The sequence below is a fragment of the Cupriavidus sp. SHE genome, from assembly GCF_000812445.1.
Lineage (GTDB): Bacteria > Pseudomonadota > Gammaproteobacteria > Burkholderiales > Burkholderiaceae > Cupriavidus > Cupriavidus metallidurans.
Window position 1 is genome coordinate 1 of record NZ_JWMB01000029.1, and the last position, 41,055, is coordinate 41,055.

The 41,055-nt window shown below is 62.0% G+C and carries 34 protein-coding genes and 1 pseudogene; 21 read left to right on the forward strand and 14 right to left on the reverse strand.

Annotation, left to right across the window (positions count from 1 at the left end):
• Window positions 1-90 precede the first annotated feature (90 nt).
• A pseudogene (locus tag RN01_RS15935) lies at window positions 91-501 on the reverse strand (DNA-binding protein); the annotation flags it as partial.
• 175 nt (window positions 502-676) lie between these two features.
• Here RN01_RS15935 and RN01_RS15940 point away from each other — a divergent pair.
• The 3 genes from RN01_RS15940 (at window position 677) to RN01_RS15950 (ending at window position 5,797) form a co-directional block, all read left to right on the forward strand.
• Window positions 677-1,852 (forward strand): tyrosine-type recombinase/integrase, encoded by a 1,176-nt coding sequence (locus RN01_RS15940; RefSeq protein WP_008646544.1) that lies wholly within the window; start codon window positions 677-679, stop codon window positions 1,850-1,852.
• Window positions 1,853-1,891: 39 nt separating this feature from the next.
• Complete coding sequence (locus RN01_RS15945) at window positions 1,892-5,218, forward strand: DEAD/DEAH box helicase (protein ID WP_008646539.1); 3,327 nt, start codon at window positions 1,892-1,894, stop codon at window positions 5,216-5,218.
• A gap of 135 nt (window positions 5,219-5,353) precedes the next feature.
• The gene (locus tag RN01_RS15950) at window positions 5,354-5,797 is read left to right on the forward strand and encodes a calcium-binding protein (RefSeq protein ID WP_223277442.1); all 444 of its coding nucleotides are present in this window, start codon (window positions 5,354-5,356) and stop codon (window positions 5,795-5,797) included.
• On the opposite strand, the gene RN01_RS15955 is transcribed toward RN01_RS15950, so the two are convergent.
• The 3 genes from RN01_RS15955 to RN01_RS15965 form a co-directional block, all read right to left on the reverse strand.
• Window positions 5,788-6,558, reverse strand: a complete 771-nt coding sequence (locus RN01_RS15955) for a site-specific integrase (protein WP_020206395.1) — start codon at window positions 6,556-6,558, stop codon at window positions 5,788-5,790. The two genes, RN01_RS15950 and RN01_RS15955, sit on opposite strands and share 10 nt — an antisense overlap.
• Window positions 6,555-7,493 carry a DNA-binding protein gene (locus RN01_RS15960; RefSeq protein ID WP_039016688.1) on the reverse strand — a complete coding sequence of 313 codons (939 nt, stop codon included), beginning with the start codon at window positions 7,491-7,493 and terminating at the stop codon, window positions 6,555-6,557. Before RN01_RS15960 ends, RN01_RS15955 begins: the two co-directional genes overlap by 4 nt.
• A 319-nt stretch (window positions 7,494-7,812) precedes the next feature.
• Complete coding sequence (locus RN01_RS15965) at window positions 7,813-9,486, reverse strand: site-specific integrase (protein WP_029306638.1); 1,674 nt, start codon at window positions 9,484-9,486, stop codon at window positions 7,813-7,815.
• A 232-nt stretch (window positions 9,487-9,718) separates the two neighbouring features.
• Between RN01_RS15965 and RN01_RS15970 the strand changes: the two genes are divergently transcribed.
• Window positions 9,719-10,003, forward strand: a complete 285-nt coding sequence (locus RN01_RS15970; protein ID WP_017515957.1) for an H-NS family nucleoid-associated regulatory protein — start codon at window positions 9,719-9,721, stop codon at window positions 10,001-10,003.
• A 254-nt stretch (window positions 10,004-10,257) separates the two neighbouring features.
• Here the strand turns inward: RN01_RS15970 and RN01_RS15975 are convergent, their stop codons facing one another.
• Genes RN01_RS15975 through RN01_RS16000 form a run of 6 tightly spaced genes read right to left on the reverse strand, consistent with a single transcriptional unit; the run spans window position 10,258 to window position 14,547 of the window.
• Window positions 10,258-10,884: a hypothetical protein gene (locus RN01_RS15975; RefSeq protein ID WP_017515956.1), complete on the reverse strand. Its 627-nt coding sequence runs from the start codon at window positions 10,882-10,884 to the stop codon at window positions 10,258-10,260.
• Between the two features lie 17 nt (window positions 10,885-10,901).
• Window positions 10,902-11,363, reverse strand: a complete 462-nt coding sequence (locus RN01_RS15980; protein WP_024570398.1) for a chromate resistance protein ChrB domain-containing protein — start codon at window positions 11,361-11,363, stop codon at window positions 10,902-10,904.
• Complete coding sequence (gene chrE, locus RN01_RS15985) at window positions 11,360-11,698, reverse strand: rhodanese family chromate resistance protein ChrE (RefSeq protein ID WP_017515810.1); 339 nt, start codon at window positions 11,696-11,698, stop codon at window positions 11,360-11,362. Before chrE ends, RN01_RS15980 begins: the two co-directional genes overlap by 4 nt.
• Window positions 11,699-11,715: 17 nt before the next feature.
• Window positions 11,716-12,309 (reverse strand): superoxide dismutase, encoded by a 594-nt coding sequence (locus RN01_RS15990; RefSeq protein WP_017515809.1) that lies wholly within the window; start codon window positions 12,307-12,309, stop codon window positions 11,716-11,718.
• A gap of 18 nt (window positions 12,310-12,327) precedes the next feature.
• Entirely contained in the window at window positions 12,328-13,533 is a 1,206-nt protein-coding gene (locus RN01_RS15995) for a chromate transporter (RefSeq protein WP_024570397.1), read from the reverse strand.
• A gap of 39 nt (window positions 13,534-13,572) precedes the next feature.
• Complete coding sequence (locus RN01_RS16000) at window positions 13,573-14,547, reverse strand: chromate resistance protein ChrB domain-containing protein (protein WP_017514989.1); 975 nt, start codon at window positions 14,545-14,547, stop codon at window positions 13,573-13,575.
• A 133-nt stretch (window positions 14,548-14,680) separates the two neighbouring features.
• Here RN01_RS16000 and RN01_RS16005 point away from each other — a divergent pair, with 133 nt between their 5' ends.
• The 7 genes from RN01_RS16005 to RN01_RS16035 all read left to right on the forward strand — a co-directional run bounded on the left by RN01_RS16005 (window position 14,681) and on the right by RN01_RS16035 (window position 22,818).
• Complete coding sequence (locus tag RN01_RS16005) at window positions 14,681-14,968, forward strand: CnrY/NccY family anti-sigma factor (RefSeq protein ID WP_017514988.1); 288 nt, start codon at window positions 14,681-14,683, stop codon at window positions 14,966-14,968.
• Window positions 14,965-15,411: a periplasmic heavy metal sensor gene (locus tag RN01_RS16010; RefSeq protein WP_024570396.1), complete on the forward strand. Its 447-nt coding sequence runs from the start codon at window positions 14,965-14,967 to the stop codon at window positions 15,409-15,411. Before RN01_RS16005 ends, RN01_RS16010 begins: the two co-directional genes overlap by 4 nt.
• On the forward strand, window positions 15,408-15,983 hold the full coding sequence (locus RN01_RS16015) for an RNA polymerase sigma factor (protein WP_017514986.1): 576 nt from the start codon (window positions 15,408-15,410) through the stop codon (window positions 15,981-15,983). The genes RN01_RS16010 and RN01_RS16015 overlap by 4 nt, the downstream gene beginning before the upstream one ends.
• Window positions 15,984-16,056: 73 nt before the next feature.
• On the forward strand, window positions 16,057-17,313 hold the full coding sequence (locus tag RN01_RS16020; protein ID WP_024570395.1) for a TolC family protein: 1,257 nt from the start codon (window positions 16,057-16,059) through the stop codon (window positions 17,311-17,313).
• Window positions 17,310-18,497 carry a CzcB/NccB family metal efflux transporter periplasmic adaptor subunit gene (gene czcB, locus RN01_RS16025; RefSeq protein WP_024570394.1) on the forward strand — a complete coding sequence of 396 codons (1,188 nt, stop codon included), beginning with the start codon at window positions 17,310-17,312 and terminating at the stop codon, window positions 18,495-18,497. Before RN01_RS16020 ends, czcB (RN01_RS16025) begins: the two co-directional genes overlap by 4 nt.
• Window positions 18,494-21,724 carry a CusA/CzcA family heavy metal efflux RND transporter gene (locus RN01_RS16030; protein ID WP_024570393.1) on the forward strand — a complete coding sequence of 1,077 codons (3,231 nt, stop codon included), beginning with the start codon at window positions 18,494-18,496 and terminating at the stop codon, window positions 21,722-21,724. The genes czcB (RN01_RS16025) and RN01_RS16030 overlap by 4 nt, the downstream gene beginning before the upstream one ends.
• 38 nt (window positions 21,725-21,762) lie before the next feature.
• The gene (locus tag RN01_RS16035) at window positions 21,763-22,818 is read left to right on the forward strand and encodes a DMT family transporter (RefSeq protein WP_024570392.1); all 1,056 of its coding nucleotides are present in this window, start codon (window positions 21,763-21,765) and stop codon (window positions 22,816-22,818) included.
• Window positions 22,819-22,955: 137 nt separating this feature from the next.
• Here the strand turns inward: RN01_RS16035 and RN01_RS16040 are convergent, their stop codons facing one another.
• A complete protein-coding gene (locus RN01_RS16040; RefSeq protein ID WP_039016689.1) occupies window positions 22,956-25,889 on the reverse strand; it encodes a Tn3 family transposase in 2,934 nt (977 codons plus the stop codon).
• A gap of 624 nt (window positions 25,890-26,513) precedes the next feature.
• Between RN01_RS16040 and RN01_RS34315 the strand changes: the two genes are divergently transcribed.
• Window positions 26,514-26,690, forward strand: coding sequence for a hypothetical protein (locus tag RN01_RS34315; protein WP_004635326.1), 177 nt, complete (start codon window positions 26,514-26,516; stop codon window positions 26,688-26,690).
• Window positions 26,691-27,293: 603 nt separating this feature from the next.
• Here RN01_RS34315 and RN01_RS16045 read toward each other — a convergent pair.
• Window positions 27,294-27,752 (reverse strand): MgtC/SapB family protein, encoded by a 459-nt coding sequence (locus RN01_RS16045; RefSeq protein WP_004635330.1) that lies wholly within the window; start codon window positions 27,750-27,752, stop codon window positions 27,294-27,296.
• Window positions 27,753-28,001: 249 nt separating this feature from the next.
• Here RN01_RS16045 and czcN point away from each other — a divergent pair, with 249 nt between their 5' ends.
• The 9 genes from czcN (at window position 28,002) to czcE (ending at window position 39,059) form a co-directional block, all read left to right on the forward strand.
• A complete protein-coding gene (gene czcN, locus RN01_RS16050; protein ID WP_020206397.1) occupies window positions 28,002-28,652 on the forward strand; it encodes a heavy metal efflux RND transporter CzcN in 651 nt (216 codons plus the stop codon).
• Between the two features lie 314 nt (window positions 28,653-28,966).
• Window positions 28,967-29,314, forward strand: coding sequence for a CDF family cobalt-zinc-cadmium transporter CzcI (gene czcI, locus RN01_RS33935; protein ID WP_011229345.1), 348 nt, complete (start codon window positions 28,967-28,969; stop codon window positions 29,312-29,314).
• A gap of 75 nt (window positions 29,315-29,389) precedes the next feature.
• Entirely contained in the window at window positions 29,390-30,646 is a 1,257-nt protein-coding gene (czcC, locus tag RN01_RS16065) for a heavy metal efflux RND transporter CzcC (protein WP_024570390.1), read from the forward strand.
• A gap of 17 nt (window positions 30,647-30,663) precedes the next feature.
• Entirely contained in the window at window positions 30,664-32,226 is a 1,563-nt protein-coding gene (gene czcB, locus RN01_RS16070) for a heavy metal efflux RND transporter CzcB (protein ID WP_004635340.1), read from the forward strand.
• A gap of 16 nt (window positions 32,227-32,242) precedes the next feature.
• Complete coding sequence (gene czcA, locus RN01_RS16075) at window positions 32,243-35,434, forward strand: heavy metal efflux RND transporter CzcA (protein WP_004635342.1); 3,192 nt, start codon at window positions 32,243-32,245, stop codon at window positions 35,432-35,434.
• Window positions 35,435-35,484: 50 nt separating this feature from the next.
• Window positions 35,485-36,435 (forward strand): cation diffusion facilitator family transporter, encoded by a 951-nt coding sequence (locus RN01_RS16080; RefSeq protein WP_004635344.1) that lies wholly within the window; start codon window positions 35,485-35,487, stop codon window positions 36,433-36,435.
• A gap of 1 nt (window position 36,436) precedes the next feature.
• Window positions 36,437-37,114 (forward strand): heavy metal homeostasis two-component system response regulator CzcR, encoded by a 678-nt coding sequence (czcR, locus tag RN01_RS16085; RefSeq protein ID WP_008646724.1) that lies wholly within the window; start codon window positions 36,437-36,439, stop codon window positions 37,112-37,114.
• 4 nt (window positions 37,115-37,118) lie between these two features.
• Window positions 37,119-38,549 (forward strand): sensor histidine kinase CzcS, encoded by a 1,431-nt coding sequence (gene czcS / locus RN01_RS16090; RefSeq protein ID WP_011229349.1) that lies wholly within the window; start codon window positions 37,119-37,121, stop codon window positions 38,547-38,549.
• 108 nt (window positions 38,550-38,657) lie between these two features.
• The gene (czcE, locus tag RN01_RS16095) at window positions 38,658-39,059 is read left to right on the forward strand and encodes a copper-binding periplasmic protein CzcE (RefSeq protein WP_011514820.1); all 402 of its coding nucleotides are present in this window, start codon (window positions 38,658-38,660) and stop codon (window positions 39,057-39,059) included.
• Between the two features lie 298 nt (window positions 39,060-39,357).
• Here czcE and RN01_RS16100 read toward each other — a convergent pair whose 3' ends face one another.
• Together RN01_RS16100 and RN01_RS16105 are read right to left on the reverse strand one after the other, a co-directional pair.
• Window positions 39,358-39,636: a hypothetical protein gene (locus RN01_RS16100; RefSeq protein ID WP_008646716.1), complete on the reverse strand. Its 279-nt coding sequence runs from the start codon at window positions 39,634-39,636 to the stop codon at window positions 39,358-39,360.
• A 182-nt stretch (window positions 39,637-39,818) separates the two neighbouring features.
• The gene (locus RN01_RS16105) at window positions 39,819-40,886 is read right to left on the reverse strand and encodes a porin (RefSeq protein WP_011229350.1); all 1,068 of its coding nucleotides are present in this window, start codon (window positions 40,884-40,886) and stop codon (window positions 39,819-39,821) included.
• Between the last annotated feature and the right edge of the window lie 169 nt (window positions 40,887-41,055).

Below are 41,055 nucleotides of genomic sequence, written 5' to 3' on the forward strand. Positions count from 1 at the left end.
GCGCAGCAGCGCCAAGATCGGCGCGGGCAAGTTCAGGCCGCTACGACCGCTGCAACCGGCTTAGCGTGCTTTATTTTCCGTTTTCTGAGGCGACCCCAACCGGGCCTGCTGGTCCTCGAGCTGGCTACGCAGCGTCTTCACTTCGGCTTCAAGCCCCAGGTTGACGGTTGCCAGGGACTCAGCGCGCGCGGTGGCGGCCGCCGCTTCGGACTCCAGCTCTTCGCCCCGCTGTGCGAAGACCTGCTCACCGTGCTCGATGGCGAGCGCCCAGAGGGACAGCATCGCATTGGCAACGGCGGGCGGGAGTGCGGCGCTCAAGGCGTCGACGCGCGCCTGCTCATCCTTCCAGAGCTTGAGTTCGTCGTTGATCGTCGTCCGGCTGCCCTGGCGGATTTCCGCGTAGATCAGGTCGACGGTGAGTTCATGTGGGCGTCGGCCGGCAGCAACGAGCCGCGCGGCGGCTTCACGGGTGCGAAAGCGGGTATTGCTGATGCGGCTCATTGGAACTAAACCTGAAAAGTGCTCCGGGAGCTGGGTTTTGAACTAAAATCTTCATGTATATGATGGTATCACATTATATATATAACGATGTCTTCTAGAAATTTACGATAAGACCGATAATCGTAAGCATCCCAGGTGTACGATGCGAGACCCTGCCGAAAAATCGCGTCAGTCCATGAACCTGCCCGCCACCGAGCCTGTTGTCCCCCTCATGCTGCCGGCCGCACTGGACGGCCACGACGGCACGAATCGCGCGCGCGGCGCTAACCGACAGATCACGGCCGATACCGACCTTGAGGCCGTCCGCCTGTGGCTTGCCGAGTACGCCAGCTCGCCGCACACGCTGCGCAGCTACCGCAAGGAAGTGGTGCGGCTGCTCGTCTGGGCGACGCGCACGCTGGGCAAGCCGCTGTCGAGCCTTACGCGCGAAGATTTCCTGATTTACGAGCAATTTCTTGCCGCACCGTCCGCAAACTGGGTCGATCCCGTCCTGCCACGGCGCGGGGGCACGCGGCGGCTGTTCGACGGGCCGCTTTCCGAGCGCAGCCGGCGCCAGGCCCTCGGTATCCTTTGCGGGCTGCTCAATTACCTGGTGGCCGCCGGATACCTTGCCGGCAATCCGCTTGCACTGCGGCGCTCGTCCTCGGCAATGCCGGCACGGACCCGCCGCATTGAACGTTACCTCGATCACGCGCTTTGGCAGGTTGTGCTGGAATCGATGGAGACCTGGCCGCAGGCCTCCGCGCGCGAGCGCCAGCACTACGAACGCAGCCGATGGCTGATCCGGCTGCTGTACCACACCGCATTGCGGGCAAGCGAAGCCGCCAACGCACAGGCGGCGGACTTCTTCCAGCGTCGCGGCCGCTGGTGGCTGCACGTCATCGGCAAGGGTGGCGCCGAGGGCGAGGTACCAGTCTCCGACACCCTCATGGCCGACTTCGCACGCTACCGCGCATTCCATGATCTGGCACCCATGCCCTTGCCGGCCGAAAGCACGCCGGCCGTCATGAGCATCGCCGGCGACGCCAAGCGGCACCTGACGCCGACGGCCATCTACCTGATTGCCAAGGAAGTGTTCCGCCGGGCCGCCGACACCCTCGAGCCAACCGATCCGATCGGCGCGGCCACACTGCGCCGGGCCTCGACGCACTGGCTGCGGCACTCGGCGGCTTCGCATCAGGCCGACGCCGGCACTGATATCCGCTTTATCCAGAAGAACCTTCGCCACGCCTCGATCGAGACGACCGGGATCTACTTGCACGCCGAAGATGACCGCCGGCATGCCCAGACCACTCAGGCGGGGTCAGAACCGGAAGCCGCTGCCGTACCGGCCGGGAGCCTCCCCGCGTAGAATGCTCCCCGCGTTGTCAACCTCTGAATCCCTCAACCGATGTCTGTCTCCTACGATCCCCGCCAAATTGCGGAATGGCTGGACTCCTACACGGTGTCCAAGGCTCGCTCCTATGCGAGCGCTGTCTCGGAGTTGCGCTGGATCGACGAGGATACCTTGGCGGGACTGGTGCAAGGCACCCGTACGCGCCCGTATGACGTGCGTGCGTATTTCCACGACATCGACGAAGACATGTGGGTGGAGGGAGAATGCACGTGTCCGGTCGGCGTTGACTGCAAGCACGTGGCAGCGCTGTTGATCGCCGGCCTTGCGCACCAGCCGAAGCCATCGGCCGCCGGCGTGCGCGCGGAACTGGTGACCTGGCTGGAAAATTTTCGCGCTCGACGCACGGCAGCCAATCCCGCTGCCAAGAAAAAACCAGCCAAGGCCACGCATGCCCTGGCCTATGTGATCGGGCAATCGTATCGCGGCTGCGAGATTTCCCTCTACAAGGCCCGCGTGGGGGCCGACGGTACGATTCGCTCGGTCGACGATCGGTGGCAGAACGTCGAGAAAGCGCTGGTCGAACCGCCGAAATTTGTTTCCGAGGAGGATCTGTCGATCCTGCGCGGATTGTGGCTGGGCCGCTCGCATGCCGCCTATACCGGTGGTTTTGCTCTGCAGGGCGCAACCGGCGCCGCCATCCTGGAAAAGCTCATCGCCACCGGGCGTGCATTTACTTCCTTTGTTCCCGCAGGCGCCCACTACCCCGGATCACACTGCCCGGTGCACTGCGGATCAGAGCGCGGCGCAAAGATGACCTGGCAAGCGCAACCCGACACGCGCGTGCGGCCAGTCTTGCAGGCCGAGCCACCCGCCACCCTGTTGCTGACGACCACCCAGCCCTGCTGGTATGTGGACGCGCATTCTGGCGAAGCTGGCATACTCGCCATGCCGTGGCCGGCGGAACAGGTCACGGATTTCCTGTCGATGCCGGCCATCACGCTGGACGAGGCGGCGCTCGTTGGCAATGTGTTGCGTGAAGTCGCCCCCGACCTACCCATGCCGCCCGCGCCCGACGCGTCGTCCGTGCAGGTGATCGACACCGTAGCGACGCCCGTACTGACTCTCGACACCTTGCCGACCTGGTCAGTGTCGCCACTGGATTTTGCGACGGTCAGTTTTGATTACGCAGGTCACAGCATCCCTGCAAATAGCAGCACCACCCTCGTTCGCACTGCTGGCAGCGAGGTCATCCAGATCAAAAGAGACGCCAATCTCGAGCGGAAACGTCAGACCGAGTTGCAAAAGGCGGGCTTCAGAAAAATTCCGGCCAACCGTGCATATGGTTACAAACCGTTTCCAGATGGCATCCTCGGCCCCGAAGATGTCGACGACTGGCCGGATCTCATGAAGCTGGTGCTACCCGCACTACAGGCAAGCGGCTGGCGCGTCGTCATGAGCGACGAGTTTCGGCACAACGTGATCGAAATCGAAGCGATTGACGGCAGCCTGCGTCAGACCGGCGACGGCTGGTTTGACGTCGAGATGGGCATCACAGTCAATGGTCGCACGGTGCGCCTGGAGCCGCTGCTAGCAGACCTCTTTCGTCGCGATGAGCGCTGGCTGTCGGGCAGGCTCGATACCATCGCGGACGACGAAGCGATCGACATGAAAACCGACCGCAACGAGCGGCTTCGCCTGCGTGCCGACCGGCTTAAACCAGTCGTGCGCGTGCTGATCGACCTGTTCGACTCGCTCGGCACCGGCATGCGCATTTCCGAGTGGGATGCGGCCCGGCTCCATGCGCTGGATCAGACCGGGCGCTGGCAGTTTGACGGCGACGCATCGATCCGGCAGCTCGCGCAGCGCTTGATGGCGGGTCCTGGGGTGACAGACGTGCCGGTACCGCGTGGCCTGAAGGCCGAACTCCGTACCTACCAGCGTCAGGGTCTTGCCTGGATGCAGTTCCTGCGCGAACACGGGCTGTCCGGCGTGCTCGCCGACGATATGGGCCTCGGCAAGACCATCCAGGCACTTGCGCACATCCTCACCGAAAAGGAACGTGGCAGGCTGGACCGGCCTGCGCTGATCGTCGTGCCAACGACCCTCATGCACAACTGGTGCGAGGAAGCGCAGCGCTTCACGCCGAAGCTGCGCGTCCTGGATCTGCACGGGCCCCAACGCCACGAGCGCTTTGACCAGATCGGCAAGCACGATCTCATCCTGACCACCTACGCCTTGCTGTGGCGTGACGAGGAAGTTCTTGCCAAGCACGACTTTCACCTGCTGATCCTAGACGAGGCGCAGTACGTCAAGAATGCCGCCACCAAATCCGCCGCAACCATCCGCGAACTGCGTGCAAGACACCGCCTTTGCCTGACAGGCACGCCGCTCGAGAACCATCTCGGCGAACTGTGGGCCCAGTTTGACTTCCTGCTGCCTGGCTTCCTCGGTACCCGTCAGGACTTCACCCGCCGCTGGCGCACGCCCATCGAGAAAGGCGGCGATGCTGTTCGACGTGAACTGCTCGCGCGACGCATCCGACCGTTCATGCTGCGTCGGCGCAAGGATGAGGTCGCCGCCGAGTTGCCCCCGAAGACGATGATAGTGCGCACGGTCGAGCTCGAAGGCGCGCAGCGTGACCTGTACGAGACGGTGCGCGCGGCCATGCAGGAAAAGGTCCGTGCGGCCGTCGCAGCAAAAGGCCTCGCGCGCAGCCACATCATCGTGCTGGAGGCGTTGCTCAAGCTGCGCCAGGTCTGCTGCGATCCGCGGCTCGTCAAAATCAGCCAGGCGGCCCGGATCAAGGAATCGGCCAAGCTTGATCTGCTACTCGACATGCTGCCCGAACTAATCGAGGAAGGCCGTCGCATCCTGCTGTTCTCGCAGTTCACCAGCATGCTCGACCTCATTGCGGCGGCGCTGGAAAAAGCTGGGATTCCATACGTCATGCTGACCGGGGATGCCACCGATCGCGTCACACCAGTCAAGCGCTTCAAGCAAGGTGAGGTGCCGCTTTTCCTGATCAGCCTGAAGGCCGGTGGCGTTGGCCTGAACCTGACGGCGGCCGACACCGTCATTCACTACGATCCCTGGTGGAATCCCGCCGTAGAAAATCAGGCGACCGACCGCGCTCACCGTCTCGGGCAGGACAAGCCTGTGTTTGTTTACAAGCTGATCACCGCCGGCAGTGTTGAGGAGAAAATCGTCGCGATGCAGGAGCAGAAGGCGGCGCTTGCCAACGCGATCCTGTCGGAAGATGGCGCCGGCGCCGTCAAGTTCTCCGCCGACGACATCGAGGCGCTCTTTGAGCCGATCCCGGCCGCACCACCTGTTGTGGCACCGGCGGCGAAGCCCCGATCCCGCACCAGGACGGGAACATAAAAATGGCCTTGCCGCGACGCATAGTCGAGGTCTGACCAGCACGAACCCCAATGGCAAAAACGGGCGACAACCAACACGAACAGCGCATCTCGATGGAGATCGTGGTCGACCGCGTACACCGAAGAAGAATGCGCGATGGCGTGGTACTGCCATCTCGAGGACAGTCTGAGCTTTCCATTCGAAGCGCGGGTACGTCAGGCGATGGTGGCCTCCCCGCTGCGCTCAGGTGACAGAGTCTCCGTCTTCAGACTCGCGCATGATCAGTTGTGCCGCGTTGCCATCTTCGTGCACGCACTTTACAACCAGCGTGAACTCGTCGTGCCCCTTGCCCAGCTTGTTCCCGTCCGCGCCGACCAGAGCACGCACCTTGCCGTCTCTGACTGGCACTACTGGCACGACCAAGGTTGCAGCTTCTGCCCCCCGCACGATCTGACATCCCCCGGCATAATCCCCGAGCGCAACTTACAGGGCGCTCGGGCCGTTATCAGGTCAAGTCGCACCCTGCCAGCCCTTGCCTGGTCAGGGGCTGGCGGAAGATTTGCACTTTTCGGGGGATGGGCAGAAATAGCCTACCAGTAGCCGTAGAGGCTTGCCACCACCGCCAGCGCGCGCGTGCGGGTCGCTTCTGACAAGGGCGGCGCGGCGTCCTCCCTGCCGGTCTCCCCGTGCTGCAGCGCGTGCCGGTAGCCGAGCAACCGCTGGCGCGTGAGGTCCGAGAGCGGCCCAAGCTCGTGCGCGCCGCACCAGCGCATCAGGCGGCGCAGTTCGGCGCCATAGGCGCGCAACGTGTGGGGCGAGCGCCCGGTTCGGTCGCGCAGGAAGAGCGCCAGCGCCTGTGCATCGTCGGCGGCGCCGAGCGTGTTGGCCGCCGCGTGCGGCTGGGCGAAGCGGCCGGCGCGCGTGAGCCACGCGTGGTCAGCAGGGCCGTAAGCGGCCAGCCACGGGTTCGCCGCGACAGCTCCCCTCGCTTCCGCGGCGGTCGGCACCGTTGCTTCGCTCGCTAAGGCGGCGGTGGACCGGATGCGGCGCCGGTGCGTGTGCAGCAGCCGCGCGAGGACCGTCTCCGGGCGGGGCGCCAGATCCGCCGTCACCGTGCGCAGGCGCCCGCGCTCCCAGTATTCGACTGCCCCATCGTGCGCCAGCAGCAGCTTGAGCACGGTCGGCTGCGCGGCCTTGGCGTCGGCCAGCGAGCCATAGCGGCGCTTGACGCGCGCCAGCGTCCAGTGCGCGTAGACCGGGTGCCCGAGTGCCTCCGCCAGGTAGGCGAGGGCCGCCGCGACGGTGGCCGGCAGTGGGCGCGGCGGCACCGCGCCCGTATCGATCCAGTCGGCCGGCTTCATGACTGGGCGGTCCGCTTGGCGGCCGCCTTGCCCGTCGATCTGGGCACGCGCGTCTTGGCCGCTGGTGGCGCCGCGGCCAGGGTCGCACGCAGCAGCTCGTCGAGCTGGGCGCGCTGGCTGGCGGTGACGGCCTTGAGTGCGCTCGCCTCGCCCGCGGCGGTCTGGCGCGCGGCCCGCTCGCTGGCCAGGTCGGCGTCGAGTCGTGCGCGCTCGTCTTCCAGCGCGGCGATGCGCCGCTCGGCGAATTTGAGTTGGGAGGCCAGTTGCGCGCGCTCGGCCCGCACCGCGTCGCGCTGGTGCGCGGTTTCCTGCAGGAGCTGCTTCGACAGCGCCTCGTAGCGCGCCTGGGTGGTGGCGATCGCCTCGGTGTGGGTGCGCTCGCCCGCCGTGGCGCGCTCCTGGGCGGTCGCCAGCGCCGCCTCGAGCTCGCCCCGGCGTGCGGCTTGCTCATCGGCGCGCGCGCACGCCGCCGCCTGGGCGGCGCACGCTACGGCCAGCGCGGTGTCGCGCGCGGCGAGCTGGCCGCGCACCTCGCTCAGTTCGGCCCGCAGCAGCTCGACCCGCAGTTCGGCCTCGGCGCGGGCGGCCTCGGCGGTGTCGGCTGTGGCTTGCGCCTCGCGCTTCAGGCGCACCACGTCGTCGAGCTGCACCGCGACCGCGGCCTGCCACAGCGCGCGCATCGCTTCGGCGATCTCGACCGGAATCTCGGGCAGGGCGAGGTCGGCCAGGCCCGCGCGCACCACCTCGGCCTCGATCGCGTTGAGCGTACGCGACAGCGTTGCAGGGTCACCGCCGCCCAGGCGGTCACGCAGCTTGCGCACCGACACCACGCGGCGAAAGCGTGCGGCCGTGGGCGGCGCCGCGTCGCCGGCCTCGGTGAGCATGGCCAGCACGGTGGCGCGGATCTGGTCGGGGGTGGCGGCGAGGCGGGGCATGGCAGTTTCCGGAGGCGCATTTCAGCCTATCTTACGCACATACCTAACGTTAGAAAAGCCATTTATGTGTTGCTTGGGAAAACCAAAGACGGATAAATCTAGTTATCTTGCGGAAACAATGGCTTCCAGCCACAGGGGGTGATCGTACTTTTGGTGCTAAATCTGGCGGTTTGGTTTGAATTTCTCTTATAGATCAATGCCTTGTGCGGCAGCGCATTTCCCGGTTGCTGTTCCTTCCGGTGCAAAATCTGGCGCATTTCAGGCCAGCGCTGCTATCTCCTCGCGCCCCGTACTCACGGCACGTGCTTAAAAAATGGTTTCAGGCAGCGAATGCCTCGCCGAACTGCCGGGCCCGCTTGACATCATCGGTATGTAAGTAGATGGACGTGGTCGAAATTGAGGCGTGGCGCAGGTTGTCGCGCACAGCGCTCAGTTCGACACCCTTGGCCAGCGCGTGGGTCGCGTGGGTGTGCCGCATCCAGTGTGGTGTCGCCCGGCGGAGCTTCTCTGCCAACGCTGGATGATCGCCTTCGATGATGTCCGCTGCGAGCCTGAAGAATCGGCGCATGACTTCCCACAGGCGCAGGGGCGTGATGCCGGTTTCACCACCATCCAGGCTACCGATTAAGGGCGTAGTGGGGTTCCAGCGAGCGCGGCTGACAGGGAGCTCGCGCTCCAGCAGGTAGCGTTCCAGCGCTGCCCGCGCCAAGGGCGTCAATGCGACCCTAGCGGGCTTGCCACCTTTGCCGACCAGGTGCAGCCAGTGATCGCCCAAGGCGTCGGCGTCGAGGTGACGCAACGCGGCATTGGCCAGTTCGCTGATCCGCAGCCCGGTCGCGTATCCGAAATCCAGCAGGAAGCGAAGCCGTTGTGCGGCCGCAGCTTGCCAGCCGTACGACCACTCGAGGCCGTTGGCGATGGTCCGTACCAGCAGCCATTCGCCTTCGGTGAACGCGTGCGTGGTTTCCACGGCCATGGCACGCTGGCTGCCGCGCACCTTGATACCCGCAAATGGGTTGGCAAGCACATAGCGTTGTTCCACCAGCCAGCGGAACAAGGCGCTGAGTACGGCCAGCGCATGTGCGACCGAGCGCGCCGAGAGGTTATCGACAAACGGGCGCCAGTCCGGCGACGTGCGTGGCCGTGGTGGTCCGACCCAGCGCTCGCGCGGCGTGGGTCTGCGCAAAAATGCCCGATAGTCGGTCGCATCCTTGGTCGTCAAGGATGAAAGGGCCTTCCCTCGCGCTACGATGGCCCACAGGATCAGCCGTTCGGCTTCCTTGCGGTAGGCGCGCTGCGTGGCCGGCGATTCGTGCAGGGCCAGCCAAGCCTGGATGGCCTCGTAATCATTGTCCACACCCAGAATGCAGGTCGACAGCGGAGCGCGGAAGGCGCCGGCGGAGCCGTCGACCTCGTGGGGCAGCCGCAGGTGTTCCCACGGCGTCACGATGGACCGTCGGTCGGCGACGATCAAAGCGCGGGCACGTTCGGTTAGCACCGGGTGTGCGGCAAAGAATGCCTCGATCTGGCGGGCGCTGGTGACTCCGAGCCCCGGCACGGCGGTCCACCACTGTCGCCGGCGGGGGATTCGAACGGTTAGGTCGGCCAGAGTGTTGATGCCAGCGGCCTGCAGCGCGCGTACGGCGCGCGCTGGCAGCCACTGTGCCACGGCATCGCTGATCTGTGGCGAAGGCGCGGGGGTTACACGCAGTTGCTCGATGGCCGCCGCAGCTGCCCGGGCGTAGCCCACGCGCTCGGTGGCAGAGCACACGAAGACTTCCGCCAGGTCGGGGCGCTGGCGCTGCCGGGCATACTGAACGAGTTGGCGCCGGATCGCTCCGATGATGCCTCTTGCCGATTGGCCATCGCCAATCCGATCACGCAGGTAGCGGTCGGCCGACTCACGCGAGGAAGCGCCCTCGTACCAGGCGCGCAGCGTGGCAAGAGCGGCGGGGTCGGGCAGGCCATCGGGAACAGTTAGGCGTCGGGGCATTTTGTGTGGAGCAAGTTACGTACCAAGATATTGGTACAGAGATAATAACTCTTATCTCTGTACCCATGATTCGAAACGTTGCCGAGGCATGGGCACACCTGTCCCTGGGGCGCGCGAGGCGGCATTGGGGGGAGGGTCGGCGGGCATGGGCTAGAATCGGCTGTGGGCTACAACGCCCGTCACGAACCGTGGGCGGGGCCGAGCAGACTGCCCGCCGTTATCTTCCCCCGCCATGCCAATCGCCTATCCTGGGGCCCAATCCTTGCGCGAGCGCGCCGACGCAGTCCTGTGGATCAAGTCACAGATGGCCCGGCTCGGGCTGAGCTATGAGCAACTCCTGGCGGCAGGCTGTTTCGCGGCGCCCGGCGTAGCCGGAGGCTCTGCCTCAGGCGTCATCAAATTTCGGGACGCCGCTGGCCACGCCTGGAATGGCGTGGGCGACCTGCCGGATTGGTTGCAGCGCGCGGTCAATGCGGGGCAGTCGATCGAGCATTTCCGCGCAGAGCAAAAGGTATAGCTTGGCGGAGGGCCGTACCCGACCCGTTACCGCCGCTGATCACACAGCATGTCAACGACCACTTGTTGAGTGGAAGCGGCCGTCCAATGCCGTTGTGGTGAAGCAACCAATGGCGACACCGACGCATATCGCGACACAGGATCGAAATTCAGAAGCTGTCGCAGCCGGTAAAAAGCGTCCCAATTGCAATCGCGTACCGCGAGTTTCCTTCCATGCCAGTACCCGGGTGATCATGCTTGTTCCCATTTTTTGCGCTACTTCGATACGGCGGCGCTGAACGAGAAGGCATCGAACACAGTCACGCTGTCCGCCTTCGTCCAGACGCCAACTGCGCCGGCGCCACTGATGTGCTCGTCCGTTACGTCAATCTGTCGTTTGCCGTCCAGGGAAACCTGGATATGACTCCCGGCGAATTCCACGCGCAATGTGTGCCAGACCCGGGCGGCGACTGGTGTTTCCTGATACTTGATCGTGTGCCTGCGTCCGCCGATCGTGTAATACAGAGAGACGTTGTTCTCCAATGCGTTTGCTCTCGCGACGTAGTACTGGTTACCGTCCTTCCAGCGCCAAACCACCCCACCGGCCTGATCATCCCGACCAGCGATCGGCTTGAACTTCACCTCGACATACCCGTCAGTAATAGAGGCGTCCTGCTTCACGCACCACGGAAAATCGCCGGAGCCAGACTGCTTGAGCACATTGGCCCCATTTGGCGCGGTCGGGTCGGCCTCAATGGTCCATTTCGGCTGGCCACGTCCGGTGACGCCAGCCAGCCACCCTGCGGGCAACGCCCCTTGCTTGTCTTGACTGAACATGACGGTCTCCCCCAATGTGGGCAGGGTCATCAGTAAAAGTAGTGGAGTGAGTAAGATCCGCTTCATCCGGCCCCCCGGTGCGTTCACGCAGGCATTTTTGGTGGCCACTGATGCGTTTCCGCCTGGCAACTCTGACACCATGCATACAGCGCGTCGTACATCACCATGCCGCGTTCAAGCATTTCATGGTCGTCGGTGAAGACGTGAGACAGCCCCAGTGAAATCGCATAGAGTCCGCTCGACTGCGGTGTCAGGTCCAACCGTGATGTATCCGCGCCGCGCACAATGCCGGCCAGTTGCTGCAGGGCCGGATCACCGCCGAGCTTGTACCTATCAAGAAACGCATCGAAGCTGCAAAGCTCGCCCACATGCGTCAGCTCAACACCAGGGATGTCATAAGGAATGGCACCGGATTCGTTGGCGATGCGCACGACGTCTGCGGCCGGCACGTACAGGAAGTCCGGCGTCTCGTCGATGAAGCGTGCGATCAGCCACGGGCAGGCGATGCGATCGATCTTGGGGCGTTCACGCGTGATCCATTTCATGGCGCAGTCCGTGGTTTGCTAACCGTGGGATGACTACCGGCGGCCCATTCTTCGAGACCGCCGACCAGATACGACGCATCAAAGCCAGCGGCTTCCAGCAGCGCTGCGCAGTCTTGGCCAACTTGGTGGCCGCGAACGCAATAGACGATGACCGGGCGGTTTGCGTCGAGAGTGGAAATCCAGTGGCCAAGGTCATCGGGGTTGCGCCAGATGGCCCCCGTGATAATTTGGTCACTCGCATCGAACGCTGCCTTGCGTCTGACGTCGATCAATTGCGGTGAGTCGAGGGCTTGCAAAGCCGCGGCGAGTTCACGGGAGGTGGTAGCATTCGGCATGGGCAATCCTGCGTCGGTTATTGCTGAGCTGTGGCAGCAAAGCGGGTTGCCACGCGTTGCCAACTGATGTTCGGCAGGAACGCATCGACATACGCGGCCGCCTTGGCGCCGTAATCCATGTGGTAGGAGTGCTCATACATGTCGAGCGCCAGGATGGGTGTGGCGCCTGCGAGCGTATGGGCGTGATCCGACGCCCACTGGTTGACGAGCCGCCCGTCGCGCGGCGAATAGGTGAGCAACACCCAGCCCGAGCCACCGCCAAGCGCCTTGCCCATTGCCGTGAATTCGGCCTGCCAGCGCGAGACCGAGCCAAAATCGCGCTCGATAGCGGCTTTCAGGTTGCCTTCCAGCGGCCCGCCATCGCCAAGGCTGTCGAAGTACACCTCGTGCAAGATCATCGAATTCGTGGCGATGAGTTCCTCACGTTTCAGCCCATTGAGTACGAACACAGGTGCGGTCGCGACATCCAATGCGACAAGCTCCGCCGTAATGGCATTCAGTCGCTTGACTGCGCCACCGTAGTTGTTCTCGTAGTGGCTGAAGATTAGTTTCTCGGACAGGCCTGGCAACCCCGCCGGATCGCATGAGAGCGGCTTCATCTGGTAAGTCATCGTGTCTCCTGTGGCGATTCAGTGGTGCAGCAGCGGATAGGCGAGCAGGCCGATCGCGGCGGCACCTGCAACAATCATGGGCTCGGACAGTTTCTTGAACTTCAGCAGCAGTGCAACGGTGACCAGTGCCAGCAACACCGTGGGGATATCGATGATCGAGCGCTTGGCCAGCACGATGACCGCGCCCGTGATCGCGCCGATGGCGGCTGCCGTGACACCATCCACGAACGCCAGGATGGCGGGCAGCTTCCCGTATTTCTTGAAGTACGGTGCCGGTAGGATCGTGAACAGGTAGCAGGGCAGGAACGTTGCCGCCGCTGCCATGCAGGCCCCCGGCAGTCCTGCGACCAGATAGCCGATGAAGCCGACGGTGATGACTACCGGGCCAGGCGTAATCATGGCCACGGCCACGGCGTCCACAAACTGCTTGTCGTTCAACCAGTGGTGTTCGGTCACCACGCCGCCATACAGGAACGGCACGATGGCGAGCCCCGAGCCGAAGACGAACGCACCGGCCTTGGCGAAGAACACCCCGATCTGCGAGAGCAGTGGCCAGTCCACGGTACTTAGCAGACCACTTGCCGCCGGCAACGGTGCTGCCGCCATCGCATTGAGCTTGCCTTGGCGGAACCATTTGGGCGGTGCACGCCAGAACCAGACCAGAACGCCAGCCGCCAGAAATAGCCAAGCCACCTCCGATTCGGTGATGACCGTCACTGCTGCGAGCACCAGGTAGATGCACCACAGCAGTTTGTCCTTACCAACACTCTTCTTGGTCAGCTTGTAGGCACTGATCGCAATGATGCCGATGACGGCGGCACCCACCCCGTAGAACACGGACTGCATCCACGTCAGTCCACCGAAGCGCGTGTATGCCCAGCCGAGTGCCAACACCATCAGGAAAGAGGGCAACACAAAGGCGATGCCGACGAGCGTCGCGCCCAGGATGCGGTAATGCACATAGCCAAGGTAGATCGCCAGTTGGGCCGCCATGGGCCCTGGCGCCAGTTGTGCCAGCGCGATGCCTTCCTTGTAGTCGGCGTCGGTGATCCACTGGCGCGCGTCCACCAGATCACGGTGCATGTAGCCGGCCAGGGCCACCGGGCCACCAAAGCCGAAGGTGCCGAGTCGCAGGAAGTAAAGCACCAGTTGCCGTAGCGTGTAGCCGGGGCGCTTATGGGTTGACTGGTCCGATGCGGTATCGGCTGGTTGGGGCGAGTTCATCGTTAGTCTTGAGGTGTGAAATTGATTGGCGAATTTGGATTAGCGCTTGCGGCTACTGGAGAAGTGCAGATGGAGCGAATCGAGGACATGGCTCATCTCGTCCAGCAGGGCATCATCGTCGGACAGCCGCTCACGGGCACCGGTCAGCACGGCTTCAAAGCCGCTCGCTTCCGCGACGGGCATGCCGCCGATGTCGAGTACATGAATCATCTGGCCAAGGCGCGCCAGCCCCTTGTCCTCGTCGAGCCCAAAGCTGGCGAGCAACACTTCAAAGGAAACGCGGTCGCCGATATGCGTGAACGTCGCGCCATCGAAGTCGAATCCCAACGCGTCGTCCGGGCATTCGTGCATGTCGGCGAGCCAGAGGAAGGTGGCGTGGGGATCGATGAAGCGCCGGATCAGCCAGGCACAGGCGACGCGGTCCACCCAGAGGTGCCGGCGTGTCGCCCAGTGCCGCCCCTGATACTGGGTGGGATCACGTCGTGGGATGCTGCCGGCTACCCCATGTGGTTCGCCCGGCGACAGGAGAATGTCAACGGCCGCGTTGAAGTCGCGCCATTGCGCTTCGGCCCGGGCCGAAGCGTCGTTGGGGAAGAAGTCGATATGGCGAATCGCGTCGAATCCCCGGCCGTGGCGGCGCACGAGGCGCAGCAATTCCGCTTCGTCCGTGTCGCCCAACGTTGCGCGCGCACCGGAGAGTTCGGCCGCCCAGGCCGCGTATTCGGCCGACCGGTCGAACAATGCGCGATACTCGGCATCCTCTCGCGCATCGTTCGTGTGGACCGAGAGGATCCAAACCTTGCCGTCTTCGCTGGTCGCGTCGGCAGCGAGCTTTTCGAGCTGGCCGCGCAATCCCGGCTGGTCGGGCAGAAGGTAAGCGCCGTCCCGCAACGACGCGCCGCCGAGCGACTTGATGCCGCGCCACAGTCGCATACGCGGGGTCGCAGCCGATGTCGGCAGGCTGACGATCAGCAGCAGCCAGGTGGCTTGGGGGCTGGATGGGAGAGGATTCATGCGCCAAGCGTAGCTGGCCGTAGTCGCCTCTTCAATGTTGTAGAGATCTCTACAATTCAAATATTCGATACGGATGCGAGGGTGTCTGCCGCTTAGCGCCGTATTAGCTAGGTCAACAGCTTGGAGATCAGCAATGGCTGACATCGACGAATGGCTAAATAGCGCCTCAAGGATCATACGAAAGGCGTCTTCCGAAACGGACATCGCGGAAATTCAGAGGCGGATCGCGGCAGAACCGACGCAAGAAGTCCTTGTCGCGCGCCACGATGTGTGGCGAGCCGTCCTCTGTGCCGCTGTGGCGGCGCTGGTGGCGTACGCGGCAATGGACCGAGTGGCCACGAGCCTGGTGGTCAGGACTGGACCGACCTGGGTGGCAACGCCGTCTGCCGCATCGCCGTTCGGCCTGCTGATCGGCGAATGATGACGCCGCGAACCCGACGCCTGTCCATTTCCACGCTGGTTGGCGCGCTAGTCGGCATTTCCGTGGCGATTGCAGGTGTCTATGTCACGCGTTCCTCGCATGAACGGCACACCGACTTGCATGAAATGCTGCACGAAGCCGTGCCGCTCGACGCCAACGAGCGCGAAATTCTCGAACTGAAAGAAGAGGCATTTGCCCAGCGCCGTCGGGAGATCGAGATGCGGTTGCGGGCGGCGAACGGAAAGCTGGCGAACGCCATCGCCAGAAATCCAAACTGGTCGCCCGAGGTCGAGGCCGCAACCCAGGAGGTCGAGCGCGCCGCCGGCGACCTGCAGCGCGCCACGCTGGTCCATGTGTTCGAGATGCGTGCCGGTCTCAAGCCCGAGCATCGGCCTGCCTACGACCGCGTCCTTGTCGATGCGCTTCGCCGTGGATCGCAGTGAATCCCGACGACGCGGACAAATTGCTCGCCCGCCAGGCGGCCGAAGGCAACCAGCGCGCGTTCGGTCAGCTTGTGGAACGGCATGGCATCGCGCTGGCTCAGGCTGCGCGCAGCTTTGGTATTCCCGAGACCGACGTTGACGACGTCGTACAGGACACCTTTGTCGCCGCATGGCACGCGCTGGATGATTTTGATCGAGACAGGCCGTTTCGCGCGTGGCTTTTCCGCATTGGACTCAACAAGATGCGGGACCTGTATCGCTTCCGGCGCGTCAGACAATTCCTTTTCGGCGCTGAGGACCTTGGCGACATGGAACTGGCCGGCGGGGTCGCACACGATGAGCCGGGCCCGGAACAGCACGTGGCAGCGCGCCGGGACCTGGCACGCGTAGTCAAGACCCTGGACAAGCTGGACAAGGGCTCGCGCGAAGCGATTGTATTGACGGCAATCGTGGGAATGTCCCAGCCGGAAGCAGCAGCCGTGCTTGGCATGAGCGTGAAAGCCATCGAGGGGCGCATTGCGCGTGCGCGGGCCAAACTTGCCGCCGTACTCGAGGCGGGCTCCCAAAAATAAAGACCCAATCCGACGAGGGGAAGCACCACCTGGATTCGTATAGAGAGGAATAGTAGTCAACCTTCTCTCTTCGATGAAACAGGTGATTTTTTCGTTGCTTTGCCGGCCTCGCTACCTCAGCGTGGCGTTGTGGTGCCTGCCTGCCGCATTGAGCCATGCCGCCGAGGCGCCTCCCTATCAGAACCTGTTGCAGCAGTCACTGGCACTTGCCCCGGCAATGGTCGCGCAGGCGGCCAATGTTCGCGCCGCCGGCGCCGACGCCGCTCAGTCCCGTGCCTGGCTCAACCCGCGGATCGATACCGTGCTGGAGAACTTGGGCGCCCCGGCAAGCGAAGGCGTAAGCCAGCGCCAGAATACCTATTCGATCACGCAGCCTTTTGAAATTGGGGGCAAGCGGGGCGCGCGCATCGAGGTCGGAGAACGCAACTTCGCCGCAGCACAGGCGCGAGAGCGGCAGGCTCAGGTGGCCTATGCCGCGGAACTCGCTGTGGTCTACGCAACCGCAGAAGCGATGCTGGGGCGCCAGGCGCTGGCGACCGAAAATCTGGCACGCGCCAATGAGGAGCTGGCGGCGGCGCGTGCCCTCGTCGATTCCGGGAAAGAGGCCAGTTTGCGCAGCGCGCAGGCAAGAGCCAGTGTGTCGGCGGCGCAGGCTGCCGAGGCGGCAGCCACCAACGACGCCACGCAAGCATTGGCAAGGTTGTCCGCGCTGTCTGGCGCCTCGGAGCCCTATACGGCGGTCACGAGTTCCTTGCTGACGGCCCAGCCGGCCATCCTGAATGCTCCCACCGCGCTTGGCGAGTCCCCCTCGGTGCGCGCTGCCGAAGCCGAACGCAATGCATTGGACGCCCAGGTGGACGTCGAAAGAAAGCGCTGGATCCCCGATGTCGGCGTCAGCGCGGGGGTACGCCGCTATGGCTGGACCAATGCCAGTGGCTACGTGGTGGGCGTGACGGCTTCCCTTCCGTTGTTTGACCAGAACCGCAATGGCATCAACGCTGCCGTCGAACGCGTCGCGGCTGCGCAGGCGCGGCTCGACAGCATTCGGCTTGAGGCGAATGCCGTACGCCAGTCCGCCATCTCCCAAGTGGCCACGACGGAAAAGCAACTCGCCGCGGCTAGCGAGGGAGAACAGGCGGCTACGGAAGCCTATCGCATGGGGCGCATTGGTTATGAATCAGGCAAGACGCCGCTGATGGAACTGCTGGTCGTGCGACGTGCACTGATCGAAGCCCGGCAACTGACGATTGACGCGCGCCTGGCGCGCGTGCGCGCCTTGGCGGCGCTGGCTCAGGCAGACGGCCGTCTGGCATTTGAGGAATCACGATGATGAAGAACGAGCGTCGGTCTGTGAACTGGCCAATGGTAGCTGGGGTGGCCGCAGTGGCGGCGGCGGTGGGTTTCGGCGCGGCGAGACTGTCTGGGCCGGAGAAGTTGCCCGCATCGTCACAGGCTGCAGAAGCGAAGAAGCCGGGAGTCACGGCGGAAAAAGCTGGCCCACAAGAGGTCAAAATTCCGGCCGCCTACCTTGCGGCCGCCAACATCGCGGTGGAGCCGGTAGCGAGCGCAGCAGTCGGCGCGGAAATCCTGGCGCCGGCCACGGTGGCAGCAGTGCTCGGCAGCGAGGCGGTTATCGTGTCGCGCGCCGCCGGCGCCGTGCAGCGTATTCAGCGCCGGCTTGGCGATTCCGTGCGGGCGGGTGATGTGCTGGCCGTGGTCGATAGCCCCGATGCAGCCGCCATGGCTGCCGAGCGCAAGGTCGCGCAGGCGAAGGCCGATCTCGCGCGCAAGACCTACGAGCGCGAGGCAAGCTTATTCCAGCAGGGCGTCACGCCCCGTCAGGAAATGGAAGCAGCGAAATCCGCGCTCGAAGTTGCGCAGGCCGAAGCGCAGCGCGCTGCCACGGTGGCCCAGTCCGCGCATCTGGCCAGCGACGGGCGCTCGGTGGCCGTCGTCAGCCCGATTGCGGGCAAGATCACGGCCCAGTCCGTCACGCTGGGCGCTTTCGTGGCCCCCCAGGCGGAACTCTTCCGCGTGGCCGGCACCGGTGCCGTGCAGGTGGAGGCCGCCGTGACCGCCGCCGATACGAACCGCATTGCCACCGGTAGCGACGCCACCATTGTGCTGGCCAACGGCTCGCCGCTGCCGGCGCGCGTGCAGGCGGTCACGCCGACTGTGACAGGTAGCGCGCGTGCCGCGACGGTGGTCGTGGTGCCGGCGCAGCCGACTGATCGGCTCGTGGTGGGCGAAGGCGTCCAGGTGCGCCTGCGCACGGCGGCGAGCGATGCCGCTTCCCTTTCTGTGCCGGAAGACGCGGTGCAGAACCTCGACGGCCGCGACGTCCTCTTCGTCCGCACGCAGGAAGGCTTCCGTCCACGTCCCGTGCTGGTGGGTACCCGTAGCGGTGGTTCGGCGCAAATCCTCTCCGGTGTACAGCCCGGCGAACAGGTGGCCACCCGCAATGCCTTCCTGGTCAAGGCGGAAATGAACAAGGGCGGCGGGGACGAGGAATGATCGAGCGTATCCTCAGCGGCTCGGTCCGCTATCGCTGGCTGGTTCTGTTCCTCACGGCAATCGTCGCGATCATTGGCGCCTGGCAACTCAACCTGCTGCCGATCGATGTCACGCCTGACATCACGAACAAGCAGGTCCAGATCAACACCGTGGTGCCGACGATGAGCCCGGTGGAAGTGGAAAAGCGCGTCACGTATCCGATCGAGACGGCTATTTCCGGTCTGAACGGTGTCGAGAGCACGCGCTCGATGTCGCGTAACGGCTTCAGCCAGGTGACCGTGATCTTCAAAGAGAGCGCGAACCTGTACTTCATGCGCCAGCAGGTAACCGAACGGCTGGCCCAGGCGCGTCCGAACCTGCCGGGAAATGTCGAGCCGCAGATGGGACCGGTATCGACGGGGCTGGGTGAGGTCTTTCACTACAGCGTCGAGTACCAGTATCCGGACGGCACCGGCGCCCCCATCAAGGACAGCGAGCCGGGCTGGCAGAGCGACGGCAGCTTTCTGACCGAGCGTGGCGAGCGTCTCGATGATCGCGTCTCAAGGCTCGCCTATCTGCGCACGGTGCAGGATTGGATCATCCGGCCGCAGTTGCGCACGACGCCTGGCGTGGCCGACGTCGATTCACTCGGCGGTTACGTCAAGCAGTTTGTCGTCGAGCCTGACACCGCCAAATTGGCAGCCTACGGCATTTCCTATGGCGAGCTTGCGCAGGCACTTGAGGATGCCAATCTGTCAGTCGGCGCGAACTTTATCCGGCGCTCCGGAGAGTCATACCTGGTGCGCGCCGATGCCCGGATCAAATCGGCCGACGAAATATCCCGGGCTGTGATTGCCCAACGACAGGGTGTGCCGATCACGGTGGGACACGTCGCAGCGGTCAAGATTGGCGGAGAACTGCGGTCCGGTGCCGCCAGCCGCAATGGCAACGAAACCGTGGTGGGCAGCGCGCTGATGCTCGTTGGGGCCAACAGCCGCACCGTGGCGCAAGCCGTGGGCGACAAACTGGACCAGATCTCGAAGACGCTGCCGCCAGGCGTGCTGATCGTTCCTACTCTCAATCGCTCCCAACTGGTGATTGCGACCATCGAAACGGTGGCGAAGAACCTGGTGGAAGGAGCGCTGCTGGTGGTGGCAATCCTGTTCGCCCTGCTGGGCAACTGGCGTGCGGCGGCCATTGCCGCCCTGGTCATTCCGCTGTCCATGCTGGTCAGCGCGATCGGCATGAATCAGCTCAATATTTCCGGCAACCTGATGAGCCTGGGGGCGTTGGACTTCGGCCTGATCATTGACGGGGCGGTCATCATCGTGGAGAACTCGCTCAGGAGGCTGGCTGAGCGGCAGCACCACGAGGGGCGTGTGCTGACACTCAATGAGCGGCTGGAAGAAGTTATCCAGTCCTCCCGCGAAATGGTCCGTCCGACGGTCTACGGCCAGCTCGTGATCTTCATGGTCTTCCTGCCATGCCTGACCTTCCAGGGAGTGGAAGGCAAGATGTTCTCCCCGATGGTGATTACGCTGATGCTGGCACTCGCGTCGGCCTTTGTGCTGTCGCTGACCTTCGTGCCCGCCATGGTGGCAGTGCTGCTGCGCAAGAAGGTGGCTGAGAAGGAGGTGCGCATCATCGCGGCAACCAAGCAGCGCTACCGGCCGTGGCTTGAGCTTGCCGTGGCGCGCCCAATGCCGTTCATTGGCACCGGTGTTGCGACGCTGGCGATCGCGGCGGCGGCCTTCACGTTTGTCGGACGCGAATTCATGCCGACGCTCGACGAGCAGAACTTGAACCTGTCGTCGGTGCGTATTCCGTCGACGTCGATCGACCAGTCGGTCGCCATCGATCTGCCACTTGAACGCGCTGTGCTGTCGCTGCCGGAAGTCCAAACGGTGTATTCGAAGGCGGGCACGGCCAGCCTGGCGGCCGACCCGATGCCGCCGAACGCTTCGGACAACTACATCATCCTGAAACCGAAGGACGAGTGGCCGGAGGGGGTCACGAGCAAGGAACAGGTTATCGAGCGCATTCGCGAGAAGACCGCGCCGATGGTCGGCAATAACTATGATGTGACGCAGCCGATCGAGATGCGGTTCAACGAACTGATCGGCGGCGTGCGTAGCGACGTCGCCGTGAAGGTCTATGGCGAAAACCTGGACGAACTGGCGGCCACGGCTCAGCGCATCGCGGGCGTGCTGAGAAAAACCCCGGGAGCCACCGACGTTCGCGTGCCACTAACCAGCGGTTTCCCGACCTTCGACATCGTCTTCGATCGCGCCGCAATCGCCCGCTATGGCCTGACGGTCAAGGAAGTGGCTGATACGGTGTCCGCGGCTATGGCGGGTCGGCAATCCGGGCAGATCTTCGATGGCGATCGCCGTTTCGACATCGTGGTTCGCCTGCCGGGCGAGCAGCGTGGGAACCTCGACGTCCTCGGCGCGCTTCCGGTCATGCTGCCAGCGGTTGACGGTCAGCCTCGTGCCTCGGTACCGCTACGCCAACTCGTGCAGTTCCGGTTCACGCAGGGTCTCAATGAAGTCAGCCGCGACAATGGCAAGCGTCGTGTGTACGTGGAAACCAATGTGGGCAGCCGCGATCTGGGCAGCTTCGTGGACGATGCCGCGGATCGCATCGCCAAGGAAGTCAAGCTACCGCCAGGCATGTATATCGAGTGGGGCGGCCAATTCCAGAATCTGCAGGCGGCAACCAAGCGCCTGGCCATCATCGTACCGCTGTGCTTCATCCTGATCGCCGCGACACTGTACATGGCGATCGGCAGCGCCGCACTGACGGCGACCGTACTGACGGCAGTGCCCCTGGCGCTGGCTGGCGGCGTGTTCGCACTGCTCCTGCGCGGCATCCCGTTCTCGATCTCGGCGGCCGTCGGTTTCATTGCGGTGTCGGGTGTGGCTGTGCTGAACGGACTGGTACTGATTTCAGCTATCCGGAAGCGGCTTGAAGATGGCATGACACCGCACAGTGCGGTGATCGACGGTGCCATGGAACGGGTCCGGCCGGTGCTGATGACTGCCGCAGTGGCATCGCTCGGTTTTGTTCCGATGGCCATTGCCACCGGCACCGGTGCGGAAGTCCAGAAGCCGCTGGCCACCGTCGTCATCGGTGGACTCATCACCGCAACCGTGCTGACATTGTTTGTGCTGCCGGCACTTTGCGGCATGGTGCTGAAGCGCCGGGCCGCCGGCCGGCCGGAAGCGCAAGCCGTGCTAGAAATGTGAGTTCGCGAGTCCACTTTAGCCCCATCCCCTGATCCGCCATGTCCATTCGTACCGCATCTCCGGCATTACTGGCCGCTCTGCTATTCGGTGCAAGCACGCCGCTGGCCAAGGCGCTGACCGGTTCAGTTGCCCCGCTCTTGCTGGCCGGGCTGCTATATCTGGGCAGCGGCTTCGGCTTGGCCCTTGTGCTCGCGATCCGAAGAATCTGGGCGAAGCCTGATCCGGGAAATGATCATGGTGGCATTCCGCGAGCAGAGGTGCCGTGGCTAATTGGCGCAATCCTTGCGGGCGGCGTGGCGGGGCCAGCGTTGCTAATGACTGGCCTCGTCTCGACCAACGCCGCGTCGGCATCCCTGCTGCTGAACGTGGAGGGTGTGTTCACGGCCGTCATCGCCTGGGTGGTGTTCAAGGAGAACGCCGACCGACAGATTGTTCTGGGGATGATCGCGATCGTGGCCGGCGGCTTGCTGCTTTCCTGGCAGCCGGGCAGCCTGCAGATGTCGACTGGCGCGCTGCTTATCGTCGGCGCTTGCCTGTGCTGGGCGGTTGACAACAACCTGACCCGCAAGGTCTCCAGCAATGACGCGCTACTCGTCGCCTGCCTGAAGGGTGTTGTCGCTGGACTATGCAACACGACGCTCGCCCTGATGCATGGGGCTGTGTTTCCACCGCTCAGTACCGCGACAGGTGCGCTGGTCGTCGGATTCGCCGGATACGGTGTGAGTCTCGCCTTGTTTGTGGTGGCGCTGCGTCTGTTGGGCACTGCGCGAACCGGTGCGTATTTCTCGGTCGCACCATTGTTTGGAGTCCTGATCTCATTTGTGATCTGGCCTGAAGTGCCAGGCTTGGCTTTCTGGCTTGCCGCGGCGCTGATGGCATTGGGCGTGTGGTTGCACCTGCGCGAGCGGCACGAGCACGAGCATACCCATGAGCCACTGGCGCACAGCCACTCGCATCGACACGACGAGCATCATCAGCATGAGCACGACTTCCCATGGGATGGCAAGGAGCCCCACAGACACTGGCACGCGCACGAGGTGATGGTACACAAGCATCCGCATTATCCGGACGTGCATCATCGTCATTCGCATTAGCGTGGCACTGCCTCCGCACTGTTGAAAATCGCTTGAGGGTCCTCCGACCACTTTCTCTACCTTGAGCTAAAGGAAGCTCAAGTTTCGGTAGTGCAAGACGAGGAGGCTTTCTCAGTACAGATTCCATGGTGCGTTCCTCATGAACCTGTCGCGCGCTGCCCGTGTGCGGCGTCCAGCAACATCTCCTGATACAGATGGAGCGGGAAACGCAGCGTGCCCCGGAAGTTGATATGTCCGAAGTGCGCTGGCCCCATTCTCCGTAGCCAGTCATCATCGATCCTCTGCCCCTTCTGGCGCCAGGCATCCACTGTCACCTGCATGCGCTGCGTGTTCCACGCAATCACCAGATTGGTGAGCAGGGTCAGTGAGCCCGAGATCGCGATCATCTCGTCACGCCGACGGCCCCGTTCTGGCGCGACCTTGCCGGTGTAGACCGCACGCTGGAGCTGATGGACTGACTCTCCGCGATTGAGCAGGGTATGCAACTCCCGCCGGAATTCTGGATTGCCAAAATAGTCGCATAGGAACAGCGTCCGCAGCAGCTTGCCGAGCTGATCGGCGGCACGATAGACGGCATCACCCTGTGCGGCACTGCCGAAGCGCTGAAGGGCAACCACGGCGCTGACGCGTCCGGACTTGATAGATGCCACCAGCCGCAGCAAGCCGTCCCAGCCATCACGAATAGCCTTGAGAGAGATTTCATGGGCGACGACCGGTGTCAGCTTGTCCGGGGCGGCCAATCGCCGCGGCAAGTAGAGCTTGCGCTCGGCCAGATTGCGCAGACGCGGGCACAGATCGAATCCAAGCAGCTTCGCAACCGCCATGCCGACGCTCGTATATCCATGCGTGTCGACGGAAAGTCGAAGCAAGCCACCGTCGTCGCGCGTGTCATTGTGGCGCACGACGCCTTCGATCGCGACGCCAGCTTGTCGCTCGTTGAGCACGATCGGCTGGTTGTACACAATTCCGTGCTGGTCCAGCACGTGCGTATAGATTCCGACCGCGTGGGTGCGCCGCCGGGGATCGGCGCGGGCATAGAAAAGGTGGGGTGAGGTGTCGAGGCTCATGGAGTCGCTCGAGGCTCGTTGTCCGTCTCCCCATAGTTCGGTGATCGTGTGAGTCCGCTGGAACTCAATTACCCGATCATTGGCACGTGCCAGTCGGCCTGGCATCTCCAACGCGCGCATCAGTGTTGAAATGTGCGCCGCGTCCAGCTGGGGAATCATCGCTGCGACAGCCTTGGCATCGATCTCAGTGCCGTGTGCGATCAGCGCGCCGTACAACGCCACGAGTTCGTTCGCGTCACGCGCTCTTCGGGCCAGGAGGACTGCGCTGAAGCCGGTGCGGGCGTCCATCTCCATGATCAGATCCGCGAACTGGGCTGTACCGATGGCCTTGAAGAGCATGTCGCGTGTCTTGCGAGGCAGACCATCCGTGGGCAGCGCCTCCAATGCCGACAGGTGCAGCGTACCGTCTGAGCCGATCGTGACCCGGCCGGCCTCGCGCGCCTCATCCAAGGCCGCAAGATTCACCTTGAGGTGCTCCGACAGGCGGTCGATAAACGCATTGGCCGTCGATGGCAATGCCAGCGACGACAGATGTCGGTCGCGTTCGTTTTCCCATTGCGTCGATGGAATCAGCAGTTGATCCCGTTCCCGGAAAGATAGACTGTGATGAATCCACACGGAGCCACGTCGCAGGCCTTTGCGCAGGCCGGTGATTGCCGAGGCTTCCAACGCATGCAGTGCACGTTTGCGATCGTCATTCTCGATAAGGTCATGCCAACTGCCGCTGGCTGGCACCTCACTGCCGCGGGGTAGCTCACTCGCACCGCTATCGTGCAATTTGGTAACGAGCGCCAATTGGCGCAGGCTGGGTTCCGCTTCCCGGCCGGCAAAATCCAGTTCCCGCAGCGATGTGAGTAGAGCTCGGATCCGCTGATTGTCCTCAGTCAGTGTCTCGCGCACACTGGCTGCATGGCTCATGGCGGGCTTGCTAGGGAAATCCCCCAGCAGCTTGCCGATCTCCGCGAGCCGCTCCTCGGCCGAACGTTCGGCCTCGCCGACGAGCATCTTGATCGCTAGCAGGCGCTGGCGGTAATCCGCGGCAGAGCGGGCCTGCTTGGTCGTGGTCTTTTCGTAGGCCTGTCGGACCAGATCGGAGACCCGTCGCCCTGTCTGATAAAGCAGGGAGTCTGTCAATTCCAGTAAGGTCACTCGAAGGAAGAAAACCAGTTCCAGCGTGCGCGTCGACGCCTTCAGTTCTCTGATCTTAACGGGGCGGCGCGCCTCGATGCGCTTGGCCCAGGCCCGCTGCTTCTCCATAGGCACCGCGTCCAGTTGCCAGGTATGCGCTCCGAGTTCCTTCAGGAATCGTATTTTCTCGAGCGTTTCGGCAATGGTTGTCGGGCTGTGACGTGCTGGCGGGGTCTTCAGCCACTCAAGAACGGTCACTCCCGACGTTTCGTGACGGGTCGACAGAACCGCGTCCGCACGCGCAAGTTGAGATTCCGGGATGGTAGCCTCGATCATGGCTACCACAGCTCGCTCGATTTCCGCCCAGATCGAGCGGCCGAGATCGCGCAACGCTCGCTCGGCCGGGATCAGGATCCGCCGCTCGTATAGCCAGGAGCGCGCGTGCTGTAGCAGGTCCTCGGGCGTCAGAGATTCTTTTGCATCCTGGCGCATCCACGCCCCAAGCCCTGCCCAATGGTCTGGCCCAATCCGTGTCAGCCCGAGATAGTCGCAGGCCCAGACTTGGTGGTCATAGAGCGTCTTGTAGCGGTGATACATGGTCCGCAGCGACGCGATGGTTGGCGTCGGCACGCCAAGGCGCTCACCGATGTAACGCAGCAACTGACGCGGCAGGGTGCCGACATGGTCCAGCGTATGGCCGCTCGCCCGAAGAAAGACCAGCTGGATTGCCGCGCCGGCGCGCCAGTCTCGTCGAAACCGCTCATTCACTTCCGCCATGTCGCTGTCGGTGAGCGCAAAGTACCGCTCCACGTCGAACTCCGACATTTTGGCGGGCAAGCGGTCGATTCCCACATAGCGAAATTCCATGCCTGGCATTTCCCTACCTCCTTGCGGCGGCGCGGTGCGTGGGCAGCTATGTTACCGCGAGATCTCTCAGAGTCTGCCGACGGTCGCGGGAGTCGACCGACAAGCCCTGCCAGTAACGGCTTTCAGGGAAAGCGCCAGATTTAGCACGAAAAGTACGATTACCCCCACAGGGCGCGCTTGGCCGCGCGGCGGGGGCGGTCAACGTTCCAAAACCAAGGGGAAAAGGACCAGTCAGCAAGTGACTGATTTGACTAGGGTTTTAGGGTGGGCATCACCCTGGAACCCGCATGGCTGCTACGGGTGGCTACCCCGGTAAATTGCGGCGAAATCAAGGGGACCCCTGATCCAGACATTCGTCTATTCGCTGGCCTGGCCGCATATCCAGTGGGCGGCGATGCTGGTGGTGCGGCTGCGCCCGGGTGCGGGTAACTAGTCGCTGGACGAACTGTAGGGGGCGAGCACTAACCGTCTCGCGCGGCGGCTTGCGAACCATAGGTCGGCCCGCGGCCGGAAAAATGCTTGACCTTCCCTGCCGTGGGAACGTCCATATTAACCATGGGGGACAGAAGCCCCTGCGGCGTGGCAGGACCAAGTCGGCAGAGAGCATCGGATTTTCCGCCGGAGGTTAGTCAAATGGGCGTTCCGGGGCGCACGTTGTATGAAGAGGTCTTTGCGGTGTTCGAAAGGGCATGCCAGGAAAGCGATTTCGAGCTGGCCGAGGACCTCCTGCTCGCCCTAGAAGCGATGGATCGCCGGCAGGAAGCTCATCGGCAACTCGACCGCGCCTACCTGCTGCTAGCCGATCTCTGAGAACGGGAGTCCCCCGACTTTGGTTTCTACCTGCTTGCCATCGGCTGGCCAATGCCCCTGGGGACAGCAGTGGTCCTCTTCCATGCCTTAGCGTGCAATATTTTCCGTTTTCTGAAGTGACCCCTTCTTTACGGAGTCCCGCGTATACCAGTCGTTCTTCTCGACAACCGGCTCTTTGCGATAGTGCCGCATGACCCGAAGAAAGCACTCGAGAGGCTGTTCCTTCTTTCGTAACCATCGGGCCTAACGTCGTCGGAGACAATTGCACGTTCCGGCTAATTCGAGAAACATCGTCTATTTTGCAGAAAGCGGCCGCTAACCGATCGAGCGGGGGAGTATCCGAAGGTCTTGCGAGCGCCGAGGCAATTTCTTCCATGTGCGCCGGGCTGCAAGGAAACTCATGTCGATCGGACAGTGCGCTCACTTTGGCTTGCAGAGCCGGGTTCGTGCCCTCGTGAAGGTACGCAAACAGGTTGTAATCCAGGTAAATTCTCATGCGATGGAGTTTGCGTATTGTTAAGCGCGCTCATACGTTTGGGAAATGCTGGCCGAACCTGAAGTTGGCGCATTCGCGCTGCACGTGGCTTGGGAGCAGTGGGAGTCTTACTTCTTCGACATTTGAAGGATTCTGAGCACGATGAGTGCGAAGGCAGTCGCGACGATGGCCGTCACCGCATGGCCCATGCCGGCGGCCACGCCGATCGCGGCAGCAATCCAGATGCTCGCGGCAGTTGTGAGCCCCCTGACGTGTGTCTCATTGTCCGGCTTCAGGATCGCCCCTGCACAAAGGAATCCGATGCCTGACGTGAGACCCTGAAGCACGCGGCTCATGTCGGCAAGCTGCACGCCCGCCTGGAGGGGAACCACGACAAAAACGCATGCCCCCAGCGCGACGAGCATGTGAGTGCGCACGCCTGCGGATTTTCCCGAGCTCTCCCGCTCGTACCCCAGCAAGCCCCCCAAAACGATAGAGACGGTCATTCGAACGACGGCACGTACTGCCTCGGCAGCATTAGCGAGATCGGAGAATTCCGAGCTCAATGTGCGGATGATGTCGTTCATTGCGGAGCGTCTCTGGGTGTGTCCTGAAAATGGCCAAGACAGTCTATGTCGCAGAAGATGACTGTCAGATTGCCGAGCTATGACACAACCGGATTCGCTGGCCGGGGGGCAAGATTAACAACGTATTACATTTCGGCAATAAAGCCTGACAACGGAAGGGCAACCTTAGAATGCCGGCCATTAGTGCTCGTTTTCGCGCCAGTGTGTCCACTCGAAGTGCGCGACATTCTCCTCCAGCCCCCGAACCGCATGACCGATTCTTCAATCTCCCCGTCCCAACCCGCTGGTCTCTCGAGGGCGCTGGACAATTTCCTGACACGCCACCGCATCGGCGTTTGGCGTGTTGTCGTAACGTTTGTCCTGGCAAGTCTGGTCTTTGGCCATTCTCGCTGGGACGGTACCTGGGTGTCGCCGCTGCTGCTGACGCTGGGGATGTTGGGGGTGAGCCTGGCCACGGTCGGGCGGCTCTGGTGCGCGTTGTACATTTCCGGGCGCAAGAACAATACCTTGGTGACCTCGGGTCCATATTCACTGTGTCGCCATCCGCTCTATGTCTGCAACTTGCTAGGCATTATCGGACTAGGGGCGATGACCGAGTCGCTGGCGGTTACCGCAGTCCTGGCGCTCGCATTTGCGCTGATGTACCCGGCTGTCATCCGGACGGAAGACCGCTTTCTGGCTTCCGCCTTCCCGGAATTCGCCGAATACGCACGCCGTACACCAGCGTTCTTTCCCCGTCTGTCGCTGTATAGGGGGGAGTCGACATGGACGGTCCATGTGTCTTCCTTTCAACGCAATATTGCGGACTCGGTCTGGTTTCTCGGCCTGTCGGTGGTCGTGGAGTCGTTTGATTTGTTCCATGACGCCGGCGTCCTCCGGGCGGTCGTGACGCTTGCCTGATGCGGGCAACTCCGCATACACGTACAGCCATGCACTACGCTCACGTCTCCGATTCTGTTGTCGAGAGCATGCTCGTGATGCTGGTCGGCCTGATCGTCCTGTATGTGGGGTTCGCTGTCTATTTGCGGTGGAAGCATGGGCCCGCCCCCAAGCGTAAGACTGATGAGGGGCGAAAGCGGCACCCCAAAACGAGCAGGCGAAAGCGATAATCGTAATCTGCTCTTAATGCTGGTGATCGAGGATTCATGTAAACTTCGGCGACGGCCCAGCCGTTAGTACTTCAACCCCAAGCCCCCCGCACAGTCTCCCAAGGAATGCGACGTTTCGTTCTGATCTTCGTGCTGCTCATTTTGCCGTTCCAGTTTTCCTGGGCGGCAGCGGCACGCTATTGTCAGCACGAGAAAGCCACGGCCACTTGGCACCTTGGGCACCACGAGCATCGTCATCAGCAGCCGGAAGGTAAAACGGATGCCGAGAAAAAGCCATTCGTGGATACAGACTGCGGGGTATGCCATCTGGTCTCCCTCCCGTTCGTCTATGGACAGACGCAGGACGTGTTGATAGCGAATCGGGTAGAAGTGACCGATACTCAACATTCGTCCGAGTTCTCGTCTCTGAATGCCAGGGCTCCCGACCGTCCTCAGTGGCAGCGTCTCGCTTGATCGGCGAGACGACGACTCTTTTTCTCCTTTCGTCTCTCGCCGAATTCTCCTGGTCACATACCTTGGTGCAATTCGATGCGAAGACTATTTCTGCCGCTCGGGCTGGCGGTAGCATTTCTCAGCCCAAACTTTGCCGTAGCGCAATCTGACACCGGCACGTCCATGGTGCCCGTCTTCCCAAGGGAAGCGGCGGGACCGTTGACCCTCGAGGCCGCGTTGTCGCTGGCGGCAGGAAGCAATTTCAACCTGTCCGCCGCCGCCAAGGAACTCGATTCCACAGAAGGTGGGATCATGCAGGCCCGGGTTATTCCGAACCCGGAACTCCAGACGCTGGTCGAGGACACGCGGAAATCCACCCGTACATCCACCGCCCAGATGAATATCCCCATCGAACTGGGCGGCAAGCGCTCGGCTCGTATCAATGCCGCGGAAAGGACGCGCGAACTGGCGCAGGCAACGCTGGCTGGCGTTCGCGGTGACATTCGGGCGCAGGTAATCGAGAGCTTTTTTTCCGTCTTGATCGCACAGGAACGCGTCAAGCTGGCAACTGGCTCCGCGGATATCGCTGCGAGGGGCGCGCAAGCCGCTTCACGCCGCGTCGCGGCCGGCAAGATCTCCCCGGTTGACGAAACTAAGGCACGTGTCGAACAGGCCAACGCCGAACTTGAATTGGCCGAAGCAACGGCGAGCCTGCAGTCCGCCCGTCAGGCGTTGACGGCGTTGTGGGGCAATGCATCGCCGCAGTTTGCCGAAGCACAGGGCAATCTGGACGCGCTGCCATCCAGGCCGGCGCCTGAACTCCTTCAGAAGGAGCTGGAAAACTCACCGCTGGTGGCCGCAAGCCGCGCTGAACTTGACCGCCGCCAGGCATTGGTGGGCGTTGAGCGCAGCCGCCAGTATCCGGATCTGACAGTCAGTCTGGGTGCCAAGCGAGATACAGAAGCCAACCGCAACATGGCGGTGATCGGTGTGGCGATCCCGTTGCCGATTTTTGACCGGAATCAGGGCAACTTGTATTCGGCCATTCGCCAGGCGGACAAGGCCCAGGATGAATATCTGGCCAATCGCATCAGCCTGACCCGAAATCTCCTGATGGCATCGAACCAGCTGTCGGTATCGCGCGCCTCGGCACAAACGCTGAAGCAGACCGTCTTGCCAGGCGCCGAGCAAGCCTTCAACGCGGCGACCATTGGCTTCGAGGCCGGCAAGTTCAATTATCTGGACGTCCTGGATGCCCAGCGCACGCTGTTCCAGGCACGCATCCGCTATCTCGGCGTGCTTGGACAAACCTATCAGGCGGCGACCACGATCGATCGCATTCTGGGACGTTAAGACGGGATTCATAAAACATGGCTATTTCGAACAAACAAAAGGCTGCCATTGCGGCCATCGTACTGGTGGGCGGCGTCGCGACTGGTGGCGTTCTGCTGAGCGGGCGCTCTGCGCCGGAAGAGCAGGGTGGGCACTCGGAATCCAAGGGGCATGGCGACACCGAGCACCATGGCAAGCAGGCGGCGGAAGCCGACCACAAGGATGACAAGTCACACGGCGACGGCGAGCATCACGAGGTCAAGAAGGGCCCCAATGGTGGCGCGCTCTTTTCGCGTGATGGCTATGACGTCGAAATTGGCACGGCCGAATCCAAGGGCGAGGCCCGTATTCGGCTCTGGGTTAGCAAGTCTGGGAAGGCGGTGGCAAATGGCGTGGCAGCGACAGGCCAGCTCGTGCGGGCTACGGGCGAGTCTCAAGCGCTCAAGTTCGTGGTGTCTGGCGACGCGCTGGAAAGCCAACAGCCAGTTGCCGAGCCCCATGTCTTTGACGTGACCGCAAATGTGACCTTGCCCGGTTCGTCTTCGCCACTCGCCGTGCGGCTCTCGAAAGAGGAAGGCAAGATTGAGTTGACAGCGGACCAGCTGGCCAAGACAGGGGTAGTGGTTCAAACCGCGGGCTCGGCAAAGGTCCAGGCTGGCGTCCAGTTCCCCGGCGAAATCCGTTTCAACGAAGACAAGACAGCCCACGTGGTGCCGCGACTGGCTGGCGTCGTAGAGAGCGTTCCGGCCAATATTGGGCAACAGGTTAAGAAGGGACAGGTTCTCGCGGTCATCGCGAGCACCGGACTTTCTGACCAGCGCAGCGAACTGCTCGCAGCACAGAAACGTCTGGATCTGGCGCGTGTCACTTATGACCGCGAGAAGAAGCTCTGGGAACAGAAGATCTCTGCGGAGCAAGATTATCTGAGCGCCCGCAACGCGCTGCAGGAAGCGCAGATCAGTGTCCAGAACGCGCAGCAGAAGCTGACCGCCATTGGCGCCAGCAACAGCTCGACGGCACTCAATCGCTACGAGCTGCGCGCACCGTTCGACGGCATGATCGTTGAAAAGCATATCTCGCTTGGGGAAGCGGTGGCGGACAACGCCAACGTGTTCACGCTGTCGGATCTGTCGTCCGTCTGGGCCGAGTTCGTGGTGTCTGCCAAGGATGTCGAGCGGGTGCGCATCGGCGAAAAGGCGTCGATCAATTCGGCATCGTCCGATGTGAAGGCAGATGGCACCGTTTCATACGTGGGTTCGCTGCTGGGCGAGCAGACGCGGACGGCGAAGGCCCGCGTAACATTGACCAATCCACAGATGGCTTGGCGACCGGGTCTCTTCGTCACGGTCGACGTATTCGGTGCTGATGTCGAGGTGCCCGTTGCGGTGAAGACCGAGGCCGTCCAGGACGTCAATGGCGAGAGCGTAGTCTTTGTCGCGGTTCAAGGTGGATTCGTGCCGCAGCCGGTGAAGGTCGGCCGGACAAACGGCAAGGTCATCGAGATTGTCGAGGGCCTGAAGCCGGGCGCACGTTACGCCGCCGCCAACAGTTTTGTTCTGAAGGCCGAACTTGGCAAATCCAGCGCCGAACACGGCCATTGATACGGGGGAAACAGCAATGTTTGAACGTATCATTAGTTTCGCCATCCAGCAGCGATGGCTGGTCCTGCTCGCCGTGTTTGGAATGGCCGGGTTAGGGATTTTCAGCTACAACCGACTACCGATCGACGCGGTCCCTGACATTACCAACGTTCAGGTTCAGGTCAATACCTCGGCACCAGGCTATTCACCGCTCGAAACCGAACAGCGTGTTACGTATCCGATCGAGGTCGTGATGGCCGGCCTGCCGGGACTCGAACAGACGCGTTCCCTGTCCCGCTATGGCTTGTCGCAGGTGACGGTCATCTTCAAGGATGGCACGGACGTCTATTTCGCGCGCCAACTCGTCAACCAGCGCATCCAGGAAGCCAAGGACAATCTGCCTGAAGGCGTTGTGCCGGCGATGGGGCCTATTTCGACCGGCCTCGGGGAGATCTATCTATGGACCGTTGAAGCCGAAGAGGGTGCTCGCAAAGCTGACGGGACTGCCTATACGCCGACAGATTTGCGCGAAATCCAGGATTGGGTGGTACGGCCGCAACTGCGTAACGTGCCCGGTGTCACCGAGATCAATACTATCGGTGGTTTCAACAAGCAGTACCTGGTCGCGCCGAGTCTTGAACGGCTAGCGTCGTACGGGCTGACGCTGACCGACGTCGTCAATGCGCTGAACAAGAACAACGACAACGTGGGTGCGGGCTACATCGAGCGTAGGGGCGAGCAGTATCTGGTTCGTGCGCCGGGTCAGGTTGCGTCCGAAGACGACATCCGCAACATTATTGTCGGTACAGCGCAGGGGCAGCCGATCCGCATTCGCGACATCGGGGATGTGGAGATTGGCAAGGAACTGCGTACCGGTGCGGCAACCGAGAATGGCAAGGAAGTTGTGCTGGGCACGGTATTCATGCTCATCGGCGAAAACAGCCGGGCTGTGTCAAAAGCGGTCGATGAAAAGGTCGCTTCCATTAACCGTACGATGCCGGAAGGTGTGAAGATCGTAACGGTATACGACCGGACACGTCTGGTCGACAAGGCCATTGCGACCGTCAAGAAGAACCTTCTTGAAGGCGCGGTGCTCGTCATCGTAATTCTGTTCCTTTTCCTGGGTAACATCCGCGCGGCGCTGATTACCGCGACGATCATTCCGCTGGCGATGTTGTTCACCTTCACGGGGATGGTGAACTACAAGATCAGTGCGAACCTGATGAGCTTGGGCGCGCTCGACTTCGGCATCATCATCGATGGCGCGGTGGTGATTGTCGAAAACTGTGTGAGGCGACTGGCGCATGCGCAGGAACACCATGGCCGGCCATTGACGCGCTCCGAGCGGTTCCATGAGGTGTTTGCCGCAGCGAAGGAGGCGCGTCGCCCACTGATCTTCGGTCAGCTCATCATTATGATCGTCTACCTGCCGATCTTTGCGCTGACGGGGGTGGAAGGCAAGATGTTCCACCCGATGGCGTTCACGGTCGTCCTGGCGCTGCTGGGCGCGATGATTCTGTCCGTGACGTTCGTTCCGGCTGCGGTCGCCTTGTTCATCGGCGAACGGGTGGCCGAGAAAGAAAATCGTCTCATGCTCTGGGCGAAGCGTCGCTACGAGCCGCTGCTGGAAAAGTCGCTCGCGAACACGGCCGTTGTATTGACGTTTGCCGCGGTGTCAATTGTTCTGTGCGTGGCCATTGCGGCCCGCCTGGGCAGCGAGTTCATCCCCAATCTGAACGAAGGCGACATTGCCATCCAGGCGCTGCGCATTCCTGGCACGAGCCTGTCGCAGTCCGTGGAGATGCAGAAGACGATCGAGACGACCCTCAAGGCAAAATTCCCCGAAATCGAGCGCGTGTTTGCGCGGACAGGTACGGCGGAGATTGCATCCGATCCGATGCCGCCGAATATTTCGGATGGCTACATCATGCTCAAGCCTGAGAAGGATTGGCCAGAGCCGAAGAAAACACATGCCGAACTGCTGTCCGCCATCCAGGAGGAAGCCGGCAAGATCCCCGGGAACAACTACGAGTTCTCCCAACCGATCCAGCTGCGGTTCAACGAGCTGATCTCCGGGGTCCGCTCGGACGTCGCAGTCAAGATCTTCGGCGATGACAACAACGTGCTCAGCGAGACGGCGAAGAAGGTATCGGCCGTGCTGCAGGGCATCCCCGGCGCGCAGGAGGTGAAGGTAGAACAGACCACCGGCTTGCCGATGCTGACGGTCAAGATCGATCGGGAGAAGGCGGCGCGATACGGGCTTAACATGAGCGACGTGCAAGACGCGGTGGCAACGGGCGTCGGAGGCCGTGATTCCGGAACCTTCTTCCAGGGCGATCGTCGTTTCGATATCGTGGTCCGCCTGCCCGAAGCTGTGCGCGGCGAGGTCGAGGCTCTGCGCCGATTGCCGATTCCGTTGCCAAAAGGAGTGGACGCGAGAACGACGTTTATCCCATTGAGCGAGGTGGCGACGCTGGAAATGGCGCCCGGCCCGAACCAGATCTCGCGCGAGAACGGCAAGCGCCGCATCGTGATCAGTGCCAACGTTCGTGGACGTGATATTGGTTCATTCGTGCCCGAGGCGGAAGCGGCTATCCAAAGCCAGGTCAAGATCCCGGCTGGCTACTGGATGACATGGGGTGGCACCTTTGAGCAACTGCAGTCCGCCACCACCCGCCTGCAGGTGGTAGTGCCGGTGGCGCTGTTGCTGGTCTTCGTACTGTTGTTTGCGATGTTCAACAACATCAAGGATGGCTTGCTAGTCTTCACGGGCATTCCCTTTGCGCTGACTGGCGGGATTCTTGCCCTGTGGATACGCGGCATTCCGATGTCCATTACTGCAGCGGTGGGCTTCATCGCGCTGTGCGGGGTGGCGGTGCTCAATGGTCTGGTGATGCTGTCGTTTATCCGATCGCTGCGCGAAGAAGGGCATTCCCTCGACAGCGCGGTCCGAGTTGGCGCCCTGACGCGACTGCGTCCGGTGCTGATGACGGCCCTGGTGGCATCCCTGGGTTTCGTGCCGATGGCCATCGCCACCGGTACGGGCGCTGAGGTGCAACGTCCCCTCGCAACGGTGGTAATCGGTGGCATCTTGTCGTCCACGGCGCTGACCCTACTGGTGTTGCCGGTGCTCTATCGACTTGCTCACCGCAAGGATGAGGACGCGGAAGATACTCGCGAGCCAGTCACTCAGACGCATCAACCGGATCAAGGCCGCCAGCCTGCATGACGTAAATCCTTGGGCGGTCATCGTACCGCCCAATTTTTATAGGAGTTTCTATGGGCGCAGGTCACTCACACGACCATCCCGGTGGCAACGAGCGATCGCTCAAGATCGCCCTTGCGCTGACCGGTACGTTCCTGATTGCCGAAGTGGTCGGTGGTGTCATGACGAAGAGCCTGGCGTTGATCTCCGACGCCGCGCACATGCTCACGGACACCGTCGCACTGGCCATCGCACTGGCTGCTATTGCGATCGCCAAGCGACCCGCGGACAAGAAGCGGACATTTGGCTACTACCGTTTTGAGATTCTTGCCGCGGCCTTTAACGCATTGCTGCTGTTCGGTGTGGCTATCTACATCCTGTACGAAGCCTACCTGCGGCTGAAATCGCCACCTCAGATTGAGTCAACCGGCATGTTCGTCGTGGCTGTGCTGGGCCTGATCATCAATCTCATCAGCATGCGCATGCTGTCCTCCGGGCAAAGCAGCAGCCTGAACGTGAAGGGTGCTTATCTGGAAGTCTGGAGCGATCTGCTCGGGTCGGTTGGCGTCATCGCCGGTGCGATCATCATCCGCTTCACGGGCTGGGCGTGGGTCGACTCCGCCATTGCGGTGCTGATCGGCCTCTGGGTACTGCCTCGCACGTGGATCCTGCTGAAGTCGAGCCTGAATGTGCTGCTCGAAGGCGTACCCGATGACGTGGATCTGGCAGAGGTTGAGAAGCAAATTCTGGCGACGCCCGGGGTAAAAAGCTTCCATGACCTCCACATCTGGGCACTTACCAGCGGCAAGGCGAGCTTGACGGTTCATGTCGTGAATGACACGGCCGTCAACCCGGAAATGGAAGTGCTACCGGAATTGAAGCAGATGCTGGCTGACAAATTCGATATCACGCACGTGACCATTCAGTTCGAACTGGCACCATGCGAACAAGCGGATGCAGCTCAGCATTTCAATGCATCGCCAGCACTGGTCGGATCGAAGTCGCTTGCTGCAGGAGGAAACTAAGGTGCGGGTACTTGTTGTAGAAGACGAACCGCGTACTGCGGAGTATTTGCAGAAGGGATTGTCGGAGTCGGGTTTCGTGGTCGACATCGCGAACAATGGTGGCGATGGGCTCCACATGGCGGAAGAGACCGACTACGACGTCATCATCCTGGACGTCATGCTGCCAGGTATGGACGGGTGGACGGTCATCAAGTCCATTCGATCCAAGTCCGAGACACCCGTACTGTTTCTGACGGCGCTGGATGATGTGGCGGATCGTGTCAGAGGCTTCGAGTTGGGGGCAGACGATTACCTGGTCAAGCCCTTCGCCTTTGCCGAGCTCCTTGCCCGTATCCGGCGTTGCTTGCGCCAAAGCACCTCGAAGGAGTCCGAGCGATTGCGCATTGCCGATCTGGACATCGACGTGCTTGGAAGGCGGGTATTCCGGGGAACTACCCGCATTGAATTGACGAATCAGGAGTTCTCGCTGTTGCACCTGCTCATGCGCCGGAGAGGGGAGGTGCTGTCGCGAACCACGATCGCGTCCCAGGTCTGGGACGTCAACTTCGACACGGATACCAATGTCGTTGACGTCGCGATCCGGCGCCTGAGATCCAAGGTGGATGATCCCTTCGATCAAAAGCTGATCCATACCGTACGGGGAATGGGCTATGTCCTCGACCCAGAGCGCGGCCGGTGACGGAATGAGGCCCGGGACTTCGATAACCCCGCTGTCACTGACGAGGCGGCTTGGGCTCTTCTTTGCATTGGTACTGTCTATCGCGCTGGCCAGCATGGGCGCCTTTGCTTACTACTCGCTCGCCGCGCAACTCGAGGCCAGAGACGATGAGGTTGTAAAGGGAAAACTCGAACAGGTCGAGCATTTCTTGCGCGAGGTGGACGGGGTGCAGGGCGTCCCGGCGGCGCAGCATCGCTTCGATGATCTGGTGCGAGGTTACTCGGACCTCATCGTTCGCGTCACGGCGCTGGATGGCCGGCTTTTGTTTCGCACGGGCAACGATGCATTGCTGGAAGGCACTGACCAAGCGGCGGTCACGGGAAAGTCATCGCTCATGTTCCAGTCCGCCGATGCGGTGTTGGGGCGAGACGGTACGCGGGCGACGGTGTTCGTGGCGAAGTCTGGCGAGGACAGGAAGCAGGTGACTGCGCGATTCCGGACGACGCTCGTGCTTGGTACCACCGTCGGTGTGATATTGACGGCCCTGGTGGGGGCGGCCATTACGCGCCGTGAGCTGGAGCCGGCGCACGTACTTATCAAGCAGATCAACCGGATCAGTGTGGAACGGCTGAGCTACCGGGTGGACATGCCACCCAAGCCCACCGAAGTGCGTGATATCGCCTCTGCGTTCAATGCGATGCTGCAACGCCTCGAGGATGGTTATCAGAAGCTGTCGCGGTTCTCCGCCGATCTTGCCCATGATTTGCGCACGCCGCTTAACAACCTCATTGGACATGCCGAGGTCGCCTTGTCACGAGACCGCACCGGGCCCGAGTATGTCGCCTTGGTGGAGGAAAGCCTGGTCGAATACCAGCGACTTGCGAGGATGATCGATGCGATGTTGTTCCTCGCGCGAGCTGACAGTGCCAATGTGGCGCTCGAGTTGACGGAACTCCAGTTGAATGCAGAACTTCGCAAGTTGTCCGCCTACTTTTCGGTGCTTGCAGAGGAGCGAAGCGTCGTAATCAGGGTAAGCGGGGATGCCACCCTGGTCGCTGATGCCATTCTGTTCCAGCGTGCGATCAACAATGTTCTGTCAAATGCGGTCCGTCATGCGTGGCCGAATTCGATGATAGATCTGGTGGTGCGCCGCGAAGCGGCACATTGTTGCATCGACATCACGAACGTTGGAGACCCAATCCCGGAGCGGGAACTTTCCCTCATCTTTGATCGGTTCTTCCGTGGGGATAGGGCGAGATCCAACTCGTCACAGTCCACGGGGCTGGGCCTGGCCATCGTCCTGTCGATCATGGAGCTCCATGGCGGCGACGCGTCAGCCGTGAGCGGCTTGGATGGGAAGACACGCTTTACATTGCGCTTCCCGCTCAACGGTGCTGAAGCCTCAGCGCGGGTTTCGGTGGGTAGGCCGAGTCAGGACCGACCAGTCGTTGGGTAGAGTGGTGCAATGAGCCCGATTGCCTATTTGTAATCGCCGGGCAAGGCTGCAGCATGCGTACAATTTATACACTCGTTTTCATAGATCAACGAAGTCTCTAGAAAGGAGATGACTATGAAAACGAAGAAACACGCCTTGCTGTTTGCGGCGTTGCTGTTGGGTGGGATGTCGGCTTCGTATGCTTTGGAAATGACCGGGTTGAAACCGGGCGTGCCTGCGTCGACGGCGACGGCGCAGGCGATGGCGAAGCGTCACGCGACCTTGTATGGCGATCCAGCCGGCCAATCTCAGGCCAGTCGCATTATCGACGTGAAGCCAGGGATGCGGTATGTCAACGTGGACTCTGGCGAGACGGTGGCGTTTCGGGCCGGCGAGAAGATCGTCGCATGGACCTTCGCCCAGATGGTCAGGGATACGAGTGTGGACCTTGGCTTGTTGATGCCGGATCTGCCGGGTAGCGCTGGCGTGCGCGTCTATATTGATAGAAGCGACCTCTTCACAGGTGGCTGAACGTTGCTGAACCGGTGAACTACAGGCCCCGCACAATGCGGGGCCTTTTTCATCGTCATTGGCGTCGGTTCTGCCGCTTAGCAATACACGAGGCGATGGGAAGTTGTAGCACGCGCCACCGCATCATGAACGGCACCGGATTGACGCCGATGGAGGGAAAAAAAGCTTGCCCTCCGGGGAGGGCAAGCTTCGGAAGCTTTCGCCATCGGGATAAAGCGAAAGAGCACCAAGAGCCAAGCAACTGACGGGTGCCTGGCTCCCCCACAGAGGTCGGTCTGAGTTTCAGGGACGGCTTGCGTCAAATTCCGCGTGCGCCATCGGTGAACACATCACGCGGCCCAATACGCGAGCCGTCGGTAAATACGTCACGCTGGCCGAGGCGTGCGCCGTCGGTGAACACGTCGCGCTTGTCGATGCGTGCACCGCCGGCGTAAATGTCGTTGACTGCGGCGCGTCCGCCGTCGGTGTAGGGGTCGCGGGGACGGTGGATCTGGCCATCAGGGGTAGCAGCGATGGCGGAGCCGGCGGCAGCAATCGTGAGGGCAGCAGCAATCAGGGCAGTGTGAATCGTCTTCATGGAATCTCTCCGGAGTCAATGTTTGTGAGTCTCTAATCGCTCACCGTGTTCACAGTCTAGCTACCGGACCTGCTCCACTGAATTACCCGCGTATTACGATCCTGTCATAAAAAAATGCCTCCCGGTTGGGAGGCACAAACTCTCTTGAATTAACAAGAAAGTGTCGATTCTTTTGAGCTCGCTCAGAACTTGTGGCGTACGCCTACGACGACGCCGGTCTGATCCTTGCCAGGGACAACGTTGGTCGGGCTGCCGGTCGTCGAGTTGTAGCCGTTCATGCCCAGCTGCGAGTTGCCGCGGTTCAGTGCATAACCGACGTTCATATACACATCGGTACGCTTCGAGAAAGCGTAATCTGCCGAGGCAACGAACAGGAACGGGTCTGCGCCAGAATTGCGGCTGTCCGTGTAGTAGGCGGCGCCGGTCAGCGTCAGTGCGGGCGTCAGGCCATAGCGCAGGCCGGCCCAGTAAATGTTAGAACCGTTCGTCGGCAGCGCACCGACATTGCCGTTGTACCAGCGATAACCAATAAATGCCTTAGCCGGTCCGAAAGCGTAGCTCGCGCCAATTAGAGCGCGGCGGTCCTTGCGGTCGGCCGTGGCGACGGTGCTGCCCTGGATCTCGTCGTACACCGCGCCGACAGCGAGGGCGCCGGTTTCATACATGAGCGATACGCCCATGTTTCGATCGACCTTGTAGTTCCCCGGCACTTCGCCGCCGCCGGTGCGGCTAAAGCTGTAGAGGCCGGTGACCGTCAGGCCACTGAAGATGCCACGGTACTTGATAGCATTGTCAGCGCGACCCGCCAAGACGTCATCCATCTTGAAGAGCGAGTAGCGCGGCGCGAAGCCCATCGGGTCGAGTTGCAGCGTGGTGTCATACATTGGTGTCGTTTGACGACCCAACGTCAGTTGACCATATTTGCTACCCAATCCTACGAAGGCACTACGATCAAAAAGACGGGTGCTGTTGTTCTGTGCGCCGGTGTCGAACGAAATGCCGCTTTCCAATTCGAAGATGGCTTTCAGACCGCCGCCAAGGTCTTCGACGCCACGCAGGCCCCAACGCGACGTCGACATGTTGCCGGAGGTCATGCGAACCTGGTTCGAGCCACCGGGCGAAGCCGATGGGACGTTGCTCAGATACTCGATACCCGCGTCGGCCACACCATACAGCGTGACGCTCGATTGAGCGAATGCGGTTGTAGCGAACAGACCGAGGGATGCGACGGCAATGCGACTAATCTTCATGGATTCTCCTCATTAAGACCCGAAATTAATTTGGTGGGGGCGAGTATAGAAATCTGCAGATGACGGTCAGATTGCGTGACCTTGCCCCTGTTCCACGAATCCCATAACCGAGGGAATTAGGCAGCCCGGTGTTGCTGAGCTGCGGACCAGTTTTTCTCGAACGTCATGG

What these genes read in the sequence shown, in the direction of transcription:
- RN01_RS15940 (WP_008646544.1), top strand. Translation starts at nt 677, where the DNA reads ATGAACCTGCCCGCCACCGAGCCTGTTGTCCCCCTCATGCTGCCGGCC.
- RN01_RS15945 (WP_008646539.1), top strand. Translation starts at nt 1,892, where the DNA reads ATGTCTGTCTCCTACGATCCCCGCCAAATTGCGGAATGGCTGGACTCC.
- RN01_RS15950 (WP_223277442.1), top strand. Translation starts at nt 5,354, where the DNA reads ATGGCGTGGTACTGCCATCTCGAGGACAGTCTGAGCTTTCCATTCGAA.
- RN01_RS15955 (WP_020206395.1), bottom strand. Translation starts at nt 6,558, where the DNA reads ATGAAGCCGGCCGACTGGATCGATACGGGCGCGGTGCCGCCGCGCCCA.
- RN01_RS15960 (WP_039016688.1), bottom strand. Translation starts at nt 7,493, where the DNA reads ATGCCCCGCCTCGCCGCCACCCCCGACCAGATCCGCGCCACCGTGCTG.
- RN01_RS15965 (WP_029306638.1), bottom strand. Translation starts at nt 9,486, where the DNA reads ATGCCCCGACGCCTAACTGTTCCCGATGGCCTGCCCGACCCCGCCGCT.
- RN01_RS15970 (WP_017515957.1), top strand. Translation starts at nt 9,719, where the DNA reads ATGCCAATCGCCTATCCTGGGGCCCAATCCTTGCGCGAGCGCGCCGAC.
- RN01_RS15975 (WP_017515956.1), bottom strand. Translation starts at nt 10,884, where the DNA reads ATGAAGCGGATCTTACTCACTCCACTACTTTTACTGATGACCCTGCCC.
- RN01_RS15980 (WP_024570398.1), bottom strand. Translation starts at nt 11,363, where the DNA reads ATGAAATGGATCACGCGTGAACGCCCCAAGATCGATCGCATCGCCTGC.
- chrE (WP_017515810.1), bottom strand. Translation starts at nt 11,698, where the DNA reads ATGCCGAATGCTACCACCTCCCGTGAACTCGCCGCGGCTTTGCAAGCC.
- RN01_RS15990 (WP_017515809.1), bottom strand. Translation starts at nt 12,309, where the DNA reads ATGACTTACCAGATGAAGCCGCTCTCATGCGATCCGGCGGGGTTGCCA.
- RN01_RS15995 (WP_024570397.1), bottom strand. Translation starts at nt 13,533, where the DNA reads ATGAACTCGCCCCAACCAGCCGATACCGCATCGGACCAGTCAACCCAT.
- RN01_RS16000 (WP_017514989.1), bottom strand. Translation starts at nt 14,547, where the DNA reads ATGAATCCTCTCCCATCCAGCCCCCAAGCCACCTGGCTGCTGCTGATC.
- RN01_RS16005 (WP_017514988.1), top strand. Translation starts at nt 14,681, where the DNA reads ATGGCTGACATCGACGAATGGCTAAATAGCGCCTCAAGGATCATACGA.
- RN01_RS16010 (WP_024570396.1), top strand. Translation starts at nt 14,965, where the DNA reads ATGATGACGCCGCGAACCCGACGCCTGTCCATTTCCACGCTGGTTGGC.
- RN01_RS16020 (WP_024570395.1), top strand. Translation starts at nt 16,057, where the DNA reads ATGAAACAGGTGATTTTTTCGTTGCTTTGCCGGCCTCGCTACCTCAGC.
- czcB (WP_024570394.1), top strand. Translation starts at nt 17,310, where the DNA reads ATGATGAAGAACGAGCGTCGGTCTGTGAACTGGCCAATGGTAGCTGGG.
- RN01_RS16030 (WP_024570393.1), top strand. Translation starts at nt 18,494, where the DNA reads ATGATCGAGCGTATCCTCAGCGGCTCGGTCCGCTATCGCTGGCTGGTT.
- RN01_RS16035 (WP_024570392.1), top strand. Translation starts at nt 21,763, where the DNA reads ATGTCCATTCGTACCGCATCTCCGGCATTACTGGCCGCTCTGCTATTC.
- RN01_RS16040 (WP_039016689.1), bottom strand. Translation starts at nt 25,889, where the DNA reads ATGCCAGGCATGGAATTTCGCTATGTGGGAATCGACCGCTTGCCCGCC.
- RN01_RS34315 (WP_004635326.1), top strand. Translation starts at nt 26,514, where the DNA reads ATGGGCGTTCCGGGGCGCACGTTGTATGAAGAGGTCTTTGCGGTGTTC.
- RN01_RS16045 (WP_004635330.1), bottom strand. Translation starts at nt 27,752, where the DNA reads ATGAACGACATCATCCGCACATTGAGCTCGGAATTCTCCGATCTCGCT.
- czcN (WP_020206397.1), top strand. Translation starts at nt 28,002, where the DNA reads ATGACCGATTCTTCAATCTCCCCGTCCCAACCCGCTGGTCTCTCGAGG.
- czcI (WP_011229345.1), top strand. Translation starts at nt 28,967, where the DNA reads ATGCGACGTTTCGTTCTGATCTTCGTGCTGCTCATTTTGCCGTTCCAG.
- czcC (WP_024570390.1), top strand. Translation starts at nt 29,390, where the DNA reads ATGCGAAGACTATTTCTGCCGCTCGGGCTGGCGGTAGCATTTCTCAGC.
- czcB (WP_004635340.1), top strand. Translation starts at nt 30,664, where the DNA reads ATGGCTATTTCGAACAAACAAAAGGCTGCCATTGCGGCCATCGTACTG.
- czcA (WP_004635342.1), top strand. Translation starts at nt 32,243, where the DNA reads ATGTTTGAACGTATCATTAGTTTCGCCATCCAGCAGCGATGGCTGGTC.
- RN01_RS16080 (WP_004635344.1), top strand. Translation starts at nt 35,485, where the DNA reads ATGGGCGCAGGTCACTCACACGACCATCCCGGTGGCAACGAGCGATCG.
- czcS (WP_011229349.1), top strand. Translation starts at nt 37,119, where the DNA reads ATGAGGCCCGGGACTTCGATAACCCCGCTGTCACTGACGAGGCGGCTT.
- czcE (WP_011514820.1), top strand. Translation starts at nt 38,658, where the DNA reads ATGACTATGAAAACGAAGAAACACGCCTTGCTGTTTGCGGCGTTGCTG.
- RN01_RS16100 (WP_008646716.1), bottom strand. Translation starts at nt 39,636, where the DNA reads ATGAAGACGATTCACACTGCCCTGATTGCTGCTGCCCTCACGATTGCT.
- RN01_RS16105 (WP_011229350.1), bottom strand. Translation starts at nt 40,886, where the DNA reads ATGAAGATTAGTCGCATTGCCGTCGCATCCCTCGGTCTGTTCGCTACA.